56 protein-coding genes (1 of these 56 only partly in view) are annotated in these 57671 nt (G+C 37.8%); 15 read left to right on the forward strand and 41 right to left on the reverse strand.

Annotation, left to right across the window (positions count from 1 at the left end; genetic code table 11):
* Positions 1-201: 201 nt before the first annotated feature.
* Both HMPREF0877_RS04785 and menB read right to left on the reverse strand, forming a co-directional pair.
* Complete coding sequence (locus HMPREF0877_RS04785) at positions 202-1653, reverse strand: o-succinylbenzoate--CoA ligase (RefSeq protein WP_002828111.1); 1452 nt, start codon at positions 1651-1653, stop codon at positions 202-204.
* 91 nt (positions 1654-1744) lie between these two features.
* Entirely contained in the window at positions 1745-2563 is an 819-nt protein-coding gene (gene menB, locus HMPREF0877_RS04790; RefSeq protein ID WP_002828112.1) for a 1,4-dihydroxy-2-naphthoyl-CoA synthase, read from the reverse strand.
* Positions 2564-2700: 137 nt separating this feature from the next.
* Here menB and HMPREF0877_RS04795 point away from each other — a divergent pair, with 137 nt between their 5' ends.
* A complete protein-coding gene (locus HMPREF0877_RS04795; RefSeq protein WP_002828113.1) occupies positions 2701-3075 on the forward strand; it encodes a PaaI family thioesterase in 375 nt (124 codons plus the stop codon).
* 117 nt (positions 3076-3192) lie between these two features.
* Complete coding sequence (locus HMPREF0877_RS04800) at positions 3193-3468, forward strand: hypothetical protein (RefSeq protein ID WP_002828115.1); 276 nt, start codon at positions 3193-3195, stop codon at positions 3466-3468.
* A 131-nt stretch (positions 3469-3599) separates the two neighbouring features.
* Here HMPREF0877_RS04800 and HMPREF0877_RS04805 read toward each other — a convergent pair whose 3' ends face one another.
* The 3 genes from HMPREF0877_RS04805 to HMPREF0877_RS04815 form a co-directional block, all read right to left on the reverse strand.
* Complete coding sequence (locus HMPREF0877_RS04805; RefSeq protein WP_002828117.1) at positions 3600-3917, reverse strand: YdbC family protein; 318 nt, start codon at positions 3915-3917, stop codon at positions 3600-3602.
* 24 nt (positions 3918-3941) lie between these two features.
* Entirely contained in the window at positions 3942-4931 is a 990-nt protein-coding gene (locus HMPREF0877_RS04810; RefSeq protein ID WP_040760604.1) for an asparaginase, read from the reverse strand.
* A gap of 105 nt (positions 4932-5036) precedes the next feature.
* Entirely contained in the window at positions 5037-6446 is a 1410-nt protein-coding gene (locus HMPREF0877_RS04815) for an APC family permease (protein ID WP_002828119.1), read from the reverse strand.
* Between the two features lie 450 nt (positions 6447-6896).
* On the opposite strand from HMPREF0877_RS04815, the gene HMPREF0877_RS04820 reads away from it, so the two are divergent.
* Complete coding sequence (locus HMPREF0877_RS04820) at positions 6897-8282, forward strand: amino acid permease (RefSeq protein WP_002828121.1); 1386 nt, start codon at positions 6897-6899, stop codon at positions 8280-8282.
* A 248-nt stretch (positions 8283-8530) separates the two neighbouring features.
* On the opposite strand, the gene sufB is transcribed toward HMPREF0877_RS04820, so the two are convergent.
* The 13 genes from sufB to HMPREF0877_RS04880 form a co-directional block, all read right to left on the reverse strand.
* The gene (gene sufB / locus HMPREF0877_RS04825) at positions 8531-9940 is read right to left on the reverse strand and encodes a Fe-S cluster assembly protein SufB (protein ID WP_002828122.1); all 1410 of its coding nucleotides are present in this window, start codon (positions 9938-9940) and stop codon (positions 8531-8533) included.
* Positions 9933-10370 carry a Fe-S cluster assembly sulfur transfer protein SufU gene (sufU, locus tag HMPREF0877_RS04830; protein ID WP_002828123.1) on the reverse strand — a complete coding sequence of 146 codons (438 nt, stop codon included), beginning with the start codon at positions 10368-10370 and terminating at the stop codon, positions 9933-9935. The genes sufB and sufU overlap by 8 nt, the downstream gene beginning before the upstream one ends.
* On the reverse strand, positions 10367-11542 hold the full coding sequence (locus HMPREF0877_RS04835) for an aminotransferase class V-fold PLP-dependent enzyme (RefSeq protein WP_002828124.1): 1176 nt from the start codon (positions 11540-11542) through the stop codon (positions 10367-10369). Before HMPREF0877_RS04835 ends, sufU begins: the two co-directional genes overlap by 4 nt.
* Positions 11529-12647 (reverse strand): SufD family Fe-S cluster assembly protein, encoded by a 1119-nt coding sequence (locus HMPREF0877_RS04840; RefSeq protein ID WP_138075729.1) that lies wholly within the window; start codon positions 12645-12647, stop codon positions 11529-11531. The genes HMPREF0877_RS04835 and HMPREF0877_RS04840 overlap by 14 nt, the downstream gene beginning before the upstream one ends.
* Before the next feature lie 16 nt (positions 12648-12663).
* On the reverse strand, positions 12664-13404 hold the full coding sequence (gene sufC / locus HMPREF0877_RS04845; protein WP_002828126.1) for a Fe-S cluster assembly ATPase SufC: 741 nt from the start codon (positions 13402-13404) through the stop codon (positions 12664-12666).
* A 16-nt stretch (positions 13405-13420) separates the two neighbouring features.
* Positions 13421-14017, reverse strand: a complete 597-nt coding sequence (gene nrdG / locus HMPREF0877_RS04850; RefSeq protein WP_002828127.1) for an anaerobic ribonucleoside-triphosphate reductase activating protein — start codon at positions 14015-14017, stop codon at positions 13421-13423.
* Complete coding sequence (gene nrdD, locus HMPREF0877_RS04855) at positions 14004-16181, reverse strand: anaerobic ribonucleoside-triphosphate reductase (RefSeq protein WP_002828128.1); 2178 nt, start codon at positions 16179-16181, stop codon at positions 14004-14006. The genes nrdG and nrdD overlap by 14 nt, the downstream gene beginning before the upstream one ends.
* Positions 16182-16201: 20 nt before the next feature.
* Complete coding sequence (locus HMPREF0877_RS04860) at positions 16202-17485, reverse strand: NRAMP family divalent metal transporter (protein WP_002828129.1); 1284 nt, start codon at positions 17483-17485, stop codon at positions 16202-16204.
* 320 nt (positions 17486-17805) lie between these two features.
* Positions 17806-18765 (reverse strand): alpha/beta hydrolase, encoded by a 960-nt coding sequence (locus HMPREF0877_RS04865; RefSeq protein WP_002828130.1) that lies wholly within the window; start codon positions 18763-18765, stop codon positions 17806-17808.
* Complete coding sequence (locus HMPREF0877_RS10110) at positions 18765-18920, reverse strand: hypothetical protein (protein WP_002828131.1); 156 nt, start codon at positions 18918-18920, stop codon at positions 18765-18767. Before HMPREF0877_RS10110 ends, HMPREF0877_RS04865 begins: the two co-directional genes overlap by 1 nt.
* A gap of 40 nt (positions 18921-18960) precedes the next feature.
* On the reverse strand, positions 18961-19410 hold the full coding sequence (locus HMPREF0877_RS04870) for a transposase (RefSeq protein WP_002828133.1): 450 nt from the start codon (positions 19408-19410) through the stop codon (positions 18961-18963).
* A gap of 109 nt (positions 19411-19519) precedes the next feature.
* Entirely contained in the window at positions 19520-20848 is a 1329-nt protein-coding gene (locus HMPREF0877_RS04875; protein WP_002828134.1) for an APC family permease, read from the reverse strand.
* Positions 20849-21160: 312 nt separating this feature from the next.
* Positions 21161-21358, reverse strand: coding sequence for a DUF2188 domain-containing protein (locus tag HMPREF0877_RS04880; RefSeq protein ID WP_040760608.1), 198 nt, complete (start codon positions 21356-21358; stop codon positions 21161-21163).
* 186 nt (positions 21359-21544) lie between these two features.
* Here HMPREF0877_RS04880 and HMPREF0877_RS04885 point away from each other — a divergent pair, with 186 nt between their 5' ends.
* Together HMPREF0877_RS04885 and HMPREF0877_RS04890 are read left to right on the forward strand one after the other, a co-directional pair.
* A complete protein-coding gene (locus HMPREF0877_RS04885; protein WP_002828136.1) occupies positions 21545-22465 on the forward strand; it encodes an NADP-dependent oxidoreductase in 921 nt (306 codons plus the stop codon).
* Positions 22466-22522: 57 nt separating this feature from the next.
* Positions 22523-23008 carry a phosphatidylglycerophosphatase A gene (locus HMPREF0877_RS04890; protein WP_002828137.1) on the forward strand — a complete coding sequence of 162 codons (486 nt, stop codon included), beginning with the start codon at positions 22523-22525 and terminating at the stop codon, positions 23006-23008.
* 500 nt (positions 23009-23508) lie between these two features.
* Here the strand turns inward: HMPREF0877_RS04890 and HMPREF0877_RS04895 are convergent, their stop codons facing one another.
* Positions 23509-24108 (reverse strand): TetR/AcrR family transcriptional regulator, encoded by a 600-nt coding sequence (locus HMPREF0877_RS04895; RefSeq protein ID WP_040760754.1) that lies wholly within the window; start codon positions 24106-24108, stop codon positions 23509-23511.
* A 213-nt stretch (positions 24109-24321) separates the two neighbouring features.
* On the opposite strand from HMPREF0877_RS04895, the gene HMPREF0877_RS04900 reads away from it, so the two are divergent.
* Positions 24322-25206 carry an ABC transporter ATP-binding protein gene (locus HMPREF0877_RS04900; RefSeq protein ID WP_002828139.1) on the forward strand — a complete coding sequence of 295 codons (885 nt, stop codon included), beginning with the start codon at positions 24322-24324 and terminating at the stop codon, positions 25204-25206.
* A 16-nt stretch (positions 25207-25222) separates the two neighbouring features.
* Entirely contained in the window at positions 25223-26833 is a 1611-nt protein-coding gene (locus HMPREF0877_RS04905) for an ABC transporter permease (protein WP_002828140.1), read from the forward strand.
* Between the two features lie 68 nt (positions 26834-26901).
* Here HMPREF0877_RS04905 and HMPREF0877_RS04910 read toward each other — a convergent pair whose 3' ends face one another.
* Positions 26902-27606: an MIP/aquaporin family protein gene (locus HMPREF0877_RS04910; RefSeq protein ID WP_002828141.1), complete on the reverse strand. Its 705-nt coding sequence runs from the start codon at positions 27604-27606 to the stop codon at positions 26902-26904.
* 116 nt (positions 27607-27722) lie between these two features.
* Positions 27723-28061, reverse strand: a complete 339-nt coding sequence (locus tag HMPREF0877_RS04915; RefSeq protein WP_002828142.1) for a hypothetical protein — start codon at positions 28059-28061, stop codon at positions 27723-27725.
* A 142-nt stretch (positions 28062-28203) separates the two neighbouring features.
* Between HMPREF0877_RS04915 and HMPREF0877_RS04920 the strand changes: the two genes are divergently transcribed.
* Both HMPREF0877_RS04920 and HMPREF0877_RS04925 read left to right on the forward strand, forming a co-directional pair.
* Complete coding sequence (locus HMPREF0877_RS04920; protein WP_002828143.1) at positions 28204-28869, forward strand: NAD(P)H-hydrate epimerase; 666 nt, start codon at positions 28204-28206, stop codon at positions 28867-28869.
* Positions 28866-30713 (forward strand): FAD/NAD(P)-binding protein, encoded by a 1848-nt coding sequence (locus HMPREF0877_RS04925; RefSeq protein ID WP_002828144.1) that lies wholly within the window; start codon positions 28866-28868, stop codon positions 30711-30713. Before HMPREF0877_RS04920 ends, HMPREF0877_RS04925 begins: the two co-directional genes overlap by 4 nt.
* 69 nt (positions 30714-30782) lie before the next feature.
* On the opposite strand, the gene HMPREF0877_RS04930 is transcribed toward HMPREF0877_RS04925, so the two are convergent.
* Positions 30783-32255: an MDR family MFS transporter gene (locus tag HMPREF0877_RS04930; protein ID WP_002828145.1), complete on the reverse strand. Its 1473-nt coding sequence runs from the start codon at positions 32253-32255 to the stop codon at positions 30783-30785.
* A gap of 158 nt (positions 32256-32413) precedes the next feature.
* Here HMPREF0877_RS04930 and HMPREF0877_RS04935 point away from each other — a divergent pair, with 158 nt between their 5' ends.
* The gene (locus HMPREF0877_RS04935) at positions 32414-33733 is read left to right on the forward strand and encodes a Y-family DNA polymerase (protein ID WP_002828146.1); all 1320 of its coding nucleotides are present in this window, start codon (positions 32414-32416) and stop codon (positions 33731-33733) included.
* On the forward strand, positions 33726-34118 hold the full coding sequence (locus tag HMPREF0877_RS04940) for a hypothetical protein (RefSeq protein WP_040760612.1): 393 nt from the start codon (positions 33726-33728) through the stop codon (positions 34116-34118). Before HMPREF0877_RS04935 ends, HMPREF0877_RS04940 begins: the two co-directional genes overlap by 8 nt.
* Positions 34119-34270: 152 nt before the next feature.
* On the opposite strand, the gene HMPREF0877_RS04945 is transcribed toward HMPREF0877_RS04940, so the two are convergent.
* The 3 genes from HMPREF0877_RS04945 to HMPREF0877_RS04955 form a co-directional block, all read right to left on the reverse strand.
* Positions 34271-35671: an APC family permease gene (locus tag HMPREF0877_RS04945; protein ID WP_002828148.1), complete on the reverse strand. Its 1401-nt coding sequence runs from the start codon at positions 35669-35671 to the stop codon at positions 34271-34273.
* 374 nt (positions 35672-36045) lie between these two features.
* Entirely contained in the window at positions 36046-36558 is a 513-nt protein-coding gene (locus tag HMPREF0877_RS04950; RefSeq protein WP_002828149.1) for a GNAT family N-acetyltransferase, read from the reverse strand.
* A gap of 137 nt (positions 36559-36695) precedes the next feature.
* Positions 36696-37673: a TDT family transporter gene (locus HMPREF0877_RS04955; protein ID WP_002828150.1), complete on the reverse strand. Its 978-nt coding sequence runs from the start codon at positions 37671-37673 to the stop codon at positions 36696-36698.
* A 112-nt stretch (positions 37674-37785) separates the two neighbouring features.
* Here HMPREF0877_RS04955 and HMPREF0877_RS04960 point away from each other — a divergent pair, with 112 nt between their 5' ends.
* Positions 37786-38613 carry a LysR family transcriptional regulator gene (locus tag HMPREF0877_RS04960; protein ID WP_002828151.1) on the forward strand — a complete coding sequence of 276 codons (828 nt, stop codon included), beginning with the start codon at positions 37786-37788 and terminating at the stop codon, positions 38611-38613.
* Positions 38614-38616: 3 nt separating this feature from the next.
* On the opposite strand, the gene HMPREF0877_RS04965 is transcribed toward HMPREF0877_RS04960, so the two are convergent.
* On the reverse strand, positions 38617-39168 hold the full coding sequence (locus HMPREF0877_RS04965) for a 3'-5' exonuclease (RefSeq protein ID WP_002828152.1): 552 nt from the start codon (positions 39166-39168) through the stop codon (positions 38617-38619).
* Positions 39169-39352: 184 nt separating this feature from the next.
* Positions 39353-40348 (reverse strand): YeiH family protein, encoded by a 996-nt coding sequence (locus tag HMPREF0877_RS04970; RefSeq protein ID WP_002828153.1) that lies wholly within the window; start codon positions 40346-40348, stop codon positions 39353-39355.
* Positions 40349-40567: 219 nt separating this feature from the next.
* Between HMPREF0877_RS04970 and HMPREF0877_RS04975 the strand changes: the two genes are divergently transcribed.
* Positions 40568-41629: a tRNA dihydrouridine synthase gene (locus HMPREF0877_RS04975; RefSeq protein WP_002828154.1), complete on the forward strand. Its 1062-nt coding sequence runs from the start codon at positions 40568-40570 to the stop codon at positions 41627-41629.
* A 57-nt stretch (positions 41630-41686) separates the two neighbouring features.
* Here the strand turns inward: HMPREF0877_RS04975 and HMPREF0877_RS04980 are convergent, their stop codons facing one another.
* From HMPREF0877_RS04980 to HMPREF0877_RS05040, 13 genes are all read right to left on the reverse strand, one after another.
* Positions 41687-43057 (reverse strand): NAD-dependent succinate-semialdehyde dehydrogenase, encoded by a 1371-nt coding sequence (locus HMPREF0877_RS04980; protein ID WP_002828156.1) that lies wholly within the window; start codon positions 43055-43057, stop codon positions 41687-41689.
* Positions 43058-43193: 136 nt separating this feature from the next.
* The gene (locus HMPREF0877_RS04985) at positions 43194-44138 is read right to left on the reverse strand and encodes a YihY/virulence factor BrkB family protein (RefSeq protein ID WP_040760616.1); all 945 of its coding nucleotides are present in this window, start codon (positions 44136-44138) and stop codon (positions 43194-43196) included.
* Between the two features lie 165 nt (positions 44139-44303).
* Entirely contained in the window at positions 44304-45077 is a 774-nt protein-coding gene (locus tag HMPREF0877_RS04990) for a (S)-acetoin forming diacetyl reductase (protein WP_002828158.1), read from the reverse strand.
* 690 nt (positions 45078-45767) lie between these two features.
* Complete coding sequence (locus tag HMPREF0877_RS04995) at positions 45768-46535, reverse strand: LytR/AlgR family response regulator transcription factor (protein ID WP_040760619.1); 768 nt, start codon at positions 46533-46535, stop codon at positions 45768-45770.
* Positions 46536-46930: 395 nt separating this feature from the next.
* The gene (locus HMPREF0877_RS05000) at positions 46931-47146 is read right to left on the reverse strand and encodes a hypothetical protein (RefSeq protein WP_002828161.1); all 216 of its coding nucleotides are present in this window, start codon (positions 47144-47146) and stop codon (positions 46931-46933) included.
* A gap of 14 nt (positions 47147-47160) precedes the next feature.
* On the reverse strand, positions 47161-48054 hold the full coding sequence (locus HMPREF0877_RS05005; protein ID WP_002828162.1) for an alpha/beta hydrolase: 894 nt from the start codon (positions 48052-48054) through the stop codon (positions 47161-47163).
* A gap of 66 nt (positions 48055-48120) precedes the next feature.
* Positions 48121-49470, reverse strand: a complete 1350-nt coding sequence (locus HMPREF0877_RS05010; protein ID WP_002828163.1) for an amino acid permease — start codon at positions 49468-49470, stop codon at positions 48121-48123.
* A 226-nt stretch (positions 49471-49696) separates the two neighbouring features.
* Positions 49697-50107, reverse strand: a complete 411-nt coding sequence (locus HMPREF0877_RS05015) for a DUF6508 domain-containing protein (protein WP_002828164.1) — start codon at positions 50105-50107, stop codon at positions 49697-49699.
* Positions 50108-50164: 57 nt separating this feature from the next.
* A complete protein-coding gene (locus HMPREF0877_RS05020) occupies positions 50165-51610 on the reverse strand; it encodes a glutamate--cysteine ligase (protein ID WP_002828165.1) in 1446 nt (481 codons plus the stop codon).
* Positions 51611-51720: 110 nt separating this feature from the next.
* Positions 51721-52875 carry an AI-2E family transporter gene (locus HMPREF0877_RS05025; RefSeq protein ID WP_002828166.1) on the reverse strand — a complete coding sequence of 385 codons (1155 nt, stop codon included), beginning with the start codon at positions 52873-52875 and terminating at the stop codon, positions 51721-51723.
* A 237-nt stretch (positions 52876-53112) separates the two neighbouring features.
* Positions 53113-54009, reverse strand: a complete 897-nt coding sequence (locus HMPREF0877_RS05030) for a prenyltransferase (RefSeq protein WP_002828167.1) — start codon at positions 54007-54009, stop codon at positions 53113-53115.
* A 96-nt stretch (positions 54010-54105) separates the two neighbouring features.
* Positions 54106-54381 carry an acylphosphatase gene (locus HMPREF0877_RS05035; protein ID WP_002828168.1) on the reverse strand — a complete coding sequence of 92 codons (276 nt, stop codon included), beginning with the start codon at positions 54379-54381 and terminating at the stop codon, positions 54106-54108.
* A 70-nt stretch (positions 54382-54451) separates the two neighbouring features.
* Entirely contained in the window at positions 54452-55264 is an 813-nt protein-coding gene (locus HMPREF0877_RS05040; protein WP_002828169.1) for a transporter substrate-binding domain-containing protein, read from the reverse strand.
* A gap of 432 nt (positions 55265-55696) precedes the next feature.
* Between HMPREF0877_RS05040 and HMPREF0877_RS05045 the strand changes: the two genes are divergently transcribed.
* Both HMPREF0877_RS05045 and HMPREF0877_RS05050 read left to right on the forward strand, forming a co-directional pair.
* On the forward strand, positions 55697-56398 hold the full coding sequence (locus HMPREF0877_RS05045) for an amino acid ABC transporter permease (RefSeq protein ID WP_002828170.1): 702 nt from the start codon (positions 55697-55699) through the stop codon (positions 56396-56398).
* A gap of 3 nt (positions 56399-56401) precedes the next feature.
* Positions 56402-57151 (forward strand): amino acid ABC transporter ATP-binding protein, encoded by a 750-nt coding sequence (locus HMPREF0877_RS05050; RefSeq protein ID WP_002828171.1) that lies wholly within the window; start codon positions 56402-56404, stop codon positions 57149-57151.
* 107 nt (positions 57152-57258) lie between these two features.
* On the opposite strand, the gene HMPREF0877_RS05055 is transcribed toward HMPREF0877_RS05050, so the two are convergent.
* Positions 57259-57671, reverse strand: partial view of a DUF1345 domain-containing protein gene (locus HMPREF0877_RS05055; protein WP_040760622.1) — the 3' portion only. Its footprint extends 229 nt past the window's final position; only the last 413 of its 642 coding nucleotides appear in the window; the start codon falls outside the window, past its right edge; its stop codon occupies positions 57259-57261.

Here is a 57671-nt window from a genome sequence, read left to right on the forward strand (position 1 = left end):
GCTTCCGATTATGCTGTTAAATTACAATCCGCATAATCTTTTTAGTAGTTGCCCACTAAACTATACAGAACGTATCGCCCTTGTTTCCTTTTACAAGGGCGATACGTTTTGTTGATTGTGTATATCTGTCAAAACGTATCACCCCCTTTCCTAGATTACCAACCATTATAGTCGCTCATCTCAAAAATTCAAGGTAAATGCTTATTTTATTTCTGATGATTCCGCAATCAAATGCGGCAATTTATGTCGTTGCACTTTACCGCTCGCTGTCCGTGGTAATTCTGATGCATTATAAAAGTGTGCGGGTACCTTATAATGCGCTAACATGTCTCGACCAAAATTGCGTAACTCCTGTCGAGATAGCGACTTACCATCCGTAAACGTAACAAAAGCGACTGGTACCGCACCCCATTTTTCATCGGGGACACCTACCACTGCAATTTGCTTTATTGCATCTAGTTTCGCAAAGATCGATTCAATTTCATCAGGGAAGACATTTTCACCACCTGATGAAATCATATCTCCTTCACGACCATCAATGTATAAGAAACCTTCGTCATCTAACCAACCCATGTCACCTGTATCAAACCAGCCATTTTCGAATGTATTAGCATATTTCTCTGGTTGATTTAAATAGCCAACCGCTAATGTTGGCGATTTAATTTGGATGCGACCATGACGATTTTCATCCTGATGTGCAATACGAACTGAAACAGGGAACAGTGGCTTACCAGCTGACCCAATTTTCCGTTGCGCATTTGCCGCATCCAAGGCAATCACTTGTGATGCAGTTTCTGTCATACCATATGATTGCACAACTTCGATACCTGCTGCTGTTGCTCGTTGTAAAGTTGTTAAGTCAGTTGGTCCACCACCCAACAACATCGTACGAAAGTTTTTGTGATAACGGGTTCCTGCTGGCAAATCACTCAGTAGTTGTGTCAACATCATCGGCACAACTGAAATCGTTGTCACTTCTCCACTTAATAAGGTTTTGTTAATGGCATGAACATCAAATTTTTCAAACAGACGCACACCCATACCATAAATAAGTGATCTCATCATAATTGACAAACCACTAATATGAAAAATAGGAACAACTGCCAGCCAGACATCCTCAGTCATAATGCCCAAATTTAACGCTGAGCCAATAGCTGAATAAAAATGGTTACCAAAGGTTTGCATGACCCCTTTAGGATTACCGGTCGTTCCTGATGTATACATAATTGATGTTACTTTATTTAAGTCAAAGTCAGCAACGGGATTAATTAGTTCAGTAACCGGTATTGCCAATACTTCGGCAAAAGAAACTTGCTTATTGACTGATAGTGTTAAGTGAAAATCATTATCTTGCACGACAACCTGAATACCAGCATCTTTTAATTGAAAATCAATTTCTCTTGCAGATAAACGACGATTAATCAGAACGATTGTTTTACCTAATTGTTGTACAGCTAGAATCATCAAATAGCCTTGCAACTGATTTGAAGTAATTACCGCAATTCGTTCTTCATTTTGAGCAATCTGCGCCAATTGTGTCGCAATATGTTGCACCTGGTCGTTCATCTGCGCAAAGGTCAACTTTGTTTCCTGATACTGAACAGCCAAATGGTCAGGTGATAATTGTGCGCGTTTTGTTAGCCAATTTTCCATGAATATTCCTTCTATATATTTTTAAAGCAAAAATCGAATAAAAAACCCGATAGCTGACATTGACCTGTCGCTTACCGAGTCTTCATTATTTTTATGGGAACTTTGGATACTTGGTAAAATCTGGTTGGCGCTTTTCAAGAAAGGCATTCTTACCTTCTTTTCCTTCATCAGTTGTGTAATACAACATTGTGGCATCCCCAGCAAATTGTTGCAAACCAGCTAAACCATCTGTATCAGCATTCATCGCAGCTTTAATAAAGCGCAAAGCAGTTGGTGACTTTTGTAGAATGATATTAGCCCACTCTAACGTTGCATCTTCAACCTCAGCCAATGGTACGACGCGGTTGATCCAGTTCATATCGTAAGCTTCTTGTGCTGTGTAGAACTTATTCAAGAACCAAACTTCCTTCGCACGCTTATGTCCAATAACACGAGCTAAGTAACCTGAACCATATCCTGCATCAAATGAACCAACCTTTGGTCCAGTTTGACCAAACATGGCATTATCAGCAGCTATCGTCAAATCACAAACTAGTTGCAAAATGTTACCACCACCGACTGACCAACCTTTAACCATCGCAATAATTGGCTTTGGAATGATACGCATCAAGTGTTGCAAATCCAAAACGTTCAAACGTGCAATGTGATCATGGCCAACATAACCACCATTACCACGTACTGATTGATCACCACCAGAAGAAAAGGCCTTATCCCCTTCTCCAGTTAAAATAATCACACCAATTGAAGCATCATCACGTGCAATTGAAAAAGCATCAATCATTTCTTGCACCATATCAGGTGTAAACGCATTATGATGACGTGGATTATTCATCGTAATCTTAGCAATTGCATCAGCACGCTCAAAGAAAATTTCTGAGTATTCTTTAACTGTTGACCATTCTACTGTCATATTTATTTTGCCACTTCCTATTTTTTATATCTGTACAATAAACACTACTAGTGCATTATAATCTTTTCTATTATTTTTTCCAAATTAATATTAAAATGAGGATTAATCTGATACTACTTTGAAAACGAGGGACGACCATGGATGCATTACAATTTTTAAACGTTGAAAACAAACTCATAACTGCTGAAAAAACAATCATACAACTACCAATCACCGATCAGATTAAGCAACCCTATGGTATCGTGCATGGTGGTATTAATGCTTTTCTTGCTGAAACAGCAGCTAGTCTAGGCGCTAATGCTAGCTTAACAAATCCCGACCAAATTCCTGTCGGTGTTGATATTCATACACATCATTTAAATGCTGCAACGACTGGTACATTACTTGCGATTGCGACACCCATCAAGTTAGGTCATCGTATTCAGACGTGGACGGTAGATACCATTATTGCAGAAACTAAGCAACAAACCTCAACGTCAACAGTGACTATTATGATAACCACGAAACATTAATTTTCACTTCAATTAATGGCATCAAACCTATTTATTAATTTAGGTAAAATTTATTTTTAATAACGATTAACAATCATGTATCATATAATTATTAACCGTTAAGGGAGGATTTACCTTATGAAAAATAAAAACACCGTCTTGTTGAAACAATTTGACCTTGCTATTCAATCTGTTGGTAAAGAAACCACGCTTGGTATTTACCTAAAAAAATATCAAATAAAATTGCTGAACAACCAACTAAAAGGAATTGAAATACCTCGTTTCATAGATAATAATTCTAAAATTGCTCGAGTAGATAACCAAGGCATTCCAACTGAAGTGCTTAAACTCATGTCAATGGTCAACAAGAAGGGTATATTAGGTGGTTTTGGTCTTGGTTTACGAATGCTGTAAGTCTATTAAATTGAATAAAAATATAACAATTTATATAAAAAACTATCAGTCTAACTTTGTTCGTGCACACTATTGTGACGCACCTTAATCAACCGACTGACAGTCATTTAAATATTTTTTATATGTGTCTTCTACATCTCGTCCAAACGTCCCCATTTAGGCTGCTCATTTGTTTGTGAATCAGTATCTACAATATCATCTGTGACATCTGTTACAGGTGCGTGTTCTGCTGCTAATACATTCGCTAATACATCGTACAGTGCAACCACCTCATCATGAGATAAAGTTAACCCTTTACCCATCTTACTATTGTCTGGTGACCATGAACGTATGTCGAATTTAGGTTTATTTTCACCCCATTGCACAAAGTTTAATTGCAATTCCCAACCACTTTTACTAGTTGATAATGTACCAAATTTTTCTAAAATATCATATGATAATTTTGCCATTTGCGCCTCCTCTTTAACTGCACATTAGACGAATCCAATATCATGAGCCGTTTGCGTCTGAATCATCTCTGTGATTCTTTGCGGGTCGCGTGTTTGATCTAATACCCACATCAACTTTGCGACGACTGCCTCAGTATTCATATCACCAACTGTAACACCACCAGCATCCGCAACTCGTTTACCGACTTCATACAAATTAATATCTTGACCTTCTTCTAAAATTTGTGTCGTGATAATAACTGGAATATCTGCAGCAATAAGTTTCTCGATACCCGGAATCAAATTACGTCGTTGGAACGGTAAACCACCATTACCAAAACTCTCAATAATGACACCATGTGTATGCGCAACTAAATAATCAAATATATCTACTGAAAGTCCTGGAAAGGCCTTCAAAACAAAAATATTTGGATCCAAAGAAGTGTGTGACTTTAATAATGGTTCTTCTGGCTCTGGTTCATATAATGACACCATTTCCCCAGCATTCACACTTGCCAAATAAGGATAGTTAATACTCTCAAACGCATCATAACTCTTTGTCTTGGTCTTAACAGCGCGCGTCCCCATCATGACCAAACCGTTAAATACAAGATATACTCCCGTCAAATGCGTTTTACTAGCAAACGTGACAGCATCATCCAGGTTTCTAATAGCATCTGACTGCATTTCACCTAATGGAATTTGTGATCCGGTCAACGCAACTGGTTTTTTAATACCATATAGCAAGTATGACAAGGCGGCTGCGGTATAACCCATTGTATCTGTACCATGAGTCACAATAAAACCATCAAATTCATCCTGATGTTCTAGTATGCGTCCGGCGATAATCAACCAATCTTCAGGTTGCATATTAGTTGAGTCTTTTCCCATGATGTTTTCGACAGACATCATCACATCATCACGTGGTACAACATAGGTCATCAATTCATCAGCTGTCATTCCTGGCGCTAAACCTTGAGCAGTTTTTGTTGACGCAATGGTTCCTCCTGTAGTTAAAACCAATAATTTTTTCATCGGCTTTTCTCCCATCAATTTAAACGACTAGTATCTAATTATTATCGCACACTTATATTTGCGAACATACTACTAATCATAAAAATAATACTATCCTGACTTTACTTAACTATGATGACTACCGTAGAAAAGATACACAATAAACCCAATTACCAACCATCCAACAGTTAAATAAATAGCAGTCGTATTTAACGAACATAGTAATAAGAAAGCAGCCAATGCAGCTAATATTGGCAGTACTGGGTACCACGGCATTTTATAACCACTGTGATCAATATCAGCCCGTTTACGCAGTTTCAAAACTGCCAAGCCAGCTACAATAAAGGCGATCAACGTACCTGCAGACACCAAATTTGCCAACATGTCAATTGGGAAAACACCTCCCAGAATAATCGCAATTGCTGTAATAATCCCAGTCGCTACTTTAGGTAGCCCCGCATTGTCCAATTGTGCAAGTTGACGTGGCATCAGTCCGTCGCGACCAAACGAATACACCAATCGTGACCCGCCAATCAATAAAGCAACTAATCCAGAAAACATCCCCACTAATGCGACAACTGACAATAAATTAGCTGTTAATAAATGTCCTGATTCACGCAACGCCCATGCCGCTGGTTCAGCGTTACCAGCAAATTTTTCATATGGATACATCCCCGTTAAAATTGCTGCGACACCCACAAATAAAGCCGTTGCAATGACTAATGTACCAACGATTGCTTGTGGCATTGTTTTCTGTGGATTTTTCACCTCTGCTGAATTAGCTGCAATCGTATCAAAACCGATGTATGAAAAGAAAATTTGCGTTGCCCCGGCAATAATCCCAGTAATACCACCAAAATGAGTGCCCGTTTGATGATGGGGAATAAATGGCAGCCAGTTTTTCACTTGAACTGCAGTAGCCCCCACCACAATAAAGATAATAATGACAGCAATTTTACCAACGACAAGCCAATTTTCAATTCGAGCAATATTTCTCAGCCCGCGGGAAGCTAGGACACCGACCACTAAAATTGCTATGGCACCAAATAAATCAAAGCCCGTTCCTTTTGCTAAATTGAACGATGCTTGAAAAAATTTTGGTAATTCGAAGCCAAAGCTTGCTAAAAAGCCTTGGAAATACGAGGACCATGCCGACGAAACCAGCGCCAAAGCAATCAAATATTCTGCTAAAATTGCCCATCCCGCAATCCAACCAATGAATTCACCAAAAATAACATTTGCCCACGAATAAATTGAACCAGCAAATGGCATGGCCGATGCTAACTCTGAATAGGCTAAAGCGGATAATCCGGCAATTAATGCTGCAATAACAAAAGAAATCACGACTGCTGGACCTGCATATTCGGCTGCCACAATGCCTGGCATAGTAAAAACACCAGCACCAACTACCGTACCAATCCCCATTGCAATCATTTCTCTTTTTCCTAATACCGGCTGCAGTTTGCCGTCTTTATCTGCATAACTACTCGGATTTTCGCGTCGAATCATTTTTTGCCATAATTTCAATTGTGACATAATTAAACCTCTAATTTCTTGCGTACGATATCGCAAATTTTTAAGACACTTTTTAAATATCTCGAATAACGACTATTTCAATATATAATAGCTAGTTATGATTGATTTTGTTGACTTTTTATTATTATTTAATTAATAAATTAGTCACTCATATCGATGAGATTTTAAATTTTCTCTTGTCATCCTGGCATAATAATGATATTCTTCTAATTATTAATTAATGCACGGAGGAAATCGTTATGTTAGTTTACAAAGCAAAAAACTTAATCTTAGCAGATCATCTAACGACCACCACCTCAACCACCCTTTTGGCTGGTTGGGATATTTAACGTGCTGTTAATAACTATTGATTGTTAACAAACCGTCCAATCAGCTCGACACCCGCTTTGCGGTGCAAGTTGATTGGGCGGTTTTTTGTATACTTTTTTAGGAGAAAGAGGAGTGTCACATATGAAGAGTGAGCAGATAAAGTCTGAACGTCAGTTAAAACGTTCGTTAACGAGTGGTCAAATGCAAATGATTGCCTTAGGTGGCACAATTGGTGTCGGTCTATTTATGGGATCAACATCAACCATTCAATGGACTGGTCCATCAGTCCTATTAGCCTATGCCTTTGTTGGTATTTTGCTATATCTTGTGATGCGCGCTTTAGGTGAAATGATTTTCATTAATCCAACAACTGGATCATTTGCTGACTACGCTTCAAATTATATTCACCCTTTAGCCGGTTACCTCACAAAATGGAGTAATGTTTTTCAATATATCGTCGTTGGTATCAGTGAAGTTATTGCTGTCAGCACTTATTTAAATTATTGGTGGCCCCACTTGCCTGGTTGGATATCGGGTGTGGTTGTCATCGCGACACTAACACTTGCCAACCTGACTTCTGCTAAGGCTTACGGTACGATGGAATTTTATTTTGCCATGATCAAAGTAGTAACGATTATTGTGATGATTGTCCTAGGTGCAATGGTCATTTTTCTAGGGTTAGGTAATCATTGGCACGCAATCGGTCTTTCAAATTTATGGTCACACGGTGGCTTCTTCACGGGTGGCTTTAAAGGATTTATCTTTGCCATGTCAATTGTCGTTGGGTCTTATCAAGGAATTGAGGTACTGGGTATTACGGCTGGTGAAGCTGAACATCCTAAACATGCCATTGTTTCATCAATTCGTTCAATCGTTTGGCGTATTTTAATTTTCTATATCGGTGCTATTTTTGTCATTGTGACAATCTACCCTTGGAACCAACTTGACGCAGTCGGTTCACCATTCGTAGAAACATTTTCAAAAGTTGGTATTTCAGGTGCTGCCGGTATCATTAATTTCGTGGTCCTAACTGCCGCTATGTCAGGTGCTAATTCTGGTATCTATAGTTCAAGTCGTATGTTGTTCAAACTATCAAAAGATGGTGAAACAGCTAAGCCATTATCAAAACTATCATCACGTCAAGTACCTTATGTTTCAATTCTTGCCATCTCTGGTGGTATTCTACTAGGATTGATTTTAAATACTGTCTTCTCTGCATATAATAAATCAACTGCTGACTTGTTTGTCTTAGTATATAGTTCAAGTGTATTACCTGGTATGGTGCCTTGGTTTGTTATCCTATTTTCAGAATTAAGGTTCCGGGCTTCTAATAAAACACTAATGGCTGAGCATCCTTTTAAAATGCCGCTATATCCATTAACAAACTATTTTGCACTACTTTCATTGTTGGTTATTGTTGTCTTTATGTTTATTAATCCAGATACACGCGTTTCTGTCAGCATCGGTGCTGGTTTCCTAATTTTGCTATCTGTTATCTTTTTCGTTCAAGAAAGAAAGAAAAATTAAAATATAAAGGAGGCTGGGACAGATGTTGTCTCAGCCTCTAATTTTTGTGCTAAAAGATATTAATTAAACGCATGTTAGTTTGACAGCATAAACGCGTTCCAAAAGTCTGAAGCCTCAATGTAACGCAATTTACGACATTTCTGTCCTTCGCTTTGCTTCGGCCAAAAATGACGAAAACCACGTTACACACCGGCTTCAAAACGACTTTTGTCTCGCTCTCTTTTTTCATTGCGTCTATTCAAAATTATTTAACCAACACTACCAACCATCTGAAATTTAATCAATCGATTCAGTTCAACGGCGTATTCCATCGGTAGTTGTTTCGTAAATGGATCCAAAAACCCCATCACTATCAACTGTGTTGCGGTTTCTTCATCTAATCCACGACTTTCTAAATAGTAGAGTTTTTCTTCTGAAACTTTGGAAACACGTGCTTCATGTTCGATCGTACCATCGCTAGTCGCAATATCATTCACCGGAAATGTATCACTGCTGCTTTGATTATCCATAAGAATCGTGTCACATTCTAAATGGGAATGTGCGTTTGTCGCTCGTTTTGTATACTTTACCAAACCACGATAATCGGCACGACCGCCGTCATGGCAAATGGCTTTTGAAATAATCGTACTATGCGTGTCGGGTGCCATGTGTATCATCTTGGCACCGGTATCTTGATGCATGTCTTTACCGGCTGCAGCGATTGATAGCATCGAGCCAGTTGCACCACGACCAACTAAATAAATACTAGGATATTTCATTGTCACTTTAGAACCTAGATTTCCATCAACCCATTCCATCGATGCTGCTGCTTCAGCACGTGCCCGTTTAGTTTCCAAGCTATAAACGTTTGTTGACCAATTTTGAATCGTTGTATAGCGACAATAGCCACCTTGCTTCACAAATACCTCGACCACGGCCGCATGTAAACTGTCTTCTGAATAATTTGGTGCGGTACAGCCCTCAACATAATTAACCGAACCCCCTTCATCAACAATGATTAACGTTCGCTCAAACTGTCCGGTTCGACCGGCATTAATCCGAAAATAGCTTTGAATGGGCACATCCGCATGCACCCCTTTTGGCACATATAAAAAAGTCCCCCCGGACCAAACCGCCGTATTTAAGGCAGCAAATTTATTATCGCTGGCCGAAATTAAGGTGCCGAAATATTGTTGTACCAAATTAGGATGTTCACGCAGTGCAGAATCCGTATCCATAAAAATGATTCCTTGTGATTCCAAGTCATGTTTCAAATTACTGTACACTGCCTCAGATTCATACTGAGCTGCTGAACCTGCCAGATACTCTCGTTCAGCCTCAGGAACACCAATACGTTCAAAGGTTTCTTTAATCGTGTCTGGTACATCTGCCCATTGCCGCGCCACATGATCTGTTGCTCGTTGAAAATATTTAATATGATCCAAATTAATTTGACTTAAATCAGGTCCAAATTTCGGTAAAGGCATTTTTAAATAGATTTGGTAGGCTTTCAGACGTAACGCTAACATCCAATCAGGCTCATGCTTAGCACCAGAAATTTTACGAATTGTATCCTCACTAATACCAACACCTGTTGAAAAAACTGGATCAATTTCATCAACAGCGCCCCGTTCTTCATTGGTCTGCTGACCTTTAACTGATATGGAATCTTCAGCCATTGGTTGCCCTCCAATCATTAATAATTTCTGACATTGCATGCCAAGCTAAGGCACCACATCGAACACGTGTTGGAAATTCACTTAAAGTACTAAAAGCAATACTATCGCCTAAATCGTTAGCAGCCACTGCTTGTCCCATGATTAACTTGCGGAAACTTTGCATACGGTCAAGCGCAACATCGACAGACTGATTAATTAATATATCCATTAGCATACTTGCAGATGCTTGACTAATGATGCAGCCATTTCCTGTAAACGATATGTCAATAAATTGACCGTCAACAATTAGTGCAAATATCGAAATGGTATCGCCACAGTCTGGATTACGACAGGTTTTTTTATAATTTGCCGTCTTGAGTTCACCATAATGGTGCGGATAATTGGCATGATCAACGATAATCCGCTGATAAAGTTGTCGAATATCACTCATGTCAATAACTCCTTTACCTGACGAACACCTGCCAATAACTTATCAATTTCAGACAACTTATTTTCAAAACTAACACTGACTCGTACAACACTTTCAGTACCCAAAAAATGCATTAGGGGCTCCGCACAATGGTGACCTGATCGGACAGCAACACCTGCTGAATCCAAAATAGTTGCAACATCATGCGCATGTACATTGTCTACGTTGAAGCTCACAACCCCTTGGTGGTCACTTGCGATTGGTGATCCATACACCGTCACCGCAGGTATTTGAGCCAACCCTGTCATTAAATGATCTATCAATTCATGATCAATCTGAGCAATTGTTTGGTAGCTTTTCTGATAAATATACTTAATCGCCGCACCCAACCCAAGTACACCAGCAATATTTGGTGTTCCTGCTTCAAATTTTAATGGTGCTGGTTGAAAAGTGGCCGTTGTTTTGGTTACTTGATCAATCATTTCACCACCGAACCGCGTTGGATTTGTCTCAGCCAGTAAATCCGCACGCCCATATAGCACCCCGACACCTGTTGGACCAAACATTTTATGTCCGGAAAAGGCCAAAAAGTCGGCTTCAATTGCTTGCACATCAATCGGTATATGGGCAACTGCCTGAGCTGCATCAACCAGTAGCACGGCACCAGCTTCATGCACCAGCTTTGCAATTGGGTGCATATCTGTATACGTTCCTAAAACATTTGAAACTAATGTTAGTGACACAATTTTGGTATGTTTGTTTAGCATTTTTTGCAATGATATCATATCAATCCGACCATCTGTTGTAATGTCAACAACGCGTAGTTTACTCCCCGTTATTTTGGCAACTTGTTGCCAAGGTACCAAATTAGAATGATGTTCCATGACACTAATAATAATCTCATCCCCAGCATGAAGATGTGTCATACCATAACCAAATGCCACCAAATTCAGCGCATCGGTTGCACCACTAGTAAACACAATATCTGCAACATCGGGCGCATGAATGAAATCAGCTACCTGTTGACGAACCTGTTCATATTGTTGGGTCACCTCATTAGCTAACATATACATGCCACGATGCACATTGACCTTTTGTTTTTGATAATAATTATCAATCACTTCAAGGACGGCATCTGGCATCGGCGTGGTTGCAGCATTATCTAAGTAAGCTAACTGATTATAAACTGTCATGGAGATCTTCACCTGCACCTTCTTCAACTGCTGCTATGACCTTTTGTTGCAAATCATCAGTGAGCTCATGGAGCACTGGTGCAATAAAATCATAGACTAAAATTTTTCTGGCTTGTTGTTCAGTAATTCCTCGACTTAATAGATAGTAAAGTTCTTCAGGATCATACTGACCAACACTAGCCGCATGGCCAGCATTGACGTCATTTTCATCGATAATCAATAACGGATTGACGGTTCCTTGGGCACTTTTACCAACCGTCATCAACCGCCCTTCTTGCTGTGAATCTGAACCATAGGCACCGTGATAAATTTGCCCGACGCTTGTAAAATTAACCTTTGATTGGCCAAATAACACGCCACGCATGTTGATGCGACTAGTTGTGTGCGTTGCCAAATGATTCACACATCCCTGAAAGCCACTGTAATCTTGACCGATGCCGATTTTGACCGCATTGAGTTTTGCAGTACTACCTTGACCATTCAAGTTCACGACAACATCCCCCAATAATTTACCGTAAGCTCCTGGTACCAGTGACCAATCTGCCACGCAATCTCTGGCCACATCAAGTTCCCCAAATAATGATAAGTTGATGGGCATCTGATTGCTGAGTGCAGTCATCAATTTTAACTGACTATTATCTGCTTGATGTCCAATTATCACACAACTAGCATGAGCTACCTGACCATTAATATTGATAGCCTGTTGCAGAGTCAACTGACTGCCTTCACCAAGGATCAACACTATCGTCAATGCAATTGGTTGGGCATCTCTTAAATCTATCGTCAAATTTAACGGTTGTTTAATAACCACATGATCAGGAATCATAATTTTCAAACCGACGAGCGGTTGTTGAAAATGCTGTACGATGTACTTATTTGTTTGATGTTTCTGTATATATGCTGTGACTTGTTTGGATAACTGTGCCTCATCTTCAAGACGCACAATTGTACCACCGTGGTGCTTAAGTTCTGTCATCGTTGCATCATCTGCCGACCATTGCCAATGTACAGATTCATTGTGACTAACAAATTCATAATCCTTTGTTGTATACTTAATGCCCATATAATAAGGATAATTAGCTTGTTCTAAGACATCTGTTGTCATTGCATGACTCACCTCCTTACACCTGATCAAGTCCTTCATAGCCATTTTTTTCGAGCGCTACCGCCAACTCCGGCCCACCCGTTTTAATAATGCGTCCACCCATCATGACATGCACCACATCAGGAACAACATAATTGAGCAGTCGCTGATAGTGGGTCACCATCAAACAACTAAATGATTCACTTCGCATCTTATTGATACCGCGGGCAACAACTTTTAAGGCATCAATATCTAGACCAGAGTCGATTTCATCTAGAACGGCCATTGTTGGTTGCAACATCATTAGTTGTAAAATTTCATTGCGTTTCTTTTCACCACCAGAAAAGTCTTCATTTAAACCACGATTAGCATAGTCTTCGTCCATATCCAAAAAAGCCATATTTTGGTGTAATGACTTAAGAAATTTTAGTACTGGGACAGCATCATGATTATTGCGAGCGTTCATTGCTGAATGAATAAAATCTGCATTCGTAATGCCAGCAACTTCAACTGGATATTGCATTGCTAGAAAAATACCTGCACGAGCTCGTTCATCAGTTGCCATATCAGTAATATTCTGATCATTTAATAAAATTCGCCCACCTGTAATTCGATAGCGTGGATTCCCCATGATGGTTTCTGATAAAGTTGATTTTCCCGTACCATTTGGCCCCATCAGTGCATGAATTTCACCATTTTTAATCGTTAAATTAACATCATTTAAAATGGTTTTATCTTGCACAGCCACCGAAAGATGGTCAATGATTAATTCAGCCACTGTTTTTCCTCCTAAACTACCTAACTAATTTATCCCAAATAACAACATCATCAGTTGCTAAGGACTTTGGCACATCAATGATTCTTTGATTTGAACTCCCACGAAATTGTAACGTCAAATCTTTCTTTTCTTCTAAGAAACGACCATCTACCAAAATATCAATAATGCTTAACAATTCTAACTTGTCATAGGATTCTTGCATCAACTCATCCCAGGTATAACCCGTCCATGACCAAATATCCTTTGTGTGTCCAAATTCTTGTCGAATTCGCTGACATAATTTCAAACAAACTTGGGTATTTAAAAATGGTTCGCCTCCAAGTAATGTCAACCCTTGGACATAGCTATGCGACATATCAGCAATAATGCGATCCTCTAGTGCTTGCGAATAAGGTTTACCATAATGAAAGTTTTGAGCAACCCGATTATAGCAACCAGGACAATTAAACAAGCAACCCGATACATAAAGACTGCATCGAATACCTTCACCATCAACCATATTGAATGGTTTATAACTAGCCACATATTGTAAACTACGTTCAGATGCTAACCATTCTTGTGGCTGCGGATTGTTTGGCTGTCTAATATGTCGTGGCCGATTAGATTTCACCATCTTCAAGGCCTCCTAACTGCATATGCTTAACACGTGACACAATTTCCTTATGACGACCATGAACCATTGGTCGAATCATTGGATTTCCGAGATAACCACAAGTTCGCTTAACAACATCACACGTTTTTGGATCACGATTACCACATTGTGGACATTCAAATCCTCTTGCAGTTGGTTTAAATTCACCATCAAAACCACATTCAAAACAGTGATCAATCGAAGCATTTGTTCCTAGGTAACCCACACGATCATAAGCCCAATCCCAAACTGCTTCTAACGCAGCTGGATTTTGCTTTAAATTGGGATACTCACAATAATGAATAAAACCACCCGCTGCGTATTTTGGATAGTCTTGCTCAAATGCTAGTTTTTCAAATGGCGTTGGGTTTTTACGTACATCGTAGTGGAAACTATTCGTGTAATATTCCTTCGCCGTAATATCCGGAATCATACCAAAACGCGCAATATCATCCTCACAGAAAGTATCGGTCAATGATTCGGCAGGTGTTGAGTAAACACTAAAGTGATAACCATATTGGTTCTCCCACTTCAAGCAATAATCATGTAAATACTTAACAATCGCAACTGTAAAATCATGGGCTTCTTGATTATCTTCCCACTCACTACCATAAAAGGCTGTACCAACTTCATATAATCCAATATAACCAAGTGAAATGGTTGCCCGACTATTTTTAAATAATTCATCAACCGAATCCGTTGGCTGCAATCGTTTACCAAATGCACCATTTTCATATAAAATCGGTGCATTTTCTGGTTTTGCTTCCTTACAACGACTTAATCGATTCAATAATGCCTTTTTGGCTAAGTGAACTCGATCATCCATAATTTCCCAAAATACATCTTTATCACCTTTGGCTTCAATGGCGATTCTTGGCAAATTGATCGTGACCACGCCTAAATTCATGCGACCACTATTAACTTCTTGACCATTTTCATCCTGCCAACCTTGTAAAAAGCTACGGCAACCCATTGGACATTTAAAACTACCTGTTAATTCAATAATTTTGTCGTACATTAAAATATCAGGATACATCCGCTTAGTTGCACACTCTACTGCTAATTGTTTGACATCATAATTTGGATCAGCCTTATCTAAGTTCAATCCTCGTTTAACAGTAAAAATCAGTTTTGGAAAAATTGCCGTTTGATGTTGTTTACCCAACCCATTAATTCTGACCTGTAAAATGGCTTTTTGAATTTCTCGTTCAATCCAAGACGTACCAAGTCCAAAACCAACTGTCGTAAATGGGGTTTGTCCGTTCGACGAAAACAATGTATTCACTTCATATTCAAGTGCCTGCATCGCATCATAAATATCTTTTTTTGTCTTATCACGCGCAAATGATTCCCGTTTTTCTGGCAAAACCCACTGTTCAGCTTCTGCAAGATGTTTTTTATAATTCAACTCTGCATAAGGTGCTAATACTTCATCCGTCCGGTCAGATGAACAACCACCATATTGACTTGACGCAACATTCGCAATAATCTGTGACATTTGGGCTGTGGCTGTTTGAATTGACTTAGGTGGTTCCACATTTGCATTCCCAATTTTGAAACCATTGGCTAGCATATCTTTAAAATCAATTAAACAACAGTTCGTCATCGATGTCAGAGGTGAATAATCCAAATCATGATAATGAATATCACCACGTAAATGTGCCTTAGCAACAGTCTGTGGCATTAAAGTTAATCCTAATGATTTACCAACCATCCCTGCTGTTAAATCTCGCCGTGTGCTAAAGATGTTACTATCTTTATTAGCATTTTCATGAACAACAGTATCTTGACCGTTAAATAACTGATTTAATTTATGACCTGGATCAATAACCGATTGCCACTTTTCAATGTCATGCGTTCGATAATCAACATATTTATCAGCTAATGCAACTTCTCCCATAGAAATCAACGCACTAATAAACATGTCACGAATAGTGGTTGATGATAATTCGTCACCAGATTCACTAACTTGCGAAAAAATACGTTGTCGTAATTCATCTTTTAATTCATCATTATCCGTCAGGGCATCAATAACCAAGTTAATCTTGTACGCATAAAATGGTGTCTTCTCACCATCACTTTTTTCAACTGTTATTTGCTTTAATAACCGCCAATCAATTTTTTGTACTGTTTCTACGTAATCCATAAAATAACTCCTTCCTAGACTTACCAAATGCCAAGTGTTGGTCCAACCATATACATGCCAAAAATCATCACAACGAGACAAGCACTAGTGACAAAAAATCGATACAGACCATGCATTCGATACTCTTTTGGTAATGCTTTTGCTTCTAATAGCAATAAAAATCCCAAGACGATTGGTAACAATAACGCATTCATCACTTCAACTGAAACGGCGATATCAACTAAATCGATATTCATTAATACGATAACTGCCCCAATGATATGAGCTAAACAATAAATGGTATAGAAACCAACATTTGATTTATTTAGTCGTTCATTCAAACTGTGCCGCCAGTTTAGAACCTCGGTAACTCCCCATGTTCCTGCTAAAGCAACAACTAATGCTGCAACTAACGAACCACCCATCAGACTTAGACCAGTAAAAATTTTCGCTGGTGTTGATCCAATATATGGTGAAATTGCAGTTGCTAAATCACTAACAGAGCTTAGCGATACGTGATGACCAACAACACCAACTGTTGCCGCAAAAGTGATGACAAACATAATCATAATTCCTTGGGTCAATAGCGTACCGACCAATGTGTCATGTTTTTCTTTTGAAATATCCTTTTTGCTAAGGTGTTTATCAATGACTGCACCTTGTTGATAAAAAATCATCCATGGCATAATAACCGCACCCACATTGGCGGCAACAAGATATACATAGGAAGAATTTTTCCAAGGAACGGTTGTTAAACCTTGTACGAAATCACTGGGCTGCGGTTTGGCCATAAACATTGCAACTAAGAAAGCAAGCTCAGCTAGACCGATCATAACCCCGATTTTTTCAACACGATGATAACTACCACAAAAGGCAATCCCAATTAACAACATTGTTGCTGCTGGAATGGTCAACCATTTCGAAACACCAAATAATTCTCCCACACCAGCGATACCAATAAATTCAGTTAGTAAAGCACCAACTGCTGATATGCCCAACGTTCCTGCGGACAACCATGCCCAGCCTTTGCCAAAATGTTGTCGAATTAATTCACCATGGCCTTGTTGTGTCACGATGCCAAGGCGAACCGTCATTTCTTGCGCTGCATACAGGATTGGAATGAGTAGTAATTGTGGTAGAACCATTGCATACCCCCATTGTGCGCCAGATTGAGCGGCTGTAATTAGACACCCCGCATCAGTATCGGCCAGCATAACAATCAAGCCCGGCCCGTACACTTTTAAAAAGTGCCTAATTTTTAACTTCACATCCTGATGATTAACAATTGGTACCTCATTGATAACTTCCGTACTACTTTCTTTCATATTCTCAATCTCCCCTACTTAACTGTTAGGTACTAAGTGTAGTTTGAGAAAAAGAATATATCGCAACGGTATTTTTTGTTTTTTGTGAATTTTTTAAAAATAAAATTAAAATGCTTTTATATCAGTGTTTCAAATCATTTCTGAGCACGCCAAGAACATAACATACCGTTATCTAATAACAGAAAGGCATAAAAAAAGAGCTGGAACAACAGGAAATGTTCCAACCTTTTTCGCTAAAAATGTATTAATTATAAAATTGAAATTTTGATAACATAAGCGCGTTCCAAACCAGCTTCAAAACGACTTTTGTCTTGCTCTCGTTACTTAGGTTGCTCGGCAAAATATTGCGTCATACAATATTTAAAATTATCAACCAAAAATTGATTTGCATCCTTTGCTAGTTCAGCACTCGTGATTAAATTGAATGCATGATAAGCTCCTTCGTATACCTTGAAATAAGTTGGCACCCCACTGGCTGCTAAACGATCAATGAAAGTGACTGTCTCACTATAGAATGGGTCTAAATCACCAACAAATGAAATCATTGGGGGCAACCCACTTAAATCATCCGCCCGAGCCGGTGCTGCATACGCTGGTATTGAATGAGTGCCATATAAATCACCAAGGTATAAACGCCACGATACCTCATTGGATTTTGTATTCCAAATTGGTGCATCATTGTTTAATGAGCTTACTGTTGGTTGATCATCTAACATCGGATAAAACGCAATCTGAAAAGCAATTGCAATCTCACCCTTATCACGAGCATACAAATTAAGTGCTGCTGTCAAACCTCCACCAGCACTGCCTCCAGCAACTACCAATTGGTCACTACGAATACCATATTCATCTGTATGATCACGTAGCCACTCTAAAGAGGCATAACAATCTTCTAATGCCGCCGGATAAGGACAGTCTGGTGAGCGCGTATAATCCGGCGCCACGATAACTGCCCCGGTTTCATTGGCTATTTGTGCAAAAGCACTTGCCTCTAATTCAGGTAATTCTAATGCATAACCCCCACCATGAATCCATAAAACACCTGGCACGTTTTCTTGAGGTGTCTGTGGCGAATAAACGCAAATACGTAGTTTAGAGCCATCCGCACGCGTAATATAATGCTGTTCGTAATTTAAGTTAGTTCGATTAGTACCACGTAGTACATCCGTTGCTTTGTTTATTAGCTTAATTCTAGTTGGTGTGACATACGGCATTATCTGACGAATTGCTTTCCCAGCTTTACGTAACTCAGGATCCATCATTTCTTCAGTAATGTGCATTATCCAACCTCCTGATCATTGTGAGTCATCTCAGTCTTTTCATCAGCAGCCATAATTTGGCGTTCAAAAGCATCATTACGTTCTTTAGCGACCTTTAACGCCAAAAATAATACGAGATTACCGATTAAGCTTAATAACAAAGTAACTTTTTTCATTTTTCCCCCTCATATTACAACTATCAATTCTTTAAAAAAGTCATTGATGACGCTTGCCGATTTTAGAAGTCACGCCTTTCGCAATCATCATTTCTTCTATCTGATCAACCATTGCCAATACTTCATCATCCCCGATACGTTGTCGCGCACGACTTAAAGTTGATGAACTAAATGGTCGCTGATAAACATAACCAGACTGACCCACAAAATACTGTAAATAAGGATTTTCTTTAATTTGTTCTAGTGTTTCTTCATCAGTTAATTCAAGTAATTGTTGGATCATCAATGCACCAAATACTAAACGAAACGGTAATGGTTTAGGTCCGCGATTACTTGTAAAAACCAATGCATATTGTTTCTCTAGATCATGCCATGGAATATTATCTGCGCGCACAACCCAACGATTGTCACGATCGATTGGTAAACCTGATGGCTGATTAAAATCATCAAACGACATCTGTTCATAATTCGTCACATGATACTTTCCCATACTGACATACTCCCTTATTAATAGATTCTTTTACATCCATTATCGCATATTTTGTCAGGAAACAACTAATTTCTGATTACATGCCTAGAACTATCTGTCTGATTAACAATTAGTGACGCTTTCGTTTGTAATAATAATAAACCGGGATACCAATGGCAACGAAGATAAACGAAATGAGCACCATTGAGAAACTTGCAATTAGGGTATTAATCAATACAAACAATGCACCCCCAATGGCAACTATTGGCATAATTGGATATAAAGGTACCTGAAAGAGTAGTTCATTAGGTTTAACAGCAGCTTTTTTGTCCCGTAAGCGCAAGATAAATACACCGAAAAATGTTGCTGCATAGAATAACCAAATAACAAAGACGGCCATATCTGATAACCAATCAGCACCTGACATGACAATTAAAATAGCAGCCAAAACTGCTGTCGTCCATAATGCTGTGATCGGTGCCTGCGCACGATTAGTCTTTTTTAAATAACTTGGCAACACGCCTTCATTTGCCATGGCATAAACCATTCGCGGAAAGGCAAGCATTTTACCATTAAGCGTTCCCGCCATAGAAACTAAAATACCAATCGCCAATAATTTACCACCTAATTCTCCAAACGCTTGCCGAGCAACCGTGTAAGGTACTTCATTATCAAGCGAAACGATTTGGTTTGCAGGTACTGCCCGATAGATACCATACGTCACACCAACATAGACCAAAATAACGATTAGTAAACCACCAATGATTGCTCGCGGTAAATTACGACGCGGATTTTTTAACTCACCACCTAAGTTAGCTAATGTCGCCCAACCATCATAGGCAAACAAAGTTGCCAAAATAGCTAATCCAAAATTACCCGATGTCGTTGCTGTCATATGATGGACTGTCTGACCCAAGGCATCTGCCTTTCCAAAAAATATACCGAAGATAACCAAAGCAAAGATTGGAATTAATTTGATTGTTGTTGTTGTCACTTGAAAAGCACCCGCAATCCGATTATCTAATGAATTCATCGCTGTAATTAACAGTAACGTCAGAATACCAATTGTGGGTACCCAATGTGTCGATATGTTAAAAAAATCCGCAAATAATTCTGCAAAATAAGCTGAAACCGATGCAATAATAGCAGGCGCATATATGGCAACTTGTGTCCATCCAGTGAGGAAACCAACAAATTCGCCATAAAGCTTTTTCATATAAATATAAATACCACCAGTTTCTGGTATTCGTGAGCCAACTTCCGATAACGTTAAGCCACCAGCTAGCGTAATTAGTCCACCTACTATCCAAGCAGCTAATCCTGCCGTTGTGCCCCCAGCAGTTTCCAACACTTGACCTTGCTTAAAGAAAATTCCTGAACCCACAACCGTCCCAATAACTACCGAAATACCTGTCATAACGCCCATTGAACGTTTTAAACCATTTTTCCCCGTTTCCATTGCTCTTCTCCTTAAATCAAAATAAAAAAGCCGTCCAATCTAGGTAATACAGAAGTTTCATGTATTACCCAGGTTGAACGGTTTTCATTAGCGACAATTTATTAATCACCTCAAAACACTCAACTGCTTAGTAATACAGTTGAGTCAGAGGACGTCAAAATATTAATTTGTATGTTACCTAAATTAGTCATAATTGATATCCTCTCTTTGGTGCGATTTAACATATATAAATTATCATAGACCTTATAATTTTGCAACTGCTTTTTAATTTATTTTTCATAATCATGTAGAAAGCGCTAACTACCTAAGACATCACTTTTTATAGACAGAAGCATTCGGATGGTCATTTTGATACCACTCTTCAGCTTTTTTAGTTGCTATCGCAATAATCCGTTGCTCATTATATTTCTCTTCTCTTTGTAACGCATTCATGATTTCAATCGCTTTATTTCGTACTGTCGGTTTAAGATTTTTCAATGAATCTGGGTAATTTTTGTTTGTCCATGGCATGATAAACATCTCCTTTGGCATAATCACTAATCCGCTTGTAAATAATAATCAGAATGAAATTACCTGACTGTCTATAGTGCTATTCTAACTTACCTTTTTGATAAGATAAATTAATTTGGTCTTTTGTCTCACCAATGAAATTAGGTTAGACTATAGTCATATAAGAGAAACTAGGGGGAAATTTTTATGAAAGCTATTCAATTAGAAAATTATGGTCCAGTAGCTGGCTTAAATGAAATCGATACTGACACACCAAAGTTATTAAAAAAACAGCTTTTGGTTAAAAATCATGCTGTAGCCATCGATCCTTACGACGTTAAGTTCATTGCTGGCAAGATGGGAATTTCAGAAGAACTACCATTAATTCCTGGTTCAAGTGTTGTCGGTGAAGTTGTTGCTATCGGATCAGATGTCACTGATTTTAAAGTTGGTGACCGCATCGCTGCTACTCGCCATCAAAAGACATATGCCGAATTAGTCCCAGTTGGTCAATCTGTTGCAACAAAAGTTCCAGATGGTATTGATGATGTTCATGCTGTAGCTGCTGTCATTGGAGCTGCTACCGGTTATCAAATGATTCATCGTGATTTAAATGTCCAACCTGGACAAAAAGTACTAATTCAAGGTGGTGCAGGTTCAGTTGGTTCAGTTGCTGTGCAAGCTGCTTTAAATATTGGTGCGCAAGTATATGCCACTGCTAAGCCAGCTGACTTCGATTATCTCAAATCGTTTGGGGATGTAACGCCAGTTGACTATCATACAGCATATGAAAATGAATTATCTGGTTTTGATGCAGTATTAGATACTATTGGTGGCTCAGTTTCTGTACAATCAGCAAAAATCTTAAAATCCGGTGGTATTCTACGTGGCCTTGCTGGACTAGACGAGGCTGCCCTTTCGGCTTTTGATATTGATGCTGCTAACACCTTCTCAGACGGTAAACGACCAAATCTTGAGGCATTATTTGCAGACATGGTTACAGGGAAAATTAAACTTCGAATTGGTCAGATATTACCATTTACCTTAACTAACCTGCGCAATGTTCATGAGCAAGCTCGGCAACATTCATTGCAAGGAAAAACTGTTTTAACATTCGACACATTTTAAAAGAGTCGGCTTTTTGATACAATAGTGCCATTGTCAAACGAGGGAGCATAATGGAAAATGTTATTTACTGAGCGTGATTACTATGAAGATGTTGTTAAAATGTTAAAAGACCGCGGTGTCGAATTACCTGAAATCGCTGAATTAGTTGTAGATGGTCAAAAAGACCATATTCCTGATTTATCAATGGCTACAGCAATTGACTCTGTACAACATGTTTTACACAAAACTGAAGTTCAAGATGCGGTAATGACCGGCTTAGCACTTGATGATGTTGCCGAGGCCAAACAGTTACCAAATCCATTACAAGAGCGTATTAGTGGTGATCACGGGACGTACGGTATCGATGAACAACTTGTCATGTCTATTTTGGGAGTCTATGGCACGATTTCATGGACAAACTTCGGCTACCTGGACCGCTTAAAGCCCGGTATCGTTGGTAAATTAAATGACGAACAACATAACGGTGGTCGTGTAAATACCTTCATTGATGATATCGTCGCAGCAATCGCTGCCGCCGCTGAAGCAAGAATCGCACATGATTAAAAGAGCTGATGAGCTACCGTTTTGGAGTCCAAAATAAGTAATCAATTTGGCGCGCTGCCGTAGCGACTGCGTAGGCGTGTGACATATTGATTGCTTATTTTTTTTGACGGACTGGTAGCTTATCGCGTTTATACAGAGCGTGACAACAAGCGTTTAGCATTCCGGTATAAGGCCTGTTTTGCGCCCTGGCGCTGTAAGCGGCTGGGTCAAAATTGGACTTATATAAGGAATGTTGCTTGTTGGAGCGCGTTTATACAGAGCTGATAAATTTTCGCTTTTGGAAGTAGATATAAGGCGTAAATGCGTCGTATTCGCCGTAGCGACTGCGTAGGCATTACGGCGTGTTTATGACTTATATTTACTGGAAAGAAAATTTATCGCGTTTATGAAAGAGCTGATGAGCTACCGTTTTGGAGTCCAACACAATCAAAATTTCAATAAAAAATACCAAGGTAGAACGTTATCATTCAACCTTGGTATTTTATTTTGATTTTAGAACTTCACTTATTAACTGGCGCAAAACCCTTCAAGAATACTTCTGTCCATTCTGAAATATAGGGTAAAACTTGTTCATAAATTTTGGGATTTGACACGCCTTCTACAAATGATTGGATGTAAAGCAATAAAAACTCATCCGAATACTTTGAATCAATTTTCCCTTCTTTACGCCCGCGAGCAAACAAATCTATTATCATATTTGACGTTATATGCGTATACTCATTCATTAATATTGATATATCACTACCTTGTTTCGAAACCATATAGGCCATCATATCTAAATAAAACTGCCGATTTATTTTTTGTAATAAGCGTGCTTTGTTTAAACTCAATGCAATGAAAGTTTCTTCGAATGAATTATCACGATTAATAATTGCCGTTGCTTCTGCAGTCATCTGATTTATAAATTGTTTAAACACTTCTTGTATAACATTTTCCTTGTTACCAAAATAGTTAAAAATTGATGTTTTACTGACGTTTGCCTGTTCAACTATATCCTCAATTTTAATATTTTTTATACCACGATCAGTGTTCATTAAATCAAAAGCGGCTTGTAAAATTTGCTGTTTTTTCTGTTGCTGACGTTTGTCAAATCCGTTCATTTTGTTTTTTTCTCCTGGAATATATTTTGATAAATTAATCTTCAAAAAGTCCATAATTTTCTTTCTATATTATAGGACCATTTTATGAACTATCAACATAATATTAGTTCATAACCTACCCGTCTTTTAATTGACCATGATTTTTAGCATTACTATAATATAGAAAAATCATCATAATGAATGACATTATTTATGTCTTTAAGGAGAACGATTATGACAGATGAAATTGTAAGTATTACTAATTTGCAAAAAAATTTTGGTAAATTTCAAGCTCTTTCAGATGTATCTTTTACTATTGATCGTGGTGAAGTTGTTGGCTTTATTGGGCCAAATGGTGCTGGAAAGTCAACAACGATCAGAATTTTACTTGGTGCAATTAAACGTTCTGGAGGAGATGCTAAAATATTCCAAAAAGACGTTTGGCAAAACAGCTTAGCAATCCATGAAAATATCGCATACGTCCCGGGGGATGTGAATCTATGGGGAAATCTAACTGGTGGTGAGATTATTGATTTGTTCATCAAATTACATGGTAAGGGAGATAAAGCCAAACGTGATCGCTTAATTAAACGTTTTGAGTTAGATCCTAAAAAGAAATCCCGTAGTTACTCCAAAGGGAATCGTCAAAAAGTCGGCCTAATCGCCGCCTTATCAGTTGATGCAGAGTTATATATTTTTGACGAACCAACTTCTGGATTAGATCCATTAATGGAGACTATTTTCCAACAGGAAGTTAATGAACTAAAACAAGCTGGCAAAGCCATCTTGCTTTCATCCCATATTTTAAGTGAAGTTGAACACCTGGCCACAAAAATAGTTGTTATTAAACAAGGAAAAGTTGTTGAATCCGGCTCATTAGCCGATCTACGTCATCTCACCCGTTCAACCATCACCCTAGAGACGAGTCAACCTGTTAACTCATTAAAGTCATTAACTTCTGTCCATGATTTTAATGCAACCACAGATAATGCTGCCACATTTTCGGCAGATAGTACTGCAATTAACGAAATTTTAGTTCATGCGACGAAACTCGGCATTAAGAAAATTGACATTGTACCACCAACTCTAGAAGACCTCTTCTTGCGTCACTATCAATGATAAGGAGGCAATAGATATGTCTGAAAAATTTGCAAATACTATCGTTTTATTACGGCACTATCTGAGACGAGATTGGTTAAAGATTGCCCTTTGGGTTATTGGATTAAGTATTTTTTGTAGTAGTTACATTACTGCGATTACCGATGTTTCAAAGGGTTCTGCCCTTATTGGTCTCTATGAAACAATGAAAAACCCAGCAATGATTGCCCTTGTTGGTCCATTACCCGTCCAACATGCCGTTGATTATACCGTTGGTGGTATGTACGTTAGTAAAATGTTGATGTTTAGTGTCATCATCTCAATGGTTATCTCAGCTATCCACGTAAATAGTCGTACCAGAAAAGAAGAAGAATCAGGCTTAACCGAATTAATTCGTTCATATCGAGTCGGTAGATATGCTAGTACATTAGCTGTTACGTGTGAAACACTACTAATTAACCTCTGCTTGGTTGGTCTGATGGCTTTGTTTATGATGAGCTTCCATAATAGTCATTTTAGTATTGAAGGAATTTTGTTATTTGCTGCTAGTATCGGATTTGCTGGTATGCTCGGTGCCATATTGACACTATTTTTTGCCCAATTTTTTCAATCTGCAAGCAATAGTAATGCCAGTACAATGAGTTTTATTGGTTTACTTTATGCGCTTCGTGCTTATAGTGATTCATCAAATATCCATCTATCTTACATTAACCCATTCAGCTGGACATATTTGACCTTTCCATTTACAAAAAATAATTGGTCACTGCTTATCTATGGTGCTATTTTCGTCATTGTTCTGTTCATTGTGACATTGATTCTTCAAGGTCATCGGGATTTGGGCACAGGCTATCTACCTGATCGTAGTGGTCACACCCATGCTGGTTTTAGTTTACAGTCAGTAACGGGACTTTTATGGCACCTAAGTAACGGCACTATACTAGCATGGTTTTTGGGGACAACCTTTTTAGGTATTGTCTATGGTTCAATATACGGCGACATGCATAAATTTATTACTAACAGTGGCTTAATTGGCCAGCTATTTGTTCACAATAATATATCAATCGAAGCATCATTTACTAGTACAATCATTGTTGTTTTGATGGCTCTAGTGGCCGTTTTACCCACCTTACTCGTTAATAAGCTGTTCACGGAAGAGACTCGCGGCCATCTTGACCAGCTATTCGTTACTAAAGTGACCCGAACACGCCTTTTTGGCACGACCATTATGCTCGCTGTCCTAACAAGTCTCATCGGCACTCTACTCGCCACAGGAGGACTAGGATTAACAGCAATATGGTCTATCCATAAGAACTTTGATCTATCACTAATGGACTTCATCGCATCTGGTTTCAATATGTTTCCTTTTAGCATACTGCTAATTGGTATCAGTTCTATATTGATTGGTTGGTTACCAAGAATAAATAAACTAACTTATCTATACTTGATTTACGCTGCTATACTGTCTTATTTCAAAGATTTATTAAACTTGCCTGATTGGTTATCAAACACATCTGCACTCAATTGGTTTGCGACCATGCCGGTTAAAGATTTCAACTTCACGCCTTGGTTAATCATCCTAGTAATCGGTGTTATTTTCATTATTATTGGTTACTTTGGCTATCAACGTCGTGATTTAAAAATTGGATAAAATAAAAACCACTTGTTAGTACAAAATTGCCTAACAAGTGGTTTTCTATTGTCATTTATTATAATTAATTATTCTTCTGAACCAAGACCGTACTTAGCAACCAAGGCTGCCAAAGCACCACCGACCAAAGGTCCAATGAAATATGCAGCAACGTGTGTTAATGAAGTTGCTGAACCAAACATTGCGAAGAATACGGCTGGACCAAGTGAACGTGCAGGGTTCAATGAAGCACCTGTCACTGAGATACCAACTGTAATCAATGCAGCCAATGTCAAACCAATGATCATTGGTGCAGCAACTGAAGCACCTTCAGCCTTCTTTGAAGTAACCATCAAAATTACTAGTACAAAGAAGAATGTCAAAATCAACTCAATAACTGTTGCGCCGAAAAATGAAACTGGTGTGGTATAGTCAGTTTGACCAAAACCAACTTGCTTAATCATTGCTGCGCTTGCACCAACACCCTTCATAATTGCCCAGACAATTGCTGAACCAGCTAATCCACCAATCAATTGTGCAATAACATAGCCAACAAAGTCCTTCCATGAAATACGACCGTTAATGGCTGCTCCTAATGAAACGGCTGGATTGAAGTGACCACCTGAAATTGGGCCAAAAGCGTAGGCACCAGCAGCTAAGGCGATACCAAAGGCTAAGGCAACAGGAAGTGGACCGGTTTGTACGCCGACCAAAACAACTGCACCAGTACCAACGGCAACTAACAACAAAGTTCCAAAGAACTCTGCTAGGTATTTACGTGTATTACTTTCCATAAAAATAATTGCTCCTTAAATGAGATTGACTTGTTTTTAATAACAAAATAAATAACTAACTCTAACTATATAACACTATTGCACTTAAATTCAGCTTTATTAACTAATTTTTAAACTTAGCGTCCAATAATCGCAAGTGCCTCTTTATCTAAAGTAAACCATGTATTCGTTGCATTAATTTCGAATTGCTTGATAAAATCAGGCCCATCATCCTTTGGCGTTGCTGAACCAACCAGTTCATTATCAATACCAAGGACTTGCAAATCATGAAATGATTCATCCCAACGCACAGTATAATAGTTACCATCCATTTTTTCATCTACGATTGATTGAAAGCCTAATTTCAATGCTTCTTTGATGACATCTTCTTCAGATACTGTGAATCCACGTCCCGCCATTAAAGCAACACGGTCACGGACATCTTGCATATCTTCCGGAATTTTTTGCGTATCCATCTCTATCTCCTTTACTAATTTTGCCTACTTAATGTAAAAAAACATTGCACTAGAAACATTTTAACAGTCAGTTGCGATATAATAAACACTGAACGTCATAATTAACTATTAAAATAAAAAAAATTAAAGGAGATTGCTTTTCATGATTGAATCAGTCACTGCACAAGAAATGCAACGATTTAGTCACTACACCACTGATGAAATTGGTGTCCATCCCCTAGTCTTAATGGAACGAGCAGCCATCTCTGTGATGGAAGTACTCGGTGCAGGTACTTTTGACTTAACCAACGTCCTCGTCATTGCTGGATTAGGTAACAATGGTGGTGATGGTATTGCGGTCACACGCATGTTGGCACAAAAAGGTGTAAATGTTGATTTATTACTACTCGGTGATGAACATCGTGCAACACCTAATACTGCTAAACAACTAGATATTGCGCGTAAGTATGGTATCACGCCACATAATCGTGTTCGCGATTTCCGCCACTATACCGTGATTGTAGATGCCCTATTTGGTGCCGGTCTATCAAAGCCTGTCCCCGTTAAATTAGGCGAAATCATCAAACGCGTTAATGCTGCTAACATTCCGGTCGTCTCAATTGACATCCCATCCGGTCTGAACGCAACATCTGGTGCGATTTTAGGATCTGCTATCCGCGCATCAGCTACGGTCACTTTTGCCTACCCTAAAAAGGGATTACTACAGAATGAAGGACTGAAACGTGCTGGCAATATCTATGTTAAAGATATTGGCGTCTATTCCCCAGAAGAATTATCAAATTTTAAGAAAGAGAGCAGCAACCAATGAAGATTGTATTAGTTGGTGCCGGACCACGCAACTTAACCCTACTAGAACGTCTGATGGCTTATGCAAAAGAAACAACAAAGCCTGTAGATATTACTTTATACGACAGTTTTCCCATTGGGGGTCGTGTTTGGAATCCGGATCAAAATCCACTTTTCCTTATGAACACAGTTACTCGTCAATTAACTTTGTTCCCAGATCCCTCAGTGCCCAACCATGCAGCCACGGCTACCTATGGTCCAAATTTTTATGAATGGGCAATTACCTATGGTAAAGAATATGTTCAGCGTCGCCACTTTGTTAATGGTGAACATTTTCTTGATGAAATCGCCCGAATAAATCCTAATCGATTTACTTCTCGTGCCTTATTTGGTGTTTATAGTCAATGGTTTTATGAACGTCTCGGAACACAGGTTCCTAGTAATGTCATGCTATCCTACGAACGTAAAATGATTTTAGATGTTACACCACAAGATGATCAGTATGAGATTACTTTAGACGATGGCACAAGCTTTATGGCTGATAAAGTTGTGATGTCAACCGGTATGGTCGACAATAAATTATCAGAAGAACAACAAACTTTTGCAGATGCCGCTAATGAACATGCAAACATGCTTTACATTGGTCCCACGCATCCTGCAGAGGCTAATTTAGATGATATTCCTGCCCGTCAAAAAGTGGTCCTTCGTGGACTAGGACTAAGTTTTTTTGACTATTTAGCTAAATTGACAATTGATCGTGGTGGTCGCTTTGCACGTGACAACAATGGCGTGCTTTATTACTTACCATCTGGTAAAGAGCCACATATTATTGCTGGTTCTCGTCACGGATTACCCTTACATGCTCGTGGTATTAATCAAAAAATTAACGAAGGTTATCAACCATTATTCTTTACAAATAAAAACCTTGATGAGTTAGCCACTGCCAATAATGGTCAATTATCCTATGCTGATTTTTTCAAATTATTGAAAAAGGAGCTAGAATACAAGCATTATCGTAATACAATCAACGACTTTGGTATTACTTGGCCGTTCAATGCTGACCACTTTATGACCGCACTTGCTGAAAGTGACGATTTGAACAAAACTGCGCGTCAATATGGTGTCGCAGAGGAGTACATCATGGACTGGCAACGTATCTTAAATCCAGTGGCTGATGTTCCTGAAGAAGTTGAATATAGCGATTTCATGATGAACTACTTAACTTGGGATATCAATGATGCCTACAAGGGAAATAACGATGCGCCTTATGCTGGTGCTTTTGACATGCTTCGTGATATTCGTTCGGTCATTCGTCATTACTTAGATGCTGGTTATCTAAACGCTGATGAATACGACAAGTTTTTGAAGCACTTTAATCCACTAAATACCTTAATTTCTGTTGGACCACCAATTTTACGCATTGAGCAAATGCGTGCCTTGATTGAAACAGGTTTGCTAACTGTTGCTGGTCCTGGCCTTAGTGCAACTATTCAGGATAACCACTTTGTTGCCAGTGACAATCGTAACAACAAGTGGACCGTTGATAATTTAGTTGAAGCGCACCTATCGGCACCTTCACTGGCACATACCATCAATCCATTGATGAGCAATCTACGTGAAAAGGGCATCCTAAGTGAAGCAACATATACAAAATCAGATGGCACAACCTATTCTGTTGGCGGTACACGGATGAATAAACAAACAATGACAGCCATTGATACAAATGACCAAGAAGTCCCTGGCTTATTTATTTGGGGAGTTCCAACGGAAGGTTGGTCATGGTTTACAACCTTCTCTCCACGTCCAGGAATTAGCGATAAGAATCTATACGATGCCGAAAACATCGCGCAAACAATTTTCAAATAAATAGATTAATAAAAAAAGAAGTTGGAACAACAATTTTGTTCCAACTTTTTTTTGCTAAAAATATATTAATTATTGGACAACACCTTGATCCTGGTGTTTTAGATTATATACAAAGGCTAAAACCATGCATATAACAGCAACAATAAAAATATTACGTAGTCCTGTGTGATAAATATTATGCATAATTGGCACAAGATTATTTGGCAACTCATCAACTGTATGTGGATTAATCATTTTATTAAACATATCCACCGTTACGTGTTTATCTGAGTGTTGTGCGACACCATCTTGCAAAGATTGATTCATAACAATGCCAAAAATTGATATAAAAATACTTTGTGACAAACTACGAACCAAAGTATTAAATGATGTTGCCATACCAATATGTTTAAGTGATACGACACTCTGTGAAATAATTGTTGACCCAGTCACTGTAATACCAAAACCGGTTCCTAAAAAGACACCAATGATTAAGAACACAATAAACGGTGTGTTTGCTGGCAAGAATGCTAAGATTGTTCCAGTAACAACTAACAAACCCATACTAATCATTAAAATCTTTTGTGGTGTTAGCCGTGACAACATCTTACCGGCAATAAATGACCCAACGATCCAAAAAATCGAACTAGGTGTCGTTGCAAACCCAGCAAAGGTTGCTGGTAATCCTAAAATCCCTTGTGTCCATGATGGCACGTATACTTCATAAGCAATTAAGAAAATTGCCATCATACCAGCTGCAAAATTTTGAATGACAAACGTCTTGTTTTTAAACAAATTTAATAAAATAATTGGATCTGCAGCTCTTTTTTCCTGCTTAACAAATAATAAACAACAAGTAACGGCTACAATAAAGACAATTAGCACCATTATCCAATTAATTTGCGCTTTATTAATTAATTCAACACCATATAAGATACCTGAAATCGTCATCGATAACCAAACGATGCCCCAAATATCCAAATGTCCTTTGGTAGCATGTTTTTCCTCTTTAAGGAATAGTAAAATCAAAATCATTGATAATAAGCCAAATGGCAAATTAATAAAGAACACCCAACGCCAACTAAAATTATCAACAATTAAGCCACCTAACAATGGCGCAACCACGGAGGCTATTCCCCAGGCTGAATTATTGATTCCCATAATTTGTGCACGTCTTTCAGGTGGATAAATATCGGCAATAATCGTATTTGAAATTGGTAAAATAGCCCCTGCACCAATTCCCTGGATCGCACGCCAAATAATTAATTGTGGCATACTGCCCGAAAAGCCACTTAATACCGAACCTGTTAAAAATATAACTAACCCAGCAATAAATATTGGTTTACGACCAATATTATCAGCTAATTTCCCATAAATTGGTGTAGTCAGAGTACTTGTCAATAAAAAAATTGAAAACACCCAATTCATTATTGAAATACCCTCTAGGTCACCGACAATGGTAGGCATCGCTGTGGATACGATTGTCCCTTCTACCGCACTTAAAAACGTTGCGATGAATAAGGCCAATGTTACCATACCTTTATTCGTTTTTTCCTTCTCCAAAACTACTGCTCCTATTCCCTATAAATTCCATAACAACCAATCTTATCACACGGTAGACAACGACCACAAGCGACATCTAATCAAACCAACGCTTGCAAACCTCTAACGTTAGGTTTATCCTAATATTAAGTTAAAACTAACATTAGGAGGCCGTACCTATGATTGATGTTTACCAAAACGAGCCCAGACGCGCTATTTTTGTTATTGACTCCAAAAGTTTCTATGCTAGTGTGGAATGCGTTGCTTGTAATAAACACCCCTTACAGACAATGCTCGTTGTCATGAGCCAGCAAGAAAATACAAATGGTGGTCTTGTTCTTGCTGCTTCGCCATTGGCTAAAAAAGTACTTGGCATCAGCAATGTTACTCGACGAAGAGACGTCCCTTACCATCCAGATTTATTAATTGCTGAACCACGAATGAATTATTACATACAAAAAAATCAAGAAATTAATGATATCTATCGTCAATTTGTCGCTGATGAAGATCTTCATATTTATTCGATTGATGAATCTATTCTAGATATCACTGATAGTTATCAATACATTATTTCAAAATTTGGCAATGGTCACAATTTAACACTACAACAAATAGCTCGCATCATTCAAAAAAAAGTTAAACAAAAAACTGGTATTTACACCTCTGTTGGCATTGGTGATAATCCTGCGATGGCTAAACTAGCACTTGATTTAACCGCCAAACACGATCATAACCTGATTGGTGAGTGGCACTATGAAACAATTCCACAATTTTTATGGCCCATCGAAAAACTATCTGATGTTTGGCACATTGGTTCACGTACAGCCAAAAAACTTAATCGCTTAGGTATATTTTCAATGCGAGATTTAGCTTTACATAATCCGTACCATTTGATTGAAAAATTTGGTGTTATTGGTAGTGAACTCTATGCACTAGCTTGGGGGATCGATCGTAGTTTAGTTAGGAAAAAATATCACGCCAAAAGTCACTCTTTAAGCAATAGCCAAGTTTTACCACGTGATTATGACAATCCTACTGAAATCGCCGTAATTATTAGAGAAATTGGTGAACAAATTGCTAGTCGTTTACGCTCTAAAAATTTGATAGCCCATCAAATTTCGCTTGGCTTAGGAGTTGGTTATCATAATCCAATTAATAGTCAGGGGTTTCATGCACAAGTAACAATAACCCCAACAAATCTTAATTATCCAATCACGCAGGCACTTCATCAACTTTTCATTGCCCATTACCAAGGTGAAGTCATTCGTCATATTGCTGTAAGTGCTGATGGTCTAGAACCTGCTGGTGATGAGCAACTTGATCTCTTTGTTTCACCAGATGACCTAGTGAAACAACGTCAATTAGATACAACGATTGATGTGATTCGCAAGAAATTTGGCATTGATGCTATCTTTAAAAGTTCGAGTTTAGCAGGTGGTACAATGCTCGATCGTGTTGGTCTAGTTGGTGGACATAACGGTGGTAATGCTTATGGATAAAGCTGACGATATTGATGAGACAACGCTAAAACAAGCCACAAATTTTTTTAAATATGATTATCATGATCGTGGCATGGTAAAGTGGCAAGGCTACTACTTATCTGACCATACTGAACATGTTAACAAGGTAGCCCACCAGATAACTGATGCGAATAACCGCATCCGTCAACCAGAAATGACGTCTGAAGCCATTGCTCAAATTTTATTTGAAGCATACACCCATAACGATACTGTTACCGCTCAATTAAATACACAATCAGACACTGGGATTATTCCACCGATGATAACTGGTCCCGTCATAGGCTATACTGACGAGTCTATTATCATTGGCAAACAACTCATTCCGCAGAATAATCTATGGTGGGTAAGTAAAAATTCGTTTTGAAGCCAGTGTATCACGTGATTTATACCATTTTTAGCACAAAAAGGGTCGGAACATTTCCTTTTGTTCCAACCCTTTAACAATTTTTATCTCAATCTTTTAACCAGCCTGAAATTTATCACGCCATCGTAAATCTCAGGTTTTTCATATGCAGATTATTGATTCATTCTTGAATGACGAACACCATATGTCGTGTATAGAATAATACCAATAATAAACCAAATTCCTGCAGCAATCAGTGTCTCAACATGTAATTGTGTAATCAAAAATGCTGATAATAGTGCTGAAATTATTGGCATTACGGGATAGCCTGGCATCTTGTAACCGTCATGATTAACATCTTTACGATGACGTAATGGTAAGATACCTAATGATACAACAACAAACGCCAACAAAGTCCCAACATTAACCAAATCAACTAATTTATCTAATGGTACTAACCCACTAAACAACGCAATAACAATCGTTGCAATAGTCAACGCACGATTAGGGTTACCTTGTTTGTTTAATTTACCAACACCACCTGGTAATAGGCCATCACGACCAACTGCATAAATCAAACGAGATGCAGCGTAGGTCATTGTATACATCATTGTTGCCATTCCAATTAAGGCACCAATTGTAATAATCAGTGATGCCCAATTTTGACCGACTTGTTGCAATGCAAAAGCTGCCGGATCTGCAACATTTAACTTTGTATAATGTACCATCCCCGCCAAAACAAGACCCATAATACCATATAATACTGCTGCAATAATCAAGGTACCAATAATACCAATTGGCATATTACGTTTTGGATTCTTCACCTCAGCTGCTGACGATGACAATGCGTCAAATCCCAGGAATGCAAAGAAGACCATTGACGTTCCTGTAATAATTCCTTGCCAACCAAATGCCCCATTGATGCGTTTTGGAATTAATGGATGATAGTTACTACTCTTGATAAAGAAAAACCCAATGATGATAAATGCCAAAATAATAATAACTTTGAACAAAACCATCGCATTTTCAACACGCTTTGATTGTCGCAAGCCACCTCGTAGCAATAATCCAATTAACAAAACAATGATAACCGCCACAATGTTGATATAGGTACCACCTGCTGGATTATATGCGCCTGATAAGGCTGTCGGAATCTTAACTAACGGTGATATTAGGTTAGCAAAGTAAGCCGACCACCCTGTTGACACAGCCGACACACTTAACATGTATTCCAAAATTAAGGCCCAGCCTAATACCCAACCAACGACCTCACCAAAAATCACATTACCATATGAGTAAGCTGATCCGGCCACTGGCATTGCTGTTGACATTTCAGAATAGGCCATCGCTACCAAACTAGATACTAAAGCTGCTAAAATAAAACTAAAAATAATTGCTGGTCCTGTTGTAGTAGCTGCAACTGTTCCGGGCAAAACGAAAATTCCTGAACCAATAACTGCACCAATTCCTAAAGCAATTAAATCTTTTGCATTTAATGACTTTTCAAAATGACCATCACTACGCATATAGGTGTCCAGCGACTCCTTTTTAAACATTCTCTGCCACATTCCCATCTATCTAACTCCCTTTCACGGAAAAATATGCTAAAATCCATTCATCATCAATGCTGAAAAAATTCTAAAACAATAAAAAAACACGCACTGGATAACATAAGTGTATCCAATACGTGTACATGCAGACAATGCATTACAAGTTACTTACTTGCCGTCACACATTTGGATACTTTACCGTCATCCAAATGTACAGCGCAAACAACTCTACGCAGACTTCGGATGACTAGCCGAAATACGTAAAGTAACTAAACGCTTGTGCTACTGACAAATAATTTTGCATATCTACATTTCCTTTTCTTTTAGCTTACCTTGTAGATATTAAGCTCATTTACATGTAAAGTCAATTGTTTTATGAAAAAAATCTCATAAATATATTAATCTACTAATAATTGGTAACCTAAGCGATCACCAAATTCAAACGGTACCATGCCTCTATATGTGAAATCAGTTTTCGTAATAACATTCTGCATAATGATATTTTCTGGAAATGTATCAATACGAATATCACGATAACCACGAGCTCGAGCTAAATTAACCAAATCTCGTGTCAGCGTCTTGCCAACACCTTTCCCACGAATGTGTGAATTAATTGTTACACGGTGAATAGCAACATATTCTGGCTCATCGCCAACCCATTCACCTTGTAGAATTTCGTACTCTTCTTCTGGTCCTGGTACTAATGAGCCATAACCAGCAACTTGACCATCATAAATCAGGACAATTCCCCAGCCATTAGCGATATCTTTTTCAAATAAAGCCTTATCTGGTGCACCTTCGCCCTGCCATTGCGATGCGCCTTGCTCGCCCAAGTATGCAACGCCATCTTGAAACGCAGCCCAAATTGCTGGAAAGTCTTCTGGCTGGGCTGGTCTTGTGTACATCAACATAATCGTATCCTCCGCGTCTACAATTAAATTATCTAATCATAGAACGTTTCTTATTTAATACCTACTAATTATTAAATAGCAGAACATTATATTAACAAATTCAAAACAAAAACCCAACCCTTTTTTGAATAATATATTTATTTTTTTGGATTGGTTACCACGACATTTGATGTACTCGTTACTTTCATTAAACCAGCTAAGAATTTCAAATAATGACCCAGTACATAAATAATCATCAACGTAGCAACAACCCATTCAATTCTTGCTAAAATCATTAAACCACTAGCCAGATTTAATTGATTTGATAATACAGTCAAAGCGGTTGATGAAATGACCAACGGAAATGTAAATGCCGCAAAGCTTGGATAAAATTTCAACATTGAATGTTTAGCAGAAATGTAAATTCTTACGATTAAAAACAATGTTGCAAAATATAAACATTGTGCAAAAATGGCCAAGCTAATGGCAAAAATATGATTAATTTGACCAAAGCTATTTAAATATCCAGTCAAACAAAGCGATGCTGGTGCGGCCATGATCGTTAATAATGGTAACGCACCTTCGACCATTTCTTGTATCCGTATTAATCGAAAAATAACAATTGGAAAAATAATGATATATAGTGCTAATGCCAACCAGAAAAAGATTTGACCGATTGTCAGATTAAACATCGGTGCACTCACTGGAATCACACCAATACCAACAAACATCACAAACCAACTAGGATAAACCGCCTGTAACTGTGGCTTATTTTTAATTAAGTTCAGCCAACAAAAGGCCGCCATAATGCCAAGATGAATGATAATTGCAACAGACCATAAAATAATCGCAAAACGTGTAAATCCCCATCGGTGCCAATACATTGCCATTAACATTAATGCCATTGTAAATGTTGGTAATGTTCCTGCTGCCACTGGATTCAGTATTTCACTGTAGGCACTCCCAAAAACAAGCATAAGTTTGGCAAGTACCAGCAGCATCAATAACATTCCTGCTACACCAACAATATTACCTATTATCGAAAAATTATTCATAATAAATAAATTGCCCAATGCTTCCATTCCTAAAATCAAACCACATAGTGCCATTGGAATTTTCTTTAATGTCTGTATCATGACTCTCTCCTCCAACTTCTTTTCACCTTTAGTATAACTTCCATGTTAAGATAAATAAAATTAATCATTTATATAATAGTTATAAAAATAATTAATAGAAAAGGAGCTAAATATGAATCAATATCTTGAAACATTTATTATCGTTTATGAAACGAGAAGTTTTTCTTTAGCTGCCAAAACCCTCTTTGTGACGCAACCAACCATTTCAATTCAAATACAACGGCTAGAAAAAACGATCGGCCATCCCTTATTTATCCGCGATCAACATCGAACAATCGAGCCGACAGCTGAAGGCAATTTACTGTATGAAAAAGCTCTAAAAATCAGAAGTATTTGGCAAGAGACACAAGACCAACTGGATCATTTAACAACTCCTAATCGTAAGTTAATTCGTATTGGATTCTCCCAAACAGTTTCCCAAATGCTTGCCGCCAACTTTTTGAAACTTGCACAAAAAAAGCTACCCACCATTGACTGGCATGTAACCGTTGGTAATTCAAATTATATTGCGAAACAATTAGAACAAAAAAGCTTAGATATCGGCATGGTTGAAAAACCACTCCTGATTGACCCAGAAAAAATGTACCGTAAAAAAATTGCAGATGATCAACTCGTACGCATTGGGAAACATACGGGTACCTGGTTAGTTCGCGAACCCGGATCAGGAATTGCCCACTATACGCAACAATTCTTCCAAGAGTATGGCATTATGCCAGAAAAAACAATCCAAATTAATCGAAATGAACTAATTATCTCTCTTGTACAGCAAGATATTGGCGAAACCATCATGTCTCAAAGTGTTATTCCTAATAATCTACCCAATACAATTATCAATGATCATTTCAAAAGAACCCTATATAGTCTCACAGCTAATGACTTAGAAAAATCATTAGCTTATAAAATCAACACATTATTAAAACAAAGTGTGCCACTTGAATAATAGCTAACGCCATGCTTTTTTCATTGCCAAGAAGATTGCCAGTGTTTCTTTTGCATCCGGTAAGGCCCGATGTTTTTGCTCCCCTAAATCAACGCCATACATTTCTGCCAGATCCATTAATGAAATATCTTGGGGGTTACCTGCAATAGCGCCATGGATTTGTTGTGTGTCATATAATTTACCACGTGTGTCCCATTTACCGAGGTTATTATGTTGTAGTCCCTCTTTAATCAATTGAACATCACCATCAACAATTGCATGACCAACAATTGCATAGTCACCAACAAAGCGCATAAACCGGTTCAATGCGCGTTCTTCACAAATACCATGGCTAATCATATCCAACGTAATCCAACCATTTTTTCCACCCATTGATTTCGTAATGTACTTAAATGATTTCATAGCACTACCGACTGGTGGATTATTTACTATGACCGAAAACTTTTCAATATTTTGGGATCCAGTCACTTTAATCGCACCAATCTCAATAATCTGATTACTACCATTCATTTCCAAGTCAAATACGACATAATTTTTTAAATTTGTGAACAACATACTTTAATTCTCACCCCCAAAAATAATTTACTGCTAGATAAGTTCATTTTAACAGTAATCATGCTATCTTTGAAAATCAATTCTTTTTATTGAATGGATTAGCTAATTTTATTCAAATAACATAAAAAGAGAGATTAGAACAAACGAAAATGTTCCAACCCCTCCTTGATAAAATTGTATTTAACTAAGCATGCATTAATAAGTAAATTAAAGCAATTGCCACAACCACTTGGAAAATAATCGTTACCAATCCATAACCCAAGAACTTAGCACCAGATGATTTGATGGTTGCCCATTTTAAATTCAATCCAATACCAGCTAAGTTAACAATACCAAAAAAACTTGTAATACTTTGTGCTGTATGTGTCACAAGATGTGGTAATGATACAAATGAATTAATTAACATAAAAATAATAAATGCCGTCACAAACCAAGGAATACCCATCTTTGTTTTAATAGCTGTATCAGTTCCTGCTGATAATTTTGCAGCATGACGTGCCATAAAAATGACCACTACTGACAACATAATCACACGTAACATTTTAAAGATTGGTGCATAAGTGACAACACTACCACCAACAAGTGATGCGGTTCCGGATACTTGTCCAACTGACTGGACAGTTCCACCAATCAACGCACTAACCATCATGTTATTTGGTAACACTGCTGGTCCAAGAATTGGTAAAACAAACAGTAAAACCACACCTGCTAGTGAGACCGTGGCCACAGAAGTTCGTCGCTGGTCATCGGTGGCCCCAACAGCAGGTGCAACTGATGCAATCGCACTAGAACCACAAACAGCATTCCCTGCGCCCATTAACATTGCTGAAGCGGGTGCAACTTTAAAAACACGACCACCAAGCCACATTACGAAAAAGATGGTCAATGCCATTTGTAGTAAAATAAACAACACACCTTGCCAGCCCAGTGATGCCATATTTTTCAAAGTAACATTTAATCCAAGGCAAGCAATACCAATTTCAATTGGATATTTTTCAGCCCATTTAACACCGGCACCCCAACGCTGATTGATAAAAACAGTGTTCCCTAAAACGATTCCCGCTAACATCGCCAATGCTTCCGCACCTAATGTTGGTAAAAATGGTGATAATAATTTTGCAACTAAGGCTAACAGAAATGTTAAAATTATTCCTGCTATCATATTCTTTTTAATAACCATGTAAACTCCTAAATAATTTTTACAGCAAACCGAAGTTATTATACACCTTATTAACCATCACACTGATAAAATCATATTATTTACCCTAAATATGTCTATTATTTACTTTTAAGAAGTTAATATCTTGAAAATTATGCGAAATGTCGCTAATATGGATAAGGTTTTAAAAAATAATTAGCACATCAAAAAATACATATTTCATTGAGAAAGGAACTTGAAATGGTCCAAGTAAAATCTCCTTATTGGCAAAAAGTCGTTGATGACGCACAAAAACATCCTGCTGTTCCAGGCTTAGAAACAATCCCCTTCTTCACGATGGCTCCGATGGAAGCTGTTACGGATTCTGTTTTCCGTCGTGTCGTTGCGGCAGCTGGTGGCCCTGATGTTTATTTCACTGAATTTACAAATGCACGCAGCATCACACACCCCAAGGCCAAGTTTACCGTACAAGGTCGTTTACACGTTGATAAATCAGAAAAAATGCCGGTTGCCCAATTATGGGGTGATCGTGCCATTGATTTTGAAGCTGCGTGCTTTGACTTAAAAGAACGTGGCTATGAAGCCGTTGATATTAATATGGGATGTCCTGCTGCTACCGTTGTTAAAAATGGTGGTGGTTCTGACCTGATTCGCCATTTTGATAAGGCTGAAGAAATTATCGTTGCCGCTAAAAAGGCTGGTTTAGCAGTTTCTGTTAAAACTCGCTTAGGTTTCAATCAAATTGATACTTTCGAAGAGTGGATTCCATTTATCTTAAAACAAGATGTACCACTACTAACTGTGCATATGCGTACTCGTAAGGAAATGTCAAAAGTACCGGCGCACTTCGAATACATTGACCGCTTGATCCAACTCCGCGATGAAATTGCCCCTAATACACTATTACAAATTAACGGCGATATTAAAGATCGTACCGAAGGACTAGAACTGGTTCGACAACATCCTGGTGTTAACGGCATTATGATTGGCCGTGGTATCTTTGAGAATCCCTTTGCTTTTGAAATAACACCCAAAGAGCATACATTGGATGAAACCCTTACCCTATTGCGTATGCAATTAGACTTGTACGACCAATTTACTGCTGAATTTGGTCCAATGCATTTCCAAAAGTTAAAGCGTTTCTTTAAAATCTATGTACGCCATTTTTCATATGCTTCTGATTTACGAGTTGCATTAATGGATACTACGAACACTACTCAGGTTCGTGAACTGCTTGATCAATTTGATGAACAATGGGCTGCTCAAAAAGCCTCAGACACCATTGCAATTACGACAAAATAACCAAAAAAGCTGATGACCTTCAAAATTTGAAGATCACCAGCTTTTTTATATTACTTTTTACTTTGTTGGTTCAAAAATCAAATGCTCATTAACGAAAGCATTCAGACCTAACTCACTTAACTCTCGACCATACCCTGAGTTCTTAACACCACCGAATGGCAATTCAGGTAATGAAGCCCATCCTGAGTTAATAAATGACATACCAGTCTCAATCTGTTCAGCAACGCGTTGTGCGTGGTCAATATCACTTGAGAAAATGGTATTTCCAAGTCCATAACTTGAATCATTAGCCAATGCAATGGCTTCTTCTTCAGAATCAACCTTGTAAACTGAAGCAACTGGACCAAACATTTCCTGATTATAAATTGGATTATCCTTCGTAATATCTGTCAAGATAGTTGGCTGGAAGAAGAATCCATCCCCATCGATTGGATCCTGACTATAAACTAAAGTCGCTCCCCCAGCAACAGCAGTATCCACCTGCTTCTGTAACTTTTCTTGCGCACTCTTAGATGATAATGGTGCCACATCCGTTGTAGGATCCATCGGATCGCCAACCTTAGCTTTTGAGAAGGCATCCTTCAGAATATCAATAAATTCATCATACTTGTCAGCTAACACAATGAACCGCTTTGATGACGTGCAAACCTGACCCGCATTATACAAGCGAGCACCTGGTGCAACGGCTTTAACTTCATCCCAATCAGCATCATCTAAAATAATGAATGCATCATTACCACCAAGCTCCAGTGTTGACTTCTTCAAGGCTTCACCAGCTTCTTTGGCAACAGCCGCACCACCACGTTCAGAACCTGTCAAACAAACACCCGCAACACGTGGATCGTGAATTGCCTTAGCAACTAAATCATAATCAATAAATAGATTGGTCAAAGCTCCCTCTGGTGCTCCCGCTTCAATCACTAAGTCGGCGAATAACTGCGCTGACTTTGGACAAATTGAAGCATGCTTCAAAATGATTGGGTTACCAACAATAAAGTTTGGCGCAAAGACACGTACAACTTGGTACAATGGGAAGTTCCATGGTTCAACCGCAACAATCACCCCAGTTGACTGCTTCACATAGTGAGCATTTCCTGCGGGTGACTCTAGTGGCGTATCAGCCATGAACTCTTCACCCTTTTGTGCGTAATAAGAAACAATATTTGCGCATAAATCAACTTCGCCCTCAGCTTCAGTTAATAACTTCCCCATGTCGTACGTCATTGCCTTAGCTAATTCTTCTTTGTGTGCCACAATTGCATCAGCAATTTTCTGCAAAATCGCAGCACGTTCACTAACAGGTGTCCCACGCCATGTCTTGTATAATGCATGTCCAGTTGTCAGTGCTTTCTCTAAATCTTCTGCAGTTGCGTTAGCATATTCCTGTAAAACTTCCCCAGTATATGGATATGTTGTCTTGTACGTCATAATATCCCCCTTAGTGTAAATGACAATTATTAATATTGGTCGCTACGCCATCATTATAACGCTAATTAACAAAAAATGGGCTTAAATACTTTCACAAAGTTATTTTATTTATGTTTAAATAATCACAATTTTTCCTTTAACGGCGCCTTTTTCTGCGGCGATATCTACTTGTGATTTTTTTGAAATTAAACGCTGGCCGTCGTCTAGCTGCAGGCCGCTTAGCAGCTATTGGTATAGGTTCTTTAGGGTTAAGACTAGTGGCGAAAAGTCCTTCTAACCAGGCAATCAAAATCTGTCCAATCACCATGATTGTCCCAATTAAATTTAAATAGACAATTAGCACAAGCAACGACCCTAACGATTGATAAAAACCAACATTTTTTACAGTGAACTTAGCATACCACCCAAATGAGTAGTTTAAAATAATCATCAAAATCACTTCAACACCAGATCCAATAATCAAAGGTTTTAAAGCGATGCGTTTCGCTGGTAAAGCTGCATTGAAGACGCACATCATAACCCAAAGTCCTGCTAAAGTAATGATCCAACGTTGCTTAGTAATAAATTCTAGCCAACCGATACCTGGGATTGCTGCAATAATTGCTGGCAAAATCGCACTAACAAGCATTACCACAACCGCTGATATCAAAATAACCATCAACCACAGAAAACTAAAAACACGAGTCAATAAGCCACTAACCCGTTCAGGCACATCATATACAGCATTAAATGATTTACGAATAATTGCTAATACTGAACTGGCTGCCCAAATTGTTGTCAAAATTGAAAATGACAGAATTCCCACGCCACCTTTTAATACCGATTGAATAATCGGCGCTAAAATTGACATAATATTGCTAGGAAGTTGCTCTGAAAGTAGTGTAATCAATTCACTTGCATTCATGCCCGCTAAACTAGCAACTGCCCCAACACTCATCAAAATGGGAACCATTGATAACAAGGCATAATAAGTAATTGTTGGCCCAACCATTTTCAGATTTCCCCGTTTAAAAAAGATTTGTAGTTGGTCAATCTGAAATTTTTTTGTCAGGCGGTGAACATCAACAAGAATTTGTCGCATGCGTACTTCCTCCTTCACGAAATCTATATCCAGTATCGCAATGTTTGATGTAGATAGCAAATACTAGGTCATTATATTTTTATGCTATTTGCCACAAAATAAAAACTGATAACAAATCCATATAAAGATTTATCATCAGTTTAAAAGTTAATTATTTTTAGTTAATTAATGGAATTGCATACCACCATCGACTTCGATAGTCTGTCCAGTAATGTAATTTGAATCTGGTCCAGCTAGAAAGGCTACTGCCGCAGCAACGTCTTCTGGTTCTGATAGGCGCTTTAATGCAATATCCTTTGCGAAGGTCTGCATACCCCACTCATCATCTTTACCAGCATTCTTACCAACCTCATGGGCAATATCAAACATCATTGGTGTCTTAACAATACCAGGTGCATATGCATTAACTGTGATGTTTTGCTCGGCTAAATCACGGGCAGCAACTTGTGTTAAACCACGTACAGCAAATTTTGTACTACTATACAAAGAAAGGTTTGGATTACCAACAACACCAGCTTGTGACGTTGCATTGATAATCTTTCCACCGTTACCATTCTTCTTAAATTGTTCAACGGCTGCTTGAATACCCCAAATATCACCAGCAACATTGATATGATAAACCTTATCAAATAATTCAGGAGTAATTGTATCAATTGGTGTCGTAGGACCAAGGCCAGCATTATTAACTAAGACATCAAAGCCACCTAATTTTTCAGCCACTTCTTTAACAGCTGCAAAGAATCCTTCGCGATCAGAAACATCTAGCTTGACTGCAATTGCAGAACCACCATTCTTTTCAATATCAGTTGCGACTTCTTTACTTTTAGCTTCATTCAAATCAGCAACTGCAACTGCAAATCCGTCTGCACTTAGGCGACGAACAATTGCTTCACCAATACCTTGTGCCCCACCAGTAACCATTGCAACTTTCTTTGTCATTACTAATTCCTCCAATAGTATTATTCGAAACAACTATAGTCTAGCACAATGTTCCTGTTTTGTTAATTTTTTCACAAATTATTTTCTATTAATTTATGCAAAACAAGCACTTAATTAGTGGTAGTTAAACTAATTAGACGCTCGTTTTGAAATTTTATTCACAAAAAACATTTATAAAAATAAGCTACCACACCAATATTGACTGAACTACACTATCATCATCCTACGTTAATTTTCACGGGTAATTCTGTAACTTCAATCTTACTAATTAAATCTAATCATTAAAATGTTAACTGCCAAATTAAAACTTTAACAACTAAATTTAGTAAAATTTGAAAAATACAGATAAGTATACCTTATAAATAGATCAGTTGGTTTCTCTTTTTATTTGAAAATAAACTTGCACCTCTAAATAAATAACAATGGCTAATGAAATGTATGTTTGTAGAGTTTCTTCCAACACAAAATTATTGCTTTTTATTAACTCACCTACTTGAACACCCATAATCAGTAACAATAAATGTAAGGGCAACAATCGTCGATATTTTTTTGAAAACAGCATGACAATTTTTAATATATCAAAAAACGACTGATATATTAGTACTCACCTCCTTTTCTATAAATAATGGTACACATCATTTGAATAATTAGATGAACTATAATTGAACGTTGTATTTTTTGTATTGACCGTTAATTTAGATTATTTGTTTGTTGCCAAATCTTCTTGAAATTTTGTTTTTTTCGAACAGATAACGGACACCATATTTGATTTTCGGTATCAAAATAGACACGATTCAAACGAATATCAAAATAATTAACTGACATTAAATTAATAACAAATCCTTTATGCGATCGAAATAAATTTTTGTGGCGTTTCTCGATACTCGATAATGAATCGTTAATCTCAACAATGATATTTTTTGCGTAGAGTACAACTCGATTCACATGATTAGGCTTAGATGCAATATAAAGCACTTCTGACATTGGAATATCATAGTAGCGTGCCTGCAACTTATAAACAAATTTTTCTGGATTATTCTTCATATGACTGACAACTAACTCAAGAGCAACATTAATATCCTGTCGAATAGCCTCCTCAATAGCATCAACAGACTTAATTTTTGAAATACAGTCTAAAGGTACCAATCGTTGTTCTAAAATTAATGTTGATAAATTGTCCTTTTCAGTTATAAAAACAAGATGAGCTAATGGTAAACAATGCCTAATATATTTTCCTAATTCAACGATACTGTGATCATTTTCCAGTGATTCAACATCTAAAAAAAACAAAATATTTTGATCAGTACATGCTTGTACAAAGTTTTTGATTTCTTGAGCATCCGTCGTCACAAGCTTAATGTTGGTATCTAATTCTTCAAATTCTGTATATCGCTTAATAAAATTAGATATCCCAGTTAATTGATGATGCTGATCTTCTAATATTATTATTTTTAGCACCACAGGACCTCCATCTAATTACTTTGTTTAAAATATAATTTCTAATTAAACTTATTTTTTAGGTATGTATACCGCTTATCTATCCTCTCAACTTCTATCCGTAGAAAGAGAGAATTTCACTAAATTTCTAGCTACATAAAAAGACTTCTTTAAGGGAAAAAAGTCCAATACAAATAATTTCAATTCTGAATGAAAGAGTTTTTTAGTTTTATGTAGCCGTGATTTTTTATAATCATGACAAAACAACCGACCTCCTTCCTACATATATCCTAAAACGCTTTAATCGCATCGTTTAAAAAAATATTAACCGTTCGTTTTTTATTATTTAACGTTAAAAAAGCAGATCACCCTTAGAAGAGTCATCTGCTTTATTGTGAAATGTTCCACGTGGAACATTATTTATTTTTTTCAGATTTATTATCCTTAACGTAATTCCAAAAACTACCAATTGCTGAAACTAAATCAAATCCTGGCAAGATAAGAATATATAGCCACAATGAAAATGTATCAGTTGGCTTAAAAATTACGTACCACAAAATATCAATCATTAATTGCATAAACAATTGCTGTGGCGTTGCTCGAAAAAAAGTTTTACCAAAAGCGCCTATCATTTTATAACCTCAATTTATAGCCATTTTTTTAAAAAATTAGCCTTAATTTCTGTGTTCTCAGGCGTCATATACGCATCCGGTCCATGACCTGTGCCATCAACAATATGGATTTCTGCTCGATCATCGCTAACGACCTTACGAGCAGCGGTTATCATATTTACCGTCTGTTGATATGGTACAACAAAATCCGCCGTCCCCGCAAATGCTAGTATCGGTGGCATTGCTGGATTAAAATAAGTGACTGGATTGTATTCTTCAACTTTATCTGGCACGTCTTTTGGGGCTTGTTGCTTAAACATTTGGCCTTCAAAAGACTCTGCCGTTCCGGTCTCTGGGTATTTAGGTATCACACCACTTTCCTCAAATTGATCTAAAAATTTATCAAATTCATAAGGGCCATATAAGGCAATAATTGCGTTTACCTTTTCAGATTGATCAGCAGCATCCCCAAAGTCATGGTTTGACATGGCATTTACCGAGGCTGTAACACCAGACAATAATGCTAGATGGGCTCCTGAAGATTCTCCCATTAAAGCAACATGATTCATATCTAATTGATACTCGCCAGCATGTGCCCGCAAGAAGCGAATAGCAGCTTTAACCTCGTAAATCTGCGTAGGAAAATCTGCATCCTGAATCCAGGTATACGAAACACTAGCAACTGCATAACCCTGATCCAACAATCGCAATGCTGGTTCCAATTTATGTGAACTCTTGTCACCAAAAATCAACCCACCACCAAAGACGTCCACAATCACTGGAAATGGTCCCTGACCTTCATTTGGTAAATAAATATCTAAGTCATGACGTTCACCAGCCATGTAAGGCACATCTTGCCATTGTTGTTTAATATAATCTGTTTTTGCGACCGTGCGTTGATAATCACGATCGATGAATCTCTCTGCCATATTAACCCCCTTTAAAACTATAGACAAAAAGGATAATTGCCTACACAACTATCCTTTCATCATACACTACTTTTTACTCTTTATTCGCAAACTTATGATAATCATTATGACAAACCAGACAAGTGCCAAAACCGTTGTTGGCATTGTTTCTGGCGTGAATAACAAAATCAAGAAGATACCAATTAAGAACGCAATCGTTAAATAATTTGTCACCGGTGCACCAGGCATTTTAAACAATTGCTGGCCATTTTTGAAATCTGCTGTTCTACGATATTTCACATGCGCGAACACTAATACAGCGTACATTACAACAAAGGCTGCTGATGCAATTGACGTTACCAAATCAAAGGCATTTTTTGGGAAGAAGAAGTTTAACACCACTGCTAATGCAATTAATGCTGTTGAAATATTAATGGCATTAAATGGAATATAACGTCTGTTTAACTTACCAGCGTAACCCTTACCTTCTGATAATGAGAATAACATGCGACCAGTCGTAAAAATGGCACTATTCAATGATGATGCTGCTGCAGTCAAGACAACGAAATTTATAATTCCGGCTGCTCCAGTCACACCAATCCCAGAAAATACCTGAACGAATGGTGACTTGCCTGCACTGTAGTTTGTCCATGGTTGAATACACATAATTGCTATCAACGCACCAACATAGAAAATCAAGATACGTACAATAATGGAATTAATTGCTTTTGGAATATTTTTATAAGGATCTTGGGCTTCTGCAGCCGTCATACCCACAAACTCAATTCCTAAGAAAGCAAAGAATACCATTTGGAATGCTGACAATAGGTGACGACCACCGTGAGCTACAAAACCATGTTGCCATAAGTTACTGATCGTCGTGACACCTGATGACGTCTTTGTATGCAAGACCATCATAATCACACCAGTGGCAATCATTGCTAGTATGGCAATGATTTTGATCATCGAGAACCAAAACTCTGTCTCACCAAAAGCAGCAACCGCAATAATATTAATACCATATAAAATAGCTAAGAAACATAATTCCCATATCCAAATAGGTATATTAGGGAACCAGAAACTCATATAATTTCCAACGGCTGTTAATTCTGCCATCGCAATGGTGATCCAGCCAATCCAATATGTCCAACCGATAATGAATCCTGCTTTAGGTCCAACGTATTTTTCAATAAAACCTACAAAAGTTGCCCGGTTTGGATCAGTTAGCAATAATTCACCCAATGCCCGCATCATCCAAAACATAAATAAGCCAACAATAATATAAACTAGTAAAATAGCTGGCCCTGCGGCACTGATGGATCGACCTGCTCCTAAGAACAGTCCGGTACCAATTGTTCCTCCTAAGGCAATCATCTCAACATGACGGCCAGTTAAACCTCTTTCAAGTTTCTGCGGGGAACCTTTTTGTTGTGACATTTTCACACTTCCTTTTTTATTAAATAATCCATACTTCTCTGCTGAATCTCACACAGACATATTAACTAGTATATAAGAATTTTCAAATTTTTCAAAACCAGAATTAAATTTATCTTTAATTATTTCGAAAAAAATAAGCGCTCATGATGTAAATAATTACTATACAGTAAAAGGATCCTCATCTACCAATTTGGATTGGTAGATGAGGATCCTTGAACATTCTTAATTAATAATTAGGACCCGGAAAATCATCTGGCGTTTGTGATTGTAGTCTCTGTAATAAACGACGCAAAATCCCTTTTTCTAGCATTGCGGCCCATAGACCTTCTAAGCGAACCTCACCATGGATCACAACGGATGTTACTGCACGTAATTCACGAAAATCATGGCTGGTCCGGGCAATTAAATCAACATTTTCTTCTAATAATTGATCGTGCTCTTTCTGATGTAAGGTACGATCAAAATTCTGATCATAAAAGTCGGACCACTCAAAAGCTTGTGCTAAAGATACCATCCGCTTATCGTAATTTGGATATGTTGTCATATGATCACCAGCTACCCAATCGACTGATACATTCTCAGCTTCGGCTAGATACTTATCCCATTTTTCAAAATCAAATGGATGTTGTTTTCTCACTATCAAAATCCTCCAAGTTGTTTAATAACTAACTGTCATTATATCACTTATTTAAAGTTAGTAAATATCCAACTCTGGAAACAATTCATTCAAATCTGTTGGTTCTGTCACGACTTCTGCATGGTTGTCAAACTGCAACAACACCCGGTTTGAATCATATTGTCGTACCCGTACCCCAGCTACAATCGCATCACGAATCACTTGAGCAAGCGGTCCTTTACCAAAATAGGTCTCGAATAGTTCTTTTTCATGTGTTTTAAAATAATCAGTTCGTTCGTTACCGAGCTTTGTTGCCCATAATTGCATTTCAGTCGTATCAGATGCCACCGCAATCATTTTAGCAGCTGGTGTTTTAGACGGCGTTAACACACGGTCAGTAATTAATGATAAGCCGTCATTAAATCGCATCCCAAAATGATCGGCTAATTGCGAAATATCTTGCATGATCGCTAATGCATCTTGTTTATTGATCAAAGTTTCCGTCGGTTGCTGTAGCGAAATCCTATTTGATAAATCTTCATTATGTTGTAATGCACTTTCGGTTAATTCGTCATCTTTTACCAAAAAGTAAATCAATAACAAATGAATTAAGTTTAAATCATTCTCGGAAATACCAGCAATATCAAATGGATCAGTGTCCAAAATACGAATTTCTAAATATTCGATCTCACTTTCATCATCAATTTTTCGCTTGAATCGGACTGGTCCGTATATCTCATGCTCAGAAAATAGCTTTCCTTGTGATACCAACTGTTCGATCTGTTGTTGATGATTGGCATAATCGCTGTCGTATGTTAGTTCTTCACCCTTATCATTGACGAAACCATATTCACTTGTGCGTAATGAACGCACCGGTTTGGTAAATTGTGGTGTTCTGGAATCCGAATCATTTAAATTAAATGGTGTTGCACCAAATAAATAATTGAATAACCAACGGTGCGCAACAATTTGACGAGCAATATGGAAATAAACATCATTTTTAAACGCTTTAAAATTTGTACGGTCACTAGCATCAAATAAATGCTGCAAAAATTCATCCGACAATGAATAGTTAAGGTGTAATCCTGTCATAATTTCATGGGTCGAACCATATTTGTGCTGTAACCAATCTCGATAATCTTGTACCCAGGTTCTCTCAAAAGTTTCGTCTAACCATTGCAGATCATCCTTTTTTAGTTCCGGTGGCATACTTAGTGGCCATACTGCCTCATCATCTTCCATATGACTACGTAAGACCCATTGCAATTGCAATAAACGATCACGAGCTTCTTCAAATGAACCAACGGCTTCTGTAACTAATTCCGCTTGTGTCTCACTATAATCAGTCTGCAGATAAGGATGAATACGTCTTGATCCCAACTTTGTTGAATGACTAGCTCGACTCAATCGTCCTTTACGAGTAACCCGGTGCGTCTCAAGTTCAATACCGAATTTACCGTTAAGGAGTTCCGCATACAAATTATTTTCTTCTACTAGTTTTCCTAAATTTAAATTAGCTCCCATAAGTAACGCCTCTCAATTATCTGACTGCAGATAGATAAAAGGCCCGGTCCATGGTAATCTACCACACACCAGGGCCACATCTCGTTGTTTTCTTAGGAATATATGCTTAATTAATTTGTTTCTTCCTCTATTTCCACTATAGCTGTTTTTGTCTCTACTTCTGGCATTTGTTGTAGCTGCCACAATTGCCAAGCATAAACAATAATGGTACGAATAACTGCATAAAATGGTACTGCCAAGATCATACCAGCAATCCCAGCTATATTACCAGCAGCTAATAACAGAACAATGATTGTCAATGGATGAATATGCAGTGATGCTCCCATAACACGTGGATAAATCAGATTACTATCAATTTGTTGAACAATCAATACGACAGCAATCACCCAAACAACCTGCCAAATTGAATCTGTTATCGCAACAAATAATGCTGGTACCAATCCAATATAAGGACCGACATAAGGAATCATATTAGTTATGCCGGCAAAGACACCTAATAGTAAAGCATACTTTTGACCAATGACAAAGTACCCAACAGCTGTAAATACACCAACAAAAATCATTTCCACAACTTGACCACTAATATATTGCGCAAGTGTTTTGTTTAACCGTCCTAATATGTCAGAGATTCTTGAGCGTTGCCGTTCAGGAAATACCTTTTGAACGAATGGCGCTAATTTATGACCATCATTTAACATATATATTGTCATGACAGGTACCGTTATTGCTGTTACTGTAAACCCTGTTAACTTCGCAATCACTGCACTCAAACTAGTTGCCATACCTGATACAACAGTCTTGCCAATATTTTGTACCTCTTGTTGTAACTTATCCAAGTTAAAATCAATTCCATATTCCTTAGAGAAATTAATTTTACTAAGTTGATTACCCCAATGTTGAATGGTATCTACTAATACTGGAATATTTTTTATCAAACCAGAAATTTGATCAACTAACGCAGGTAATAATGTTAATACCAAGGCAACTAGAATACCTAATAATAGCAACATAACAATCGTAATTGCCCAACCCCGACTAACATGCTTCACCTTGCCTAATGGAATCTTTTGTAGCGCTACCACTACTGGATTTAGAATATAATACAAAAATCCTGAAATAATCAACGGTACAAAAACAGCGCCAATAAATTGACCAATCGGTTCTAGAATAAAGCGCAGTTGTGTCACAATCAAAATTAATAACGCAATGGCCAATAATTCTAGTGTCCAAAATAATGTTTTTGATTGCTTTATGTGTTCTAACACTTCACACCCTCACTTTCATTTTTTTCTAATTATAACAGATATTAAGTAATCATAAATTACCGTTCCTTAATTATATATGCCATTTAATTTGTGAAATAAATCACTTTTAAATTTACTTTAACCTAATTTCCCTTAAAAGTTTTGCACAGTTTATCCACAGGATGTCATACTTTAACCAGACTAAAAAACGTATTTTGATAGATAGCTACCATCAAAATACGTTTTTATTTTTTATGATTAATTAAAAATTAAAGCTAAAATCAACCCAATGGCTAAGGTCAACGAAATAATAACTGCGTTTTTTATGGCATATGGAAAGTTAGGTTTAATTGGCTTTGCTTGAAATGCTTTGACATTTTTCATCACCATTGGCAATGAAACCAATGCCACCAAAGACAACCATGGTAAGATACCAAAAATAACGGCAATAATTAACATAAGATAACCAGCCATGTAGACCCAGCCAAATGCTTTTACTGCACGATCTTTGCCTAAGTACCAAGCTAACGTATGCCGCCCTTCAGCAACATCTTCATCATAATCACCAATATTGTTAGCGAACATAATATCGCCAATTGCGAACCATGCAATAGCAGAAGCAACAATCGCCTTAAATACTAGCTCTCCATTAAAAGTTGGCGCGATATTAACATAAGTCGCACTCAAAAAAATAAGGTATCCCATGGTCAATCCTGATGCTAATTCGCCAAATGGTGTCCGTGACAATGGTAAAGGTGTTCCAGCATACCAATAAACGACCCAAAACCCAATTAGACCCATAATTAGTAATGGCCAACCGGTTTGTACTGCTAACCACAATCCACCAACTGCCGCAATCAATGTCAGAATCAATAATGTTGTCCAACCTTGGCGTTGTGAAATCCCACCATTACCAATAATATTGTTCACACCATTTTTCCATTCTTCACTAGTTGCTGATTTAAAATCTTGTATATTATTCCAAACATTAGCAACCATTTGCAAAGCAAACACAACAATTGCAAAAACAATTGCAAAACCTGTATGAAATTCTTGATATGTGATTGCTGCATATAAGTTACCGAGAACTAACGGTAATACACTGGCAACCAATGATTGAACCTCTACGAATTTCAACCACGTTTTAATACTCATCTCTCATAACCTCCTAAAAACTCTCAACATCTCAGCTTACACGAAAAAAATCAGTCACGCAATGTAACATTGCTGACTGATCTTCATCATATGCAACTACAACGTTCTGAAACGATGCAAATGTTCATTTACTGGTATATCTTTACTATTAACCGAATCCACTCGTGCATATGGAGATGGCGATACACTAATCTTTGCCATAAAATCTGACATGGCATCACTTTCTGCCTGCGCTTCAATATGCACAGAACCATCCGTTTCATTCCAAACACTGCCTTTAATTCCTAATTTATCAGCAATAATTTTTGTAGAATAACGAAAGCCGACACCCTGCACGCGTCCACGTACAATAATCTTTTTCGCAACTAACATTTATATCCCCTCCAATAGCAAAAAAGGTTGGAACATATTCTGTTGTTCCAACCTCCATTATAACGTTAAGTTATGGTTTCTTTGTCAAATCTGAATCAAAGTACTTCTCTGAAAGCTTTGCCATCGTACCATCTTTTGCTAGTTGCTTTTGTGCCTTAGAAATTTTCTTTGCCAAGGCCTTGTTCTTCTTGTTTAGCATTGGTGCTGCTGATGTATCACCCAACACATTTGTTACTTTCGCTGTTAATTTGGTCTCTGGATGCGCTTTTTTATAGACACCCCAAGAATCTTGGGAGTTCAATGTCACATCTGCCTTACCAGAATTAACTAAATCAATAGCTTCAGCAAATCCTGGAACTGACACAACATTGGTACCAGCCTTCTTTGCCGCTTGGCCGAAGTTAGATGATGCCGATTGTGCAGATTTCTTTCCCTTCAAATCAGCAGCTGATTTGATATCCGAGCCTTTTTTAGTGATCATCACTGTCTTAGTATACAAATAAGGTGCCGCAAAAGCGTACTTCGCTGCACGTTCCTTTGTTTTTCCCATATTGTTGTATACAACATCATACTTGTTTGATCCTAGTCCAGCGACTAACGAATCAAATTTTGTCTGTGAATATTCAACTTTTAAGTGCAATTTTTTGGCAACAGCCTTTGACAAATCAACTTCAAATCCAGTCAATTTACCTGACTTATCACGATATGAATAAGGTGAGTAGGTTCCTTCTAATCCAACCGTCAATGTCCCCTTTTTGTGTAGGTTCTTTTGATAAGCTGGTACAGATTTAGCAGATACACTTGGTACAACTGCATAAACACTACTACTTGCGGCCATTAACGTAACAGCTGCGACAGCTGCGGTTTTTGTATATTTATTCATTTTATAATTTCCTAACTGATGTTAATTTTTTAATATTATTCACTGCCCAAAATATTTATTATTAAATACATCTGTTAATTTAACATCGCATCCCCAAGCTCATTATCGTTACCCCTTTTCGTTTCTGACGCAAATCATAACCCGCTCATTATCTGTTTGTCAACTACTCTTATTTTTCAAAATTTTACTTGCATTTAATTAGTAACACCCCTAAAATGAAATCAGTTAGTAATTCGAAATTTTCAATTTTAGGGAGTATCACTATGATTCACATCACATCACATTATATTGTTGCTTGTGAAAGCCTAACGCGTTTTTTGCGGTAGGTTATCTTGGTGTACACCAATTTAATAATCGTCAAAAACGTGTTAGGCATCTTACGACTAAGATTGTTTAACACTTTTTTTGTGCTCTTTTTTGAAAGGAAGGCTCATGTTTGAATTCATTGCAACTTATGCACCACAATTAATTATTGCTGGAATTAAATACACCATTCCGCTAGCATTAATTTCTTTTGTGATTGCTGTTGTTATAGCAGCTATTGTTGCTGTCTTACGTTCCTACGTTCCACACGCTACCGACCTAGGTAAATTCGGTTGGCAAGTTCTAAAATTTATTTTATGGTTCTATGTCTGGATTTTCCGTTCAACACCAATGCTAGTGCAATTATTCGTTGTCTTTTATGGCTTACCAAAATTAGGTATCAGTTGGTTATCACCATCTGGTTGGATAGCTGCTATTTGGGTACTCTCACTCAATACTGGTGCTTATGCTTCAGAAGCAATTCGAGCCGCTATTTCATCAATTCCAGATACACAACGAGAAGCTGCTGCTGCGCTTGGTATGACTGATCGTCAAATTTTTATGCGCATTATCTTGCCCCAAGCAACACGTATCTCTATCCCAACGCTAGCAAATTCATTTATTTCATTGGTAAAGGATACCTCATTGGCCTCAGTAGTGACCATCGTGGAGATGTTCTATCTATCACAACAACTTGCTGCCGTTAACTTTGAGCCACTAAAAATGTATTTATTAGTTGCTGCTATTTACGCCTTGTTTGTGACTATCTTGTCAATTCCTCAGCGTTATATCCAACGCTGGGCCGACCGTTTTGTAAAAGATCAGAGGTAAATCATGCTGAAATTAGAACATATTGATAAAAACTATGCTGAACACCACGCATTAAAAGATATTAACGTGACGTTTAATCCCCATGAAACAACGGTTATCGTTGGACCATCTGGATCAGGAAAGTCAACGCTTTTACGCTCACTAAATTTATTGGAACGTCCAGATAGTGGCCAATATACGATTGATGATCGTGTCATTGACCTTAACAAGCCAGTAACAACAGATACTTTACTTTGGGTGCGCCGTAAAACTGGCATGGTTTTCCAACAACCGCGTATGTTTGATCATCTAACGATTATGGGAAATATGATTGAAGCTCCTGTGCATGTTCTAAAACAGTCGAAAGCTGTTGCCACAAAACATGCACACGAACTCTTATCAGCCGTCGGCTTAGATGAAACAGCTAATCGCTATCCTTATCAATTATCTGGTGGTCAAACGCAACGTGTTGCGATTGCTCGTGCCATGGCTATGGCACCAGACTACCTATTGCTTGATGAACCGACTTCCGCACTAGATCCTGAACTTGAAGCCCAAGTATTGCGCGTATTAAATAATTTAGCCAACGAAAACCAATCGATGATTATTGTGACCCACAACATGGACTTTGCCCGTCATGCAGCTGATCGGATGTTATTTTTGGAAGACGGTGAAATTGATTTTGATGGCACTCCTGATGAGTTCTTTAATAAGCCCACTGAACGTATTCATCGTTTCCTAAATGCTTTTAAATTTGATCAAGATGAACACTAAAATAAGATAATAAAAGTCGATTACAATCGACTTCAGACTTTCAGAACGCGTTTAAAGGGCATCAATTACCACCTATCGGTAGATTGATGCCCTTTTTGTATATGATCTCATCGACCAGTAATTAATCCAGCAACAAAATTAATAATTATGGCAATCAACATCGTACTAAAGACAAAAGATATTAACGCATGACCTAAAGCAACTTTTCGGAAATGAGTGGTAGAAAAACTATTATCCGAAACTTGGTATGTCATACCAATCGTATACGATAAATACAAAAAGTCCCACAAATTAGGTAAGTCATCATTATTAAATGTCACCCCACCACCATTTTTATAATAAATTTCTGCATAATGTACTGTGTACAATAATTGAATGCTGTTCCATGACAAGAAAATACTAAAGATACAAAATATAATTTCTAATTGGTTCCGATTGCTAATGTTTAAAAGAAAAAAGACAATGAATACGCTCATAACACCAGCCAGGATGACCAGTAAATCAATTAACGGATATCGAA

It is taken from the genome of Weissella paramesenteroides ATCC 33313, assembly GCF_000160575.1.
GTDB lineage: Bacteria > Bacillota > Bacilli > Lactobacillales > Lactobacillaceae > Weissella > Weissella paramesenteroides.

Coding starts and splice junctions, on each gene's coding strand:
- HMPREF0877_RS04960 (WP_002828151.1), top strand. CDS start 37,786: ATGAATCAATATCTTGAAACATTTATTATCGTTTATGAAACGAGAAGT.
- HMPREF0877_RS04820 (WP_002828121.1), top strand. CDS start 6,897: ATGAAGAGTGAGCAGATAAAGTCTGAACGTCAGTTAAAACGTTCGTTA.
- nrdD (WP_002828128.1), bottom strand. CDS start 16,181: ATGGATTACGTAGAAACAGTACAAAAAATTGATTGGCGGTTATTAAAG.
- menB (WP_002828112.1), bottom strand. CDS start 2,563: ATGACAGTAGAATGGTCAACAGTTAAAGAATACTCAGAAATTTTCTTT.
- nrdG (WP_002828127.1), bottom strand. CDS start 14,017: ATGGTGAAATCTAATCGGCCACGACATATTAGACAGCCAAACAATCCG.
- HMPREF0877_RS04895 (WP_040760754.1), bottom strand. CDS start 24,108: ATGAACGGATTTGACAAACGTCAGCAACAGAAAAAACAGCAAATTTTA.
- HMPREF0877_RS04815 (WP_002828119.1), bottom strand. CDS start 6,446: ATGTCACAATTGAAATTATGGCAAAAAATGATTCGACGCGAAAATCCG.
- sufU (WP_002828123.1), bottom strand. CDS start 10,370: ATGAGTGATATTCGACAACTTTATCAGCGGATTATCGTTGATCATGCC.
- HMPREF0877_RS05045 (WP_002828170.1), top strand. CDS start 55,697: ATGTTTGAATTCATTGCAACTTATGCACCACAATTAATTATTGCTGGA.
- HMPREF0877_RS04940 (WP_040760612.1), top strand. CDS start 33,726: ATGGATAAAGCTGACGATATTGATGAGACAACGCTAAAACAAGCCACA.
- HMPREF0877_RS05030 (WP_002828167.1), bottom strand. CDS start 54,009: ATGAGTATTAAAACGTGGTTGAAATTCGTAGAGGTTCAATCATTGGTT.
- HMPREF0877_RS04910 (WP_002828141.1), bottom strand. CDS start 27,606: ATGGAAAGTAATACACGTAAATACCTAGCAGAGTTCTTTGGAACTTTG.
- HMPREF0877_RS04805 (WP_002828117.1), bottom strand. CDS start 3,917: ATGGCAAAATTATCATATGATATTTTAGAAAAATTTGGTACATTATCA.
- HMPREF0877_RS04970 (WP_002828153.1), bottom strand. CDS start 40,348: ATGGTTATTAAAAAGAATATGATAGCAGGAATAATTTTAACATTTCTG.
- HMPREF0877_RS04835 (WP_002828124.1), bottom strand. CDS start 11,542: ATGACAGTTTATAATCAGTTAGCTTACTTAGATAATGCTGCAACCACG.
- HMPREF0877_RS04880 (WP_040760608.1), bottom strand. CDS start 21,358: ATGCCATGGACAAACAAAAATTACCCAGATTCATTGAAAAATCTTAAA.
- HMPREF0877_RS04905 (WP_002828140.1), top strand. CDS start 25,223: ATGTCTGAAAAATTTGCAAATACTATCGTTTTATTACGGCACTATCTG.
- HMPREF0877_RS04945 (WP_002828148.1), bottom strand. CDS start 35,671: ATGGGAATGTGGCAGAGAATGTTTAAAAAGGAGTCGCTGGACACCTAT.
- HMPREF0877_RS04990 (WP_002828158.1), bottom strand. CDS start 45,077: ATGACAAAGAAAGTTGCAATGGTTACTGGTGGGGCACAAGGTATTGGT.
- HMPREF0877_RS04870 (WP_002828133.1), bottom strand. CDS start 19,410: ATGGGAAAGTATCATGTGACGAATTATGAACAGATGTCGTTTGATGAT.
- HMPREF0877_RS04985 (WP_040760616.1), bottom strand. CDS start 44,138: ATGCGACAAATTCTTGTTGATGTTCACCGCCTGACAAAAAAATTTCAG.
- HMPREF0877_RS04915 (WP_002828142.1), bottom strand. CDS start 28,061: ATGGATACGCAAAAAATTCCGGAAGATATGCAAGATGTCCGTGACCGT.
- HMPREF0877_RS04800 (WP_002828115.1), top strand. CDS start 3,193: ATGAAAAATAAAAACACCGTCTTGTTGAAACAATTTGACCTTGCTATT.
- HMPREF0877_RS04890 (WP_002828137.1), top strand. CDS start 22,523: ATGTTATTTACTGAGCGTGATTACTATGAAGATGTTGTTAAAATGTTA.
- HMPREF0877_RS05040 (WP_002828169.1), bottom strand. CDS start 55,264: ATGAATAAATATACAAAAACCGCAGCTGTCGCAGCTGTTACGTTAATG.
- HMPREF0877_RS04975 (WP_002828154.1), top strand. CDS start 40,568: ATGGTCCAAGTAAAATCTCCTTATTGGCAAAAAGTCGTTGATGACGCA.
- HMPREF0877_RS05050 (WP_002828171.1), top strand. CDS start 56,402: ATGCTGAAATTAGAACATATTGATAAAAACTATGCTGAACACCACGCA.
- HMPREF0877_RS04950 (WP_002828149.1), bottom strand. CDS start 36,558: ATGTTGATGTACACAAGACCAGCCCAGCCAGAAGACTTTCCAGCAATT.
- HMPREF0877_RS05035 (WP_002828168.1), bottom strand. CDS start 54,381: ATGTTAGTTGCGAAAAAGATTATTGTACGTGGACGCGTGCAGGGTGTC.
- HMPREF0877_RS04810 (WP_040760604.1), bottom strand. CDS start 4,931: ATGAAAAAATTATTGGTTTTAACTACAGGAGGAACCATTGCGTCAACA.
- sufB (WP_002828122.1), bottom strand. CDS start 9,940: ATGGCTGAAGATTCCATATCAGTTAAAGGTCAGCAGACCAATGAAGAA.
- HMPREF0877_RS04840 (WP_138075729.1), bottom strand. CDS start 12,647: ATGACAACAGATGTCTTAGAACAAGCTAATTATCCTTATTATATGGGC.
- HMPREF0877_RS05005 (WP_002828162.1), bottom strand. CDS start 48,054: ATGGCAGAGAGATTCATCGATCGTGATTATCAACGCACGGTCGCAAAA.
- HMPREF0877_RS04925 (WP_002828144.1), top strand. CDS start 28,866: ATGAAGATTGTATTAGTTGGTGCCGGACCACGCAACTTAACCCTACTA.
- HMPREF0877_RS04920 (WP_002828143.1), top strand. CDS start 28,204: ATGATTGAATCAGTCACTGCACAAGAAATGCAACGATTTAGTCACTAC.
- HMPREF0877_RS04935 (WP_002828146.1), top strand. CDS start 32,414: ATGATTGATGTTTACCAAAACGAGCCCAGACGCGCTATTTTTGTTATT.
- HMPREF0877_RS05010 (WP_002828163.1), bottom strand. CDS start 49,470: ATGTCACAACAAAAAGGTTCCCCGCAGAAACTTGAAAGAGGTTTAACT.
- HMPREF0877_RS10110 (WP_002828131.1), bottom strand. CDS start 18,920: ATGAAAAAAGTTACTTTGTTATTAAGCTTAATCGGTAATCTCGTATTA.
- HMPREF0877_RS04795 (WP_002828113.1), top strand. CDS start 2,701: ATGGATGCATTACAATTTTTAAACGTTGAAAACAAACTCATAACTGCT.
- HMPREF0877_RS04965 (WP_002828152.1), bottom strand. CDS start 39,168: ATGTTGTTCACAAATTTAAAAAATTATGTCGTATTTGACTTGGAAATG.
- HMPREF0877_RS04875 (WP_002828134.1), bottom strand. CDS start 20,848: ATGGAAACGGGGAAAAATGGTTTAAAACGTTCAATGGGCGTTATGACA.
- HMPREF0877_RS04860 (WP_002828129.1), bottom strand. CDS start 17,485: ATGAAAGAAAGTAGTACGGAAGTTATCAATGAGGTACCAATTGTTAAT.
- HMPREF0877_RS05000 (WP_002828161.1), bottom strand. CDS start 47,146: ATGATAGGCGCTTTTGGTAAAACTTTTTTTCGAGCAACGCCACAGCAA.
- HMPREF0877_RS04885 (WP_002828136.1), top strand. CDS start 21,545: ATGAAAGCTATTCAATTAGAAAATTATGGTCCAGTAGCTGGCTTAAAT.
- HMPREF0877_RS04785 (WP_002828111.1), bottom strand. CDS start 1,653: ATGGAAAATTGGCTAACAAAACGCGCACAATTATCACCTGACCATTTG.
- HMPREF0877_RS04955 (WP_002828150.1), bottom strand. CDS start 37,673: ATGATACAGACATTAAAGAAAATTCCAATGGCACTATGTGGTTTGATT.
- HMPREF0877_RS04980 (WP_002828156.1), bottom strand. CDS start 43,057: ATGACGTACAAGACAACATATCCATATACTGGGGAAGTTTTACAGGAA.
- HMPREF0877_RS04900 (WP_002828139.1), top strand. CDS start 24,322: ATGACAGATGAAATTGTAAGTATTACTAATTTGCAAAAAAATTTTGGT.
- HMPREF0877_RS04865 (WP_002828130.1), bottom strand. CDS start 18,765: ATGCACATTACTGAAGAAATGATGGATCCTGAGTTACGTAAAGCTGGG.
- HMPREF0877_RS05020 (WP_002828165.1), bottom strand. CDS start 51,610: ATGGGAGCTAATTTAAATTTAGGAAAACTAGTAGAAGAAAATAATTTG.